Genomic DNA, 57671 nt, shown 5'->3' with positions numbered 1-57671 from the left:
CCTGAGAAAAAGTCAAGTCTACGACAAAACGCTGGCGGAGGTTGCGCTCTCCAAGGGGCGAATAGACGAAGCTATCGAGCCCCTTAGGCGGGCCATTGCCAAGGAAGAGAGCCGAACAGAGAAGTTGCGCATGCGCTATCTCTTGGGGCAGTTGCTTGTGCAATCGGGGCGCCCCGGTGAGGCAAAAAAGGTTTTCCGCACCCTCTTGAGCAAGGCTCCACCCTTTGCATTGGAGTTTGCCACGCAGCTCCGCCTAGTAGAGATAGAGGCGGAGAGGAATGTGCGTAGGGCTATCACGACAACGGAAAAGATGGCGCGTCGTGGGCGCAACAAGGAGGTACTGGATCGCCTTTACCTCACGCAGGGGGATTTATATCTAAGGCAATTGGATTCTCTCTCGGCGCTGAAGTCTTATAACCTAGGGGTGGAGAAGAGTACGGAGCATGGGGGAGACTTTGCCCTGTGTGCCGTGGCTGCCGGGCAGATATACTTGGCAAAACGAGATTGGGATAGGGCGCAGAGAAGTTTTGCTACCGGGGTGGCTGCTCTCCCTAAGTCGCACCCAAAGAGCGAAGAATATACTACACTCTCTAAGCAACTTGATGCCTTGGCGCTGCATGTGCGTGCCGTGGCTGAGCAGGATAGTCTGCGCCATCTTGCCTCCCTCCCTGAGGTGGAGAAATTCCGCATTATAGATAGTGCTATTGCCGCTTATGAGAAGGCGCAACGAGAGCGAGAGCGTGATGAGCGGATGGCTGCTCGGCAAGAAGAACAAGATGCTCTCAACGAGCAACTCGGTAGTAACACCCCATCAGGGGTATCTAAAACTCCGGATCAGGGGATGCCTACTTCGGGTGAGTTTTATTTCTATAATCCCCAGCTCATTGCTCGAGGGAAGGCGCAATTCAAACAAAAGTGGGGCAATCGCACGTTGGAAGATAATTGGCGCCGCCGTCAGAAGAGTGTGATGCCCTCGGCCTCTTCCTCTGCATTTGAGTCGCAGTCCACCCCGGAGCAAGCCGATTCGCTAGCTTCGGATACTACCGCCTCTCCCTCGGGTTCTCCTCAGGACTTACCGCCCAGCCAAGACCCAACCAAGCGAGAGTATTATTTGGCTCAGCTACCTACTACACCCGAAGAGCTTGCCGCCAGCGATGTTATCATCCAAAATGGACTTCTGGGGATGGCACAAGTATTCCAAGAAGAGATGGAGCTTTTTGACGAGGCTACCTATGCTCTGGAGGAGTTGCTCCGCCGCTATCCCAATTATGAGGAGCGTTTGGGCGTTTACTATCAGCTCTATATGCTACTAGAGCGCCGTGGACTGAAGAGTGAGGCGCAGGTCTGGAGACGAAAGATTTTGGCCGAGTTTGCCGATCAACCGCTGGCTCAGGCAATAGCTTCTCCCCAGTACCTTGAGCAGCTTCGCACGGCTCAAGAGCAAGAAGAGCGGCTCTACAACGAGGCCTTTGCTGCCTATTTGAGTGGTAATCCTACGGCGGTGAGAGCTTTGGCTACGGAGCTACATGCACAATATCCGCTCTCTACCTTGAAGCCTAAGATGGACTTCCTCAAAGCCCTCTCTTACGTATTGGAGGGAGAGGAAATTGCCTTTAAGCAGGCTCTGGAGCAACTCTTGAGAGAGTACCAACGCGACGAGGTCTTGGAACTCGCTCAGCAGATGTTGCGAGAGCTGACAGGCGGCAGAAGCATTAGCAAGGGAGGCTACTCCGGACTCAATTACGAGTTGTCTTTTGGTGGGGATACCGAGGCGGCCGACTCTCTCTACACCTATCGTTTGCCACTTCTGCGCTCTCCGCATAGTGTGGTATTGCTTTGTGCCGAGGCAAATGTGGAGTCTCATTCGCTCCTTTTTGCACTTACTTCGTTCAATTTTTCACGCTATACCGATCTTCCTTTAGAGGTCTCTTTGGAGCGACTTTCGCCCATCCAAAGAGTGACTATTAGCGGTTTCTCCTCCGAGCGTGAGGCTTGGAACTATGTACGCGATGCCTATAGTCCCGAGGGGTATATGCCTGCCTTGCCGAGTGATGCCCTCCTCTTTGCCATGGATCAGACGAGCTACAAAGCCCTGCTCTCCGGAGCCTCTCTGGGGAATTACTTCGACTTCCTGGCCGATAGCATAGCCCCGCGTCAGGCAGCAGTTGCCTTGGCACTGAGTCGCTACGAAGAGATTGCAAAGGCTCGAGAAGAGGCTGCCGTAGCTCGCACTAAAGAGGTAGAAACACCCAAAGTGACAGCCCCCGTAGAGACGGAGAAAGCACCCGAGCCCAAGCCCGAACCGAGAGAAGAGGAAATGCCTATTTACCAAGTAAATGAGACGGCACCTATCTCCTACGAAGACGTGGAGAAGGCAGCACGTGAGCGCAAGCAGCGTGAGCGCGAAGAGGCAAAGGCCAAAAAGAAGAAAGAAGAAGAGGTCAAACGGCAGCGAGAAGAGGAGCGGCGTGCCAAGGCGGCCGAGCGTAAGCAACGGGCCGAAGAGCTCAAGAAAAAGCGTGAAGAGGAGCGACGCACCAAAGAGGCTGAGCGCAAACAGCGAGTCGAAGAGCTCAGAAAAAAACGAGAGGCAGAGCAACAAGCCAAGGCCAACGAGCGTAAACGGCAAACCACTGAGCGCACGAGTGTAGAGCGCTAAAAGGGCTGAAGCTCTTTAAACCCACCCTATCGGAATATAAAAAAGGCTTCTACTTTCCCGTAAAGTAGAGGCCTTTTTGCTGGTGAAGAGAGCGGGAGGAGCGGAGCCGTTATCGCTTGCGAGAGACCTGCTTCTCTAGTTGTCGCTCTAGCAATTGTACGACCTCGGGCATCTCAATAAGTCCTATAAGTCGGCAATCTCCTTTGCTGCATTGGTACCCTGCTTTTATGAGTTCTGCACGCCAGCTCTCCGCCTCGGGCGTATCTTCGTCGCCCCCTTGCATATCGTTGTGGGCGTGATCTCCGGCAATGGTCATGAGCGGGATGCAGATTACTCTGCCCCCTTTTATCCCCTTTTTCTGCATCCGTGCGATGGTGTCTTCTAGTAGATTGCCCTCGGTATCGACGGTAGCAACAAAGCAGCGGGGAGCCCGCTTTTGCAGTTCTTCCTCGAATAGAAGATGGATCTCTTCTCGCCCTCCAAGGTTGTATTTCTTGGGAGTACCATGCCCCATAAAGAGTAGCGTAGCCCCAGACTTTAGTTCACTTTCGTAGCTCTTGCAGAGTATCTTGGCTACCTTGGGAGCGTGGTCGAGTAGGGGTCCTTGTAGCGAAACCTCGATAGAGGGATGCGCTTGGGTAAAGCTATTAACCTCTTGTGCGAGATCGAGAAACTCTTTGCCTTGGGCTACATGTAGAGACTGCACTACTATAGAGGTGTAGCCCGCTTGTGCCAGAGCCGCGAGCCAAGTGTGTGGGGAATAGAAGTCGCCCAGCCCCTTTTGCCGGCAGCGTTGGATGCACATCCCCGAGGTAAAGGCGAGGTAGACATCTTGCGGAGCACTTTTTCCCGTGGAGGCAGAGTTAAAAGTGCGAGTTAACTCTCTTTGTAGGGCATTGTAGGCATTGTGTGCCTCTTGCCACGTGCTACCAAAAGCCACGAGGAGGATGGCATTCTTCCCCCGCTGTAGGGAGGAGATCTTTTGTGCGAGGTTGCTTTGTATTTCCTTTTCTTGGGGCGGAATGGAAACTTGCATGCTTGGGCTTTTTTGCTCCTCACCTTGAGGGGCTATTGTTGCAACTGAAATTGGAGTCTTTCCTTGGCTGATTCTTTTTGAAGCACAAGACTGTAACAAAAAGATTCCTGCCCAGAGGAATAGGTAAAGGCTGATACGTTTCATCGGTTTGTAAGGGATGGATGCGATTTGCAGATAAGGAGGGAGAAATAGGTAAAGGGGTGCGCCTGTATCGCCTCTAGGTCACGGAGGTAGAGGGCGTTGGGGCGTTCGATAAACTCACAATAGTAGTATTGGAGGTGGGGCGCAAAGTAGGGCATAAGGGCTTTTAGCTCGGCCTCGCATTGCGATAGCTTCATAACGACAAGGGTGCCGCCCCCATCGGCTACACTCTGTAGTAGCTCCCGAGAGACTTTGCCGGGGGAGACAACCAGCATTTCGTTACCCTCTACGAGAGAAATGTTGAGGGCAGAAGCTGCTGCAATAAAAGAGGGGATGCCTGCATGATGGCGTATAGAGATGCCTCTCTCCTCCAGTTGGGTGGCAATATAGTGGGTGGAGGAATAAATGCTCACATCGCCCTCTGCCACAATGGCAATAGAGTGCTCTTGCCGGGCTAGCTCGGCTACCTCTCTAGCCACTTGGGCGTATGCCTCAAGGGCTGCCTGCCTATTGTGGCTCATGGGTAGGGTATATCCTCTTAGCTTTTCGCCGGGGAGCCCGAGTTGTACGAGTAGCTCTCGGGCTTGACTTTTGCCTCCCAACTCGGGGTAATATATGTGCTGCACCGCTTGTAATGCCGCAAGCGCACGTGCCGTTACAAGGTGAGAGCCCCCGGGTCCTAAGGCTACAAAATCTACTACAGAAGGCATGTTCTCTCTCCCTAATTAGTGACGATAGTGGAGCGTTAGGCTCACGTAGGGAGAGCGCCCCGGCTGTACGGTGGCGTAGGGTTTGGCGGTGTTCCAGGGGTGAGCATCGCGCCAGTCTAAGATGTTTTCTACTCCGGCGCCCAAGGTTATCTTGTAGTCTCCCAAAGTAAAGTCGTGGGTTGTTACAAAATCGAGTAGGTAGAAAGCGGGCGAGTAGTAGTCGTAGGTGACTGAGTAGCGTTCGCCTTGTCCATAGGCCAAGACGCCAAGTTTGAGATCGTACAGCCCCCAAGTGTGCCCCCAATTGAGGCGAGCATTCCCGAGTATGCCCACACTCTTATCGAGTTGGATAGGATCGGGATGAGGATTCTTTTTCGTGGCCATGGGAGTAATGTTTTTGCCATCGAGTAGGGAGAGAGAGCCGGCAAAGTCGAAGCCTGCACCCAGGTAGGCGTGGGCAGATAGGTTGAGCCCGAATACTCTGGCACGGTCGATATTGTCGCGCATTTGCACCTCGTCATACTCCTTGAGGTAGGGAGCGGCCTCCTCTTTTGAGAGGGTGCGGTAGTTGATCATATTCGATATATGATTGAAAAATGCCGTTGCCGAGAGTGAAAAACGACGGTGTAGATACTCTAGATTTACCGAGAGGTTGTGGCTCTCTTCGGGCTTGAGGTTTATATTTCCCAGGCTTAGTCGATTGGTGGTTAGGGCCACTTCCGAAGCATAGATCTGTTGGAGCGTAGGAGCCTTGAAGCCTGTAGAGTAGGAGACCCGCCCCCGTAATCCGCCGCTTACACCCATGATAGAGATCGAGGGGGATAGGTGGCTGTGGAATGTTTCGTTGAAGGAATAGCGCAGCCCTGCCACTAGCTCCAGCCCGGGTGCGATGGTCCATTCGTCTTGAGCGAAAGCCGAGGCCGTGTAGGTGCTTTTGTGGTCGTAGGTGTCGGTGGCACTGCTGAGTGCGTCATTAAGGTACTCCAGGCCGGTGCTGAGTTTATTGTTGCGACTCAGCTTGAATACCCCGGATAGATCCCCCTTGTAGTACCGGGTCCTTTTGCGTTCTAGGCGTTCGCCCTGCTTGTTTTTCTTGGTGTCTTTGAGGTAGATATAGCTAGAGCTGTAGTTGTCTGCCGCAAAGTTGGCCGCAACGAAAACACGTGGTGAGACGATGTATTGCATGCCGGCTCCGTAGGCATAGGCACGGTGGTCTACGTTGTAATCATAGCCTTCGATAGGGCGCCTGCTCATGTTGTCATAGAAACTTCCCTCAGCCTTAAAGGTGAGGTTGGTAAGGGGGGAATAGGAGAAGCGTTGCTGAACGAGGTGATTCCCATAGCCCAGAGAGGCCTGTTTCGTTGTAGATTCTTCTTTTACCTGTTTGGTCTTCTTGTCCACAACCTCTGCCATGGGAGATAGCTGCCAGTTGCCGGCTTGGCGGTAGAGGTAGGAGGTGGCGGAGGTAATTTTTCCGAGGTTGAGATCGAGGGTCACAGCCTCACTGAGGCGCTCGTGGTTGCTTACTCGAGTGGTGGAGGATACCTCTATTCCGTTTTTATCGTCGTCGGTAATGATGTTTACCACACCACCCACTGCGTCGCTCCCATAGAGGAGCGAAGCGGAGCTGTTGAGTATCTCTATGCGCTTTACATTGGCCATATTGATGCGCTGTATAGCATCGTCGGAGAGCATTCGTTGCCCATTGAGGAGGAAAAGGATGTAGCTGCTTTTGAGTCCGTTAAGCGAGACCTCGGTACCCATGGCGTTGCTGGAGAAGGAGAAGGAAGAGGAGAGTTTGGAGAGCGCCTCTTCGAGGGTGGAGATATGGGCTGAGGAGAGATCTTGTGCGGTAATCACCTGTACGGGGATGGGAGTCTCTGCCATCCGCCTGTGTGTACCGGTGCTTGTGACCACCACTTGCGCCAATTGCCGGTTCTCTTCTGCCATGCTGATCTGCACGTTTGAGGTAGTTTGGACAAAAGTGGCGTGCTCGGAGCGGTAGCCAATGGCGGAGAAGCGAAGTGTTTGCTCGCCATTGGGCAGGTTTTTGAGGATGAATTCGCCTCTCGAATTGCTGGTGGCTCCCTTCAGGCTGTGGTCTACACGGATGGTAACACCGGGGAGGGGCTGCCCCGTCTCTTTGTCGGTAATCTTACCGCTGATGGTGATTTGCGCTTGTAGTTGTAGCGCAGAGACGAGGAGGAAAAGTGAGAAGAATATTCTCTTTAATAGGGTTGAGTTCATAATGTGTATAACATCTTTGTTGAAGGATATGCGCCCCTCACTCTCTGCATCCTATTGGGGCAGAGGTGGAGCGTAAAGAAGCGAGGGCACACTCAGCCCATTCGCTTGTTGTTCGATTTGCCTTTTGCGGAGCAAAGGTAGCATTTTGCTGCGCTATTATTACTATCTTTGGTCGGTCTAAAGACGAAAAGTATTCTGTATGGCAAAGAAAAATAGGATGAAAAGATGGATGCGCATTGGTCGTGTACTACTCGTTGACTTCATGGATTTTGTGTCAAGAGACATGTGGCACATTGAGTCCTCTGAGGTGCGGGGCTTCCGTCGTATCTACATCAATTCGCTCAAGTCTCTATACATGGCAATAAAGGGTTTTGTGCAGGGCGATCTCACGAGTAAGGCCTCTGCGCTCACCTATAGCACGGTACTTGCCGTGGTGCCTATGCTTGCCGTCTTGGTGGGGATTGCCAAGGGCTTTGGGGTACAAGATGCGATTTCCGATTTCCTTATAGAGACCCTGCCCACCCACACTACGGAGATTCAGACTTCGTTGGGCTTTGTGGAGAACTATCTTTCGCAAGTAAAGGGCGGCCTCTTCTTGGGGATTGGTCTTGTCTTTTTGCTCTATACGGTTTTCAACCTTCTCTCCACCATTGAGAGCGCTTTTAACCGCATCTGGGAGACCCCCAAGGGGCGAACCTTCAAAGACAAGGTGACGAGCTACTTTACCATGATCTTCCTTTTGCCCGTCCTAATCGTGCTATCTTCGGGTATTACCATCGCCATGACTACCATCAGGAATACCTTTATGAAGGATTTCTTCCTCCTCGGTAGCATGACTACGTTCCTCATCAATCTGGTGCCTTTTGTGCTCACCGTCTTCTCGTTTGTGGCCATATTTATGGCGCTACCCAACGTGAAGGTGCGCTTCGTTCCGGCCCTTATCTCCGGTACGTTGGCGGGGGTTGCCTTCCAGATTTTCCAGATGCTTTACATCGGAGGGATGCTGTGGATCTCGAGGTACAACGCTATCTACGGAGGATTTGCCGCCTTCCCGCTATTGCTCCTCTGGATGCAACTGACCTGGATTATCACCCTCTTTTGTGCCAAGCTCTGCTATGCGATACAGAATGTGAATAAGTTCACCTACGAAAAGGAGGTAACCAAGGTGTCTCGCCGTTATATGGACTTCCTTACCGTGCTTATCATGGCGCATATCGTACAACGCTTTGTAGATCCCAAAAAGCAAGAGCCCTATACCGTAGAGCAATTAGCGGACCAATGCCGCATCCCCGTGAAGCTTACCACTATGATTGTACGGCAACTCTTGGCGCTCAACCTTATTGTGGAGGTGAAGTACACCAAGCAATCGCGCACGGGCAACTACTATCCCGCGGTAGACCCCGAGACGCTCACCGTGGGCTCTCTTATTGCACGACTTGATAGCGTGGGAAGCGAAAACTTCAAGGTGGATCGCCGGAAGTATGCCCGAGAATGGGAGCTAACTCTCGCCTCGAGAGCCGCCCTGCAAGAGGAGTCTACCCACGTCTTGCTCAAGCATTTGCCCTTAGGGCATGAGACGCTCCGCCCCGCATAAAAGATTCTTGCCCACAAACGCAAAAGAAATAGCCCGGTTTCTGTGAAGAAATCGGGCTGTTTTTCTAGAAGAACTCACTGACTTCTGACAAGAAACCAGGCAGCTCCGGCATCGGGGGGCGTTGCTTTCGTTTTGGCGGCCGGCCTGTTCCTTGATCGAACTCGCCTTCGTCTCTCTTATTTCCCCACCCGGAGTGGAGGGTTTCCACACTTGGAAATTCTCTTTTCCAAGTCTGGAAAATTAGTTTTCCACCTTTGGAAAGTTGCCTTTCCTCACTTGGAAAGTAGTAAGAGGTGATTAGCGTGGAGGAGGACCGCCGAAGTGACGCTCCCCGAAGTCGCTGCGAGAGCTTCCCTTACCAAAGCTGCTGAAGCGGTAGATGAAGTGTACCATAAAGTACCTACCCAGTACGTTGGTGCGGCTATCGGTCACGTTGAGGGCTGTCACCTCACGAGAGATTCCGGTCTCGCTATTCAGCAGGTCGTAGCCCTTGAGGCGAATGGTTGCCGCCTTGTTTTTGAGGAAGCTGTAGGAGAGGGCTGTATTCCATAGCCACGAGTTCTTTTGGTAGTTCGTGCCGTAGCCTTGGTTGGTTTGGTAGAGAATGTCGCTCTCGAGCTTTAGCCCAAAAGGCAGGTCGTAGGAGCCTTCAAGCCCGGACTCGTAGTCCCACGCCGTGCGTTGCGCTTGGCTGCTGAGTGAGTTAAGGGCCGTATTGAAGGAGAGGCCGCCTCGCAAGCGAAGGTAGAGATTGCCCTTGGCAAAGGAGAGAGAAAGTGAGGGGCTTACGCTCCAGTTGTCACTCTTATTGAGTTGCTCTGTGTTTGTGGCGGCATCGACAACGTACCCATTTTGATGGTTGAACATCCCACGAAGCCCGGCATTGAGCGTCAGCAAGGGAGAGAAAAAGGGCATGGAGCTCATTCCAAACAATCGAATGGAGGAGTTGCCATCCACATTGCGGTAACTGATGCGCTGCTGCCCGGTGGCGTTGTCGTAACGAACCACAGAGGCTATGCCGTTGAGCTCATAATTGGCTTCCATAAAGAGGTTGATGGCTATGCGGCTGGTGGGGTTGAAGCTGCGGAAGAAGGAGTGTATCTGGTGCCTGAATGAGGGCTTGAGGCTGCTATTCCCCTCGGTGATGCGAAGTAGGTCGGTGGGGTCTACCGTGGGGATCATATAGGAAACACTCGGCATCTCTGTGCTGCCTCTATAGTCGAGTCGCCACATTGTTTGCTTGCCGGGCTGGAGGTTAATGCGGAGGTTGGGCACGAAAAAGAGTTGCTGATTGACCCAAGACCGGGAGAGGTATTGGGTCGTCATCTTGCCGGGCTCGAGCCCCAGACCTGCCGTTATGTCAAAGCCTTTGGTGCGGAATTGCAGGTTGAGAGAACCTCTATAAGCATCAAGTTTGCCGGTAAACTTAGAGGAGTACAGAGCGTCGAGTAGGGTGTATTTGCCCGATGCGTCGGGGGTGAACACTTGGCGATCTCCCTCACGTGTATTGTGCTTCCACTCGCCTAGCACTTGCAAAAAGAGGCGAGAGGTAAGAGGCTCTACGTAGGATAGGCGTAGCGTGGTGGAGAGGGTGTGGCTGTCGTCTTGTTGTAGTAGGTCTCTATTTTGATTGATGCCGCTGCCCGCCCCGAGCCCGGAGAAGGAGGCGAGGTAGTTGCCTTCGCTCTGATTGCCGTTGTATCTCGTGCGAATGCCTAGGCTCAAGACACGCCCTTTGCTGCTTAGGCGACGGCTTATGTCGAGGTCTCCCCCCAGAGAAAGGAAGTTGCTTGAGGCGTTGTATTGTGTCTGTGCCGTGCTGATGGGGTTCGTTTGATCCTCCCACGCAGAGGTTGTGTTGTACCCCAAGTCGTAGTTCTTATTCCACCAGACGGAGGGACGGAAGACGAGCTCGGTGAGAGAGTCTATCTTATAGGTAAGGCGGAGTTGAGAGCCAACGCCGTGTGTAAAGGAGCGGAGGTCTTGCGTCTCTTGAGAGAAGAGACTTGCCGCATTGGTGCGGAATTGTTCCGTAAGTTTTTCGCTCGTGGCAACGCGGTCTGTGTAACCATAGCGGCCGTTGCCTTCTAGGTCGAGGTTGGAGAGCAAACTCCAGGCAATATCGCCGGCTACAGAAGAGGAGTTGGCGATCCCCTGTTGAGGTCTGCCTCGGCCTCGGAATCCGCCCCCGCTATCGGTGTCGAGTTCTCCGGAACCGCGGTCGTTGGTGTTGTTGCTCCCGGCAATGAATGTGAGGCGGTTTTTCCCTGTGAAGTTGTTGATAGTGGCATTGGCTTCGTATCGGTTGTTGGTGCCATATCCGGCGAAGAGATTGCCAAATAATCCCGTTTTGTGGGAAGCTTTGAAGGTGAGGTTGAGTACCGTCTCTTCGTCTCCATCATCAAAGCCTGTCATGCGAGATTGCTCACTAGAGCGGTCGAGTAGCTCGAGTTTGTCCACTACTTCGGCAGGGAGATTCTTGGTGGCTACTTTGGTGTCTCCGGAGAAAAACTCCTTGCCCTCTACGAGTATCTTGTCTACACTCTTTCCGTTGATGGTAATGCTACCCGAGGAGCTGACCTCAGCACCGGGAATGCGCTTGATGAGGTCTTCGAGCATGGCGCCTTGCCCCACGTGGTAGGCATCCGCATTGAAAACCACCGTGTCACCCTTTACGGTCATATCCGCAGCACGAGCCTCCACGGTCACGGTGTTGAGGAGCCGGCTGTCCTCCTCGAGAACAATGCGGAGCGTGCCCGAGTGGGGAATCTTGATTATGGTTGTGTATTCTTTGTAGCCTACGAAGGATACACGCAGTGCGTAACTCCCTGGGGAGAGATTGCGGAGGCGGAAATTCCCTTCGGCATCGGTGGTACTACCGGTTACCTGCTTGCCTTGTTGGGTAAATAGCATGGCATTCCCCCCTACAATCGTCTCTTGCCGGGTGTCGAGCACCGTGCCCGAGAGGGTGTACGTCTGGGCTTGAGCAGTTAGGGAAAGGCCGAAGAATAGGGTGGCGACTAGTGCAACGAAGAAACGTTGCAGGTGGTTCGTGCTGGTTCTGGGGCTGTCTGTCATCTTTTTCTTCTCTTTCGTTACGAGGCATTTGCGTTCAAAGCCTCTACAGAACTAGAGATGAAAAACGATTCTCGAGGTTTAATCTTGATTTATTTTAGAGCAGAAAGGAGTATCTTCTTGATTTGTCGTGAATAGAGGCTTGTTGTGTATTTTTTTTCTGCTGTTTATTCAAAATGTTTTTTATCTTTGTAGGGGAATGCGTTTTTGATGCTAGTCATGAATTCGTGGTTCTAATAGTAAGTATAATTACCAGTATGGGGTTGAAATGTCCCATATTTTCCCTCTAAAATAGAATATTGATATGAAGAAGTTATTGTATTCCGGGATTGTTGCCCTCGGCTGTTTCCTTTTGTTTTCTGCTTGCAGTAGACAAGAGAATGTTGTTGGTCCGATGCCTATTTGGTTTAAGATTCTCAATCTTACTCCCGAAAACTTTCCGACAGAGGATATTCGCCTTCAGATCGAGAATGTAAACTCTCGGGGCTATCATGAGTTTAGTCAGTACGCAAAGGGAAATGTCATTTCTGTAGAAATGGGAAGCGAAGGTTCTCGAGATCCCATGTTCGCTATACCCGAGGGGAAGGTTCGTCCATGGTTGGGGTATGTGAGTAAATTTTCTGTAGATGTAAAATTCTTTGACAAAGAGGGCACCTTGCGCGGTTCCATACGTTTAGCGGCAGAGACTACAAAGAAAAACTACAATCGCATTGTTGCCGTATTGGAGTGCTCAGGGGTAGAGCTTGGGCCGTACTCCGGGAATGAGAAATATGTCTATGCCCTGAAGTTTCCTCCCATGAAGAAATAAACAGTTCTACATAAAAGTATTATCCAAGCAGCCTACGAGGAGTCTCCCTCTTCATAGGCTGCATTTTATTTGAATGAGCCTCTTGAGGCTTGGCTTACATGGGGGTAAAGTGTACCTTTGTGCCCAAGAATAGATTGTGTAGAGTACCCCTATGGCTGTTATATCCTTGATTATCCCGGTGTATAATGTGGAGCGTTATTTAGCGCGCTGCCTCGATAGTGTACTCAATCAGACCTATACTGATTGGGAAGCTATCTGCGTGAATGATGGAAGTCCCGATGGCAGCAGGGCTATCCTTGCCGCGTATCAAGCAAAGGATGCTCGCATTAAGATTGTGGATAAAGAGAATGGAGGGCTCTCCGATGCACGTAATAAGGGCCTAGAGCAAGCCCGGGGTGAGTATGTGGTATTCCTCGATTCGGATGACTTCATTCACCCTCAGACCTTAGAGTTGAGCTTGGCTCTTGCCAAAGCCAACGGGAGCAATATCGTTACGTGGTACAAAGATCCCTACTACCGACTCACTACCATTCTGAGGAGAAAGTTGGGCTTTGATGTGGATAAAAAGCTGCCCAAGAGCTATTACAAACGCTACCAACTAGAGAATGTAAATCAGCTCACAACGTCAGACGTTTTTGCCCATTTTACGGAGCAATCGCACTCTAATATCAAGATGCCTCTCAAGCACTTCTATGTGTGGCGCCTCCTAATCCGTAGAGAGCTGCTAGCCAACTTCCGTTTTATCAAGGGGATCACTTTTGAGGATTTCCCTTGGACAAGCGAACTCATGCTCCGCAACAAAGGGCGCGTCACCATCACCTCCCTACCTTTTTATTACTACTATCCCAACGAGGGCTCGATAGACCTCTCCACCAAGCGAGCACGCAAGATAAACGATTGGATAACCGGTCTAGAGCATGCCTACAAACTCTACGAGGCCGAAGCCGAGGAGAGTCAGCGCATCCGATGGCAACGGCAATGTATGTGGGTGGTTATCCGGGGGAGAATAGAGCGGCATTTGAAAGAGATACGAGAGGAAGATTTGTGTCGTTCTCTTGCCCGGCGTCTGCAGTCCGTTGTAGAATTGGGCTGTCTAGATCATCCTTTCGATGCTCGCTCCAAGGCCTGTAAAGAGCGTATTCTTTCCTTTATAGAGCAGCATCTCCCACCCTCGCAATAGTAAGGTAGTCTGCTGGATTATTGGGCTATAATGCCTAATTTCGTGCTAGAAAAATAAGTCGATATAGACCACTATATGCACAGAGTCTCCCTATCACAAGGATTGTGCCCCGAGTGGGCGCCCCAAGATGCCGTACTTATCACTTGGCCTCATGCTGCTAGCGATTGGTGTGAAATCCTCCCCGAGGTCGAAGCCAATTACCTAGCTATGGCTACAGCCATCCTGCGCTATGAACCGTTGGTGGTTGTCCTCCCCGAGGGGCGAGAGATAGCTCATTTGTTTCCCGAAGATTTAAGAGCAAGACTTGTGGAGATTCACCTCCCGAGTAACGACACATGGGCTAGAGATTATGCTCCACTTTGCTGCCTTATGGAGGGAAAGAAGAGAGTTGTAGACTTCCGTTTCAATGGATGGGGGCTTAAGTTTGCCTCAAACTACGATAATATGATCTCTAGGCGTCTGCATGATATGGGCTTCTTTGCCAAGGATGCGGAGTGGTGCGATGAGCAAATGATTGTGCTGGAGGGCGGTTCGATAGATGCCAATAGTAGAGGCGAGATGGTAACTACTCGCCGTTGCCTTACCGAGCCGAATAGAAATATATTCCCCGAGCAAGAGGCGGCTTTGAATAGCCTGCTCTTGTCCACCTTGGGGGCGCAGAAAGTCATCTATATAGAGCATGGAGCGATTGAGGGGGACGATACGGATGGGCATGTAGATACACTTGTGCGGTTTATCAATGATGATACACTGGTATATGTCGCACCCACCGATCCCAATTCGATTAATTACCACGAGTTGAAGGCCATGGAGGAGGAGCTTTTGCAGCACGAAGACATGAAAGAGAGTGGGTATAAATTGCTGGCCCTGCCCGATGTGGGTACCCTTCGGGACGAAGAGGGCGATCCGCTCCCCGCTACGTATGCCAACTTTTTGTTCGTCAATGGCGCTCTGCTTGTTCCCACCTACGGAGTACCTCAAGACGAAGAGGCTCTAGCGATTTTGCGAAAAGCCCTGCCCGAGCATGAGATTGTGGGGGTCAATTGTCGCACCCTTACGCGTCAGCATGGGAGCCTGCACTGCGCTACAATGCAGTTCCCCCACGGTTTTGTCGCCCCGGAGTACCTTCCCAAATAAACTCCATGAACACAAAAATAGAAAGAGAAATCACGTGAATACGTTAAAGATAGGAATCATACAGCAAGCCAATACGGCCGACCGTGCCGCTAACAAGCAACGCTTGGCGCAGAAGATAGAGGAGCTATCGAAGAATGGCGCCCAACTGATTGTGTTACAAGAGTTGCACAACGGGCTTTACTTTTGCCAGACAGAGGAGGTCTCCGTTTTCGATCAAGCCGAGTCGATCCCCGGCGAGAGTACGGAGTATTTTGGCGCACTGGCTCGCCGGTTTGGTGTGGTATTGGTGCTATCGCTTTTCGAGCGTCGTATGGCGGGTTTGTACCACAATACGTCGGTCGTTATCGAGAAAGATGGCTCTATTGCAGGCAAATATCGCAAGATGCACATCCCCGACGATCCTGCCTATTACGAGAAGTATTATTTCACTCCGGGGGACTTGGGGTTCACCCCGATAGATACCTCTGTGGGTCGCCTCGGGGTCTTGGTTTGTTGGGATCAGTGGTACCCCGAAGCTGCTCGGGCTATGGCTCTGCGTGGAGCCGATCTCTTGATTTACCCCACGGCCATTGGTACAGAGAGTAGCGATACGCCCGAAGAGCAGGAGCGCCAGCGTGAGGCTTGGTGTACCATACAGCGAGGGCATGCCATCGCCAATAACCTACCCGTGGTCTCGGTGAACCGTGTCGGCTACGAGGCGGATCCCTCAGGTCGCACGGGAGGAATCAGCTTCTGGGGGTATAGCTTTGTGGCTGGTCAGCAGGGCGAGATCTTGGCACAACTCGGGCGTGAGGAGGCTACCGCTTTGGTGGAGGTCGACCTTGACCGCACGGAGCAGGTGCGCCGCTGGTGGCCATTCTTCCGCGATCGGCGTATCGATGCCTTTGGTACGCTTACTCGGCGTTGTGCCGATGAACCCTAATGTACGGCCCTTGTATCCTGCTTTTGAGTATGTTTGATCATCAAGTCCTTTTTGCCTTTTTCTTGACGCTCCTTGCCGGTATTGCCACCGGTATTGGTAGCACCATTGCCTTCTTTTCTAAGCGGACAAACACCACCTTTTTGTGCGTCTCTCTTGGCTTCTCGGCAGGGGTGATGATGTATGTCTCCTTTGTGGAGATGTTCCCTACTTCGCTGGAGATGTTCCAGAAACTGTACCCGGCACGTCTAGCCGGTCTCTATACGGCCCTCTCCTTTTTTGGGGGCATCCTGTTCATTGCCCTCATCGATAAGCTAATACCCCAGCACGAGAACCCGCACGAAATGCACGGGATGGAAGATCTCCCCTCTAAGTCGGAGGGGGCGGATCGCAAGGTGTCGGAGCGTAAGTTGCTGCGTGTGGGGCTTTTTACCGCCCTCATATTGGTGATTCACAATTTCCCTGAAGGGATGGTAACGTTCCTCTCCGGAATGCAAGACTATCGGGTGGCTCTGCCCATTGCGTTTGCCATTGCCATCCACAATATCCCCGAAGGAATATCCGTCTCCGTGCCCATCTTTTATGCCACGGGCAATAGAAAACGCGCTTTTTGGCTCTCATTCCTTTCGGGCCTTGCAGAGCCTCTTGGCGCCATTGTTGGGTATCTGTTGTTGGCTCCGTTCCTAACCGATAATACTTTTGGGATTATTTTTGCCGCCATTGCTGGTATCATGGTATATATCTCTTTGGACGAATTGCTCCCCGCTGCCGAGGAGTATGGAAAACACCACCAGGCTATTTATGGCCTCATTGCAGGGATGGCTGTGATGGCTGCGAGTCTGCTAATTCTGTAATTGTACTTTTAAATTTTGTATCCATAAGCGAAAGCGAATCCCCCCTCTCTAGTGCAAAAACATGTATAAAAAGAGGGGTGGATGGGAGGTTTCTGGGAGTTGTCTGTAAAGTCCCGGGAGACTAGGGGCCGAAGAGAGGGCAAATGGGCTTGGCAAAACAAAAAAGAAGTGCTAACTTTGCGGGAGTTATGGTGAAGGCATTACTAGAGTGTGGGCGAAAGCTTCCCTATGGTTGTGCTTTTGAAAAGGGAATTCGGTGCAATTCCGAGACTGTCCCCACAGCTGTAACCTCGGTGAAAGCCGGGCGGCAGTAGGTCACTTAGCGAAGTGCAAACGAGGCTTGGGAAGACGCTGTCTCGGTGAGGAAGTCAGAAGACCTGCCATAGCTTGTTTGTGAGACAAACCCGCTTATTCCGGGGGAATAGGAGACGGTGGGTGATAAAGAAGGACGGAGCTTCTGCTAAAATGGATGGCTCCCTCGAGCATTGCAAGGTGCAAACCATTGCTAGCTTTGCCTCTCTGATAGGTTCTGTATTCGTTATATGGAACACTTGAGGAGGGTGGAGCGGATGTGTGTTTTGTTGTGCCTTTGCAAAAAGTGCTCCCCCTTATACCAAACACTGCCTGCTAATTTAACGGCTCCCGCCTAGCGACGAGAAAGAGATATGTGCGCTTGTCTCGATATGCGAAGTAGGGAGCTTTTCTCTTTTTGAGAAATCGGCTTCTCCCTTCTCTCTAGAGATAAACTCTCTGGGGGAGATAGACTCTCTAGGAAGACGGGTAAGACCATGGTCGTACACGCCTCCTGGTGCGGTGCTCTTATTATATAGGAGTGAGAGTCTATAGGAGCCGCCTCGCTATATCGTTTTGTTGGATCGCATTGGATTGAAATAGAATAACTACAATATAAGTCGATGGGTACGCCTCCCTCTCTACTATGGCGGGTGTGCACTTGGCAACAAAAAGGAAAGGAATTAAAGTTATGATGACGAGAGAAGAGTACATCGAGAGCTTGCGCAAACTCGATCTTAAGGTTTACTTCATGGGTAAACGCATTGACAACCCTGTAGACCATCCTATTATCCGTCCTTCGCTCAACTCAGTAGCTATGAGTTATGAGCTCGCACAGAAGGATGAATACAAGGAGCTAATGACGGCTACCAGCCACATTACGGGTAAGACGATTAACCGTTTCTGCCATATCCATCAGAACGCTGGAGACCTTGTTAAGAAGGTTAAGATGCAGCGCCTCATGGGTCAGAAGACGGCTGCTTGCTTCCAACGTTGTGTAGGGATGGATGCTTTTAACGCAATCTATTCTACTACATACGACATGGACCAAGACCTCGGTACTGAATATCACAAGCGCTTCGTTAAGTACCTCGAGATGGTACAAGAGAGAGACCTCGTGGTGGATGGCGCTATGACCGACCCCAAGGGCGACCGCAGTCTTAGCCCTTCGCAGCAACCCGACCCCGACATGTTCTTGCATATTACAGAGATCCGTCCTGATGGTATCGTAGTATGTGGTGCTAAGGCTCACCAGACGGGTGCTGTGAATTCGCATGAACATCTTATCATGCCTACTCAGTCCATGAAAGAAGAAGATAAGGCTTACGCTGTTTCTTTCGCCATCGAAAGCGACGCTCCCGGTATCATCATGATCTATGGTCGCCAGAGCTGCGATACTCGTAAGATGGAAGAGGGAGCAGACATTGACCTTGGTAACAATACCTTCGGTGGTCACGAAGCTCTCGTTGTATTCGACAACGTATTCATCCCCAACGAACGCGTATTTATGTGCGAAGAGTACAAGTACGCCGGTCTGATGGTTGAGCGCTTTGCCGGTTATCACCGTCAGTCTTATGGTGGTTGTAAGGTAGGTGTGGGCGACGTACTTATTGGTGCTGCTGCTCTTGCTGCTGACTACAATGGTGTACCCAAGGCTTCACACATCAAGGATAAACTCATCGAGATGATCCACCTCAATGAGACCCTTTATGCTTGCGGTATTGCCTGCTCGGCAGAAGGTAAGCCCACCAAGAGTGGTAACTACCTCATCGACCTCCTTCTTGCTAACGTGTGCAAGCAGAACGTAACTCGTCTCCCCTACGAAATCGCTCGTCTCGCAGAAGATATCGCCGGTGGTATCATGGTTACAATGCCTGCTGAGCAAGATCTCCGTGACGATATGCTCGGTCCCGTTGTTCGCAAATACCTACAAGGTGCCGCCGGTACAGATGTAGAAAACCGTATGCGCGTGCTCCGTTTGATCGAAAACATCACCCTCGGTACTGCTGCCGTTGGCTATCGTACTGAGTCTATGCACGGTGCAGGTTCTCCCCAGGCTCAACGCATTATGATTCAACGTCAGGGCAACCTCGAAGCTAAGAAGCAACTTGCTCGTGAGATTGCACACGTTGATGTTTCTAAGGATCACGTTGCCGGTAAGTAATCTGTAGTACTCCTGCAAATCCTATGAATTTAGATTTTGATGCCGTACAAGAAGTGCTAGAGACCCGAGTTGCTCCGCAGCTCGCTCTGCATGGTGGTGGTGTCAAGCTCTGTAGCATCTCCCCCGAAGGCGACATCCGTGTCGCCTTCAAGGGAGCTTGTGCTACTTGTCCCTCTATGACCGAGACAATGGATGCCCTTGTCATGGGTCAGCTGCGTGCAGCATTTCCCGATACTCCTTTCAATCTAATTTTGGTCTGGGATACCGATGAAGAGTTGCTCCAAGAGGCTCGCAATATACTCCGAGAATTGCATCAAAAGGAGAGCAACAAACAATAGTGTACCTCCCAATCCCCGACAAGAAAACAATACACTCCCCACATACTACTAGCAAATAACCCACATTAGATATAATCTCGATGGAAGAGTATAAAAACAAAGTTGTATCGGCTCAAGAAGCTATACGTGCCATAAAAAATGGCGATTCTGTTGTTTTTTCGCACGCTGCAGGCGCTCCTCAGCTTATCAGCCGTGCTTTGGCAGACAACTACCAAAACTATCAAGACGTAAAGATTTTCCATATGCTGGTGCTGGGGGATGCCCCCTATTGCGCACCGGAGATGGATGGGCACTTTAGGCATGTTACCAACTTTGTTGGCGGTAATACGCGTCAAGCCCTTGCCGAAGGGCGTGTCGATTTTATTCCCCTTTTCTTCTATCAAGTACCTCGCATGTTTGAAAATGGTGCGATACCGGTAGATGTGGCTGTAGTGCAAGTCTCTGAGCCCAACGCTGAGGGATATTGCAGTTATGGGGTCTCTTGCGACTATACCAAGCCTGCTGCCGAACGCGCTAAGGTTGTAATTGCCGAAATGAACAAGCAGATGCCTTTTGTTCATGGCGACAACCTCATCCACGTTTCTAAGCTAGACTATATCGTAGAAGCAGATTATCCTCTCTACGAAATTGCCCCTCCCTCAATTGGCGAAGTAGAGAAGGCCATCGGAGATAATGTGGCTCATCTTGTACAAGATGGCGATACCCTTCAGTTGGGTATTGGTGCTATCCCCGATGCAGTACTCCTCTTCCTCAAGGATAAGAAAGACCTTGGGATCCATACCGAAATGTTCTCAGACGGTGTGTTGGAGCTCGTGCGTGCCGGTGTGATTACGGGTAAGAAAAAAGAGATCGACAATGGAAAGCTCACAGCTACCTTCCTTATGGGTAGCAAAGATCTCTATGACTTTGTTAATAACAATCCCGACGTGCGTCTCGCTCCTGTGAACTGGGTTAACGACCCCGTTACCGTGATGAACTTCGATCGTATGGTCAGTATCAATAGCTGTATTGAGGTAGACCTTATGGGTCAGGTAGCTAGCGAAACTATCGGATACAAGCAATTTAGCGGTACCGGTGGCCAGGTAGACTACGTACGTGGTGCCTCCATGTCGGGTCATGGGGTAAGCATTATGGCCATGCCTTCTACGGCTGCTAAGGGTAAGGTATCTCGCATTGTTCCTCTCTTGGCAGAGGGCGCTGCTGTTACCACCTCACGCAACGACGTAGACTATGTGGTGACCGAGTTTGGGGCTGCTAAGCTCAAAGGAAAGAGCCTTCGCCAGCGTGCCGAAGCGCTTATAGCCATTGCGCACCCCGACTTCCGTCCCCAACTCCTCGAAGAATTTAATAAACGTTTCCCTTCAAAATAAACCAATCCATGCTATTATTTAAGCTAAGCACTAAGTTGCATCGCTCGGAAACTTTTGCCGAGTTTGCAAAGGATTTTGAGCTCAATGAGCACGACCTCGTATTGACTAACGAGTTCATTTATCAACCTTTTATGGAGAAACTTGGTCTCCCCTGCCGCTTTGTAATGCAGGAGAAGTATGGCCAGGGAGAACCCTCCGATGAGATGATGAATAGCATCCTCCGCGACCTCGGTGATGCTCCTTTCCGTCGTGTAGTCGCCATCGGTGGTGGTACGGTTATCGACATCGCTAAGCTCTTTGTTATCAAAGGCCTTACTGATGTAATGGATGCTTTTGACCACAAAATCCCCCTCGTAAAGGATCGTCAACTCGTGATTGTACCCACCACTTGCGGTACCGGTAGCGAAGTAACCAATATTTCTATTGCAGAGATTAAGTCACGCCACACCAAGATGGGTCTTGCTGATGACGTGATTGTGGCTGATGATGCTGTTATCATTCCCGAGCTTCTCGCCGGGTTGCCTTTCCGCTTCTATGCAGCTTCGTCTATCGACGCCCTCATCCACGCTGTAGAGTCTTACGTGTCTCCAAAGAGCAATCCCTATACACGCATATTCAGCGTTGCTGCAATGGATACCATTATTGACGTATTCAAGAAGATCGCTGCTACCTCTCCTGAAGAACGTCACAAGTACGCTGCCGATATGCTTATCGCTGCCAACATGGCGGGTATTGCCTTTGGTAATGCCGGTGTAGGGGCTGTACACGCCCTCTCTTATCCCTTGGGTGGTAACTACCACGTGCCCCACGGAGAAGCTAACTACCAGTTCTTTACTGAAGTATTCAAGCTCTATCACGCTAAGGATCCTAAGGGCACCATCGCACCTCTAGAGGCTCACTTGGCTCAGTTGCTCGGCACTACGGTAGATAAGGTATACGACGATCTTGATGGCTTGCTCGGTCAGCTTATCAGCCGTAGGCCCCTCAAGGAGTATGGCATGAAGCCCGAAGAACGTCGTGGTTTCGCTGAGTCTGTACTCGTTACTCAGCAACGTTTGCTCAAAAACAACTATGTTCCCTTTAGTGTAGAGGAGATCGAAGGTATTTACGATCGTCTCTTTTAATTGGGAAAGTCCGGAATATCATAAACTATAGTTATAGAATAAATCCAATGGAAATCAAAGAAATGGTGGCTCTTGCTCGCAAGGCCCAGAAGGAGTACCAAGCTACTCACAACCAGCAATCTGTAGACAACATCTGCCGTGCTGCTGCTAAAGTAATTTACGAAAACGCAGAAATGCTTGCTCGCGAAGCCGTAGACGAAACCGGTATGGGTGTTTACGAAGACAAGGTGTCTAAGAATCGTGGTAAGTCTAAGGGTGTTTGGTACAATCTTCACGACAAGAAGTCGGTAGGCATTCTCAACATCGACGAACGTACGGGTATGATTGAGATCGCTAAGCCTATGGGTGTAGTTGGTGCTGTTACTCCTACTACCAACCCTATCGTTACTCCTATGAGTAACATCATCTTTGCATTGAAGACTTGCAACGCCATCATTATCTCTCCGCACCCCCGTTCTAAGAAGTGCTCTAAGCACGCCGTTGACCTCATCCTCGAAGCTATCAAGCCTTTCAACGTACCCGAAGGTATGGTACAAGTAATTGAAGAGCCCAGCATCGAAATGACTCAGCAGCTTATGGGCGCTGTAGACGTAGTAGTTGCTACCGGTGGTATGGCTATGGTTAAGAGCGCCTACTCTAGCGGTAAGCCCTCTTATGGTGTAGGTGCCGGTAACGTACAGGTTATCTTCGATAGCGATATCGACTTCGAAGATGCTGCAGAAAAGGTTATCTATGGTCGTTCTTACGACAATGGTATCATCTGCACCGGTGAGCAAAGTGTTATCTATAACGAAGCTGATAAGGATGCTGTTTTCGCAGCTCTCCGCAAGCGTGGTGCTTACATCTGTACAGAAGAAGAAGGTAAGAAGATGCGTGATCTTCTCTTCCAAAACAACGGTCCTATCAATAAGGACGTTGTAGGTCAAGGCGTTCAAAAGATCGCTAAGATGGCTGGTATCAACGTACCCGAAGGCTCTCGTGTAATCATCGTAGAAGCTAACGGAGTTGGTGAAGAAGATGTAATCTGTCGCGAAAAGATGTGCCCCGTAATGTGCGCACTCAGCTACAAGTACTTCGAAGAAGGTGTGGATATTGCATGCCGCAATCTTGCTAACGAAGGTAACGGTCACTCTTGTGCCATCCACTCAAACAACCAAGCTCACATCATCCTTACAGGGTCTAAGGCTACGGTTTCTCGTATCGTTGTTAACGCTCCTAGTGCAACAACGGCCGGTGGTCACATCCAGAATGGTCTTAACGTAACCAATACGTTGGGTTGCGGTTCTTGGGGTAACAACTCAATTTCTGAGAACTTTACCTACAAGCACCTCATGAATATCTCTCGTATCGCTCCTCTGAATCCTGCGATCAAGGTGCCCAATGACCAAGAAATTTGGGAACTCTAAGATATTCTCAATGTAGAGAATAGGGGAGGTGTGATCTAGTATCTTACTCCTCCTACCTTATAGAGGAAGTCGCTCCTTTTCTGGGGTGGCTTCCTCTTTTTTTGTATGCCTAAAAGAGAGGGGCTCGAATGGATAGTCCCCAACAGGCTTGTGGAGAAATTTTATAGTCTAGGACTTCTAGTGGATTTGTTGTGGGAAAATAGTTTCATCGCAAGGTAAAGGCTCCCTCTTTTGAGTGCCCCATGATGCTGGACTCTCTCTCTATGAGGTATCCACTATAGGAACATCTTTTTTTCGCCGAGAGGGGAGGGGAGCGAGAAAACCAGCTACAAGTCCGACCCCTTTTAGCTGAAAATAATCCCGATGCTGCCCAAAACTTTTTTATTTTTCAGCTAGAAGTAGGATCCTGTTCTGGGTGGTAATAGAAAAAGTTTTGCCTGAGGTTTTTTCTCTCTCTCCCGAGAGAACTATTTGGTTAAGATCTGCTTTGATTAAAGAAAAAGGGTAGAGCAGATGTGCCGTTTTAGACTATTTCTCTCTACTCTTTTAGACTTATCAGAGTTTGTCGGGGTTGTGGTTCTAACCACGGCCCCGATTCCTTTTATAGGACTTGTGGCAGGATAGATTATCCTAATATCTCTATTAGACTTGCTTCAATCCGCTCTTCTTCGCAACTTCCCTTTGTAGATAATCTCAAGAGAGGTATTGCATAAGATTGAAAAATATGATCTTTCAACTCATCCCTTTTATGCTGAGAAGTGCCATCATGGTGATAAGAATATCCATCTGTTTCTATTGCCAAGACGGGCTTCTTACTAGCTCTATTCACCAAAAGGAAATCTACATGTGTATTGTAATTCCCTGCATATTGGAGTTCTTCGGGCGTCATCAATGAAGTGTCTTTTATAATCTGCCGTAGAGGGATATGGCAAAGGACTTTGAGGCACGAGAAGAGATCTCTTGAGTCCACAACCCTACAAATGGCAGAATACGTAAGATTTTCTGATACATACTCTGATACCTTTGGATAGCCTTTAAGCAGATCCATCCGCTGTTTGGTATATTGCTCGTAGAGATTATCAAATATCGATGCAACTTTACTCTCGGTAACGGAGCAATTATTGTAGCTAATATAGTCTAGTAGATCTGATATGTTCCCATGTCTTACCTGTTCATTTCCTGTAACTACAAGACAAAATTTCTTCTTAGCACGAGATACAGCAACATTAAGAAGATTAGGATCATCTGCAAATGTGCTAATCTTATTATCTACTACACTCAAGATAATTATGTCCTTTTCTCTCCCTTGATATTTATGGATTGTAGCCGCTTCTATATCCGGAATGGACTCCTGAAATCCACTGATCTGATGGTTGTAAGGAGAGATAATTCCAATATCATTAGCCCCTTCAAGTATGGGTAAGACTTCCTGTTTTACCACATCTATTTCTCGTTGATTGTAATGATCAAAAGCATGGTTACCAGGGGCAGTCTTAAAAGCACAGAGAGCATCTACCTCTCCATTGTCTTGAGTCATTATAAGCAATTTCTCTCCGTAAAACTTCTGATTGCAGAAATTGATTATTCGGGGATGACAACGATAATGCTCTCGAAGAAGCGTTTGAGGGATATTTTCTATCACGGAGCAAATAGACTGCAAGAAGCTATTCTTAGCGCAATCATAGCCACTGGGGACTTTGTATTCCCTCATGACGACATCCATTTTCTCTTTGTCTTCTGCTGTTATTACATTAGGGAGTTGTAAGGTATCCCCTACAATTACAGCATTCTGGGCACAAGACAATGCCAAAACCGCCGTATCTATAGATACCTGTGAAGCCTCGTCCATTATCACATAGTCATACAATTCATTACCAAAGAGACAACTATGAGCGGAGAAAGTCGTACTGAGGACTACGGGGTATTGCTCCAAAAAAGAGACTCCACAAGACTCCGCAGTCTCTAAGGAGAATAGGCCTCTTGCTGACTTTTTACTTTTATACTTATCATAAAGAGAGGCTCTGAAGAGGTTCATAGAGTCTTTAGATACCTTTTTCATTAGCCCATTAGTATCATAAGAAGCCAACTCCTGCTTTATTTCTTCTAGACGATACTCTATTTCTTTATGATAGTTCTGATAATAGAGTTTTTGAAGTTCAGTTTCGAGGGAGATGAGGCTGTTCTTTCTAAACTTATGCCGAAGTCTCAATACATACTTACAAATAAGATACAACCAGAGCTTCTTTATTTGATGTTTGAATGTCGCAAAAGAATTATCAGTAACTAACGAATCTCCTTTGGTTACCAGTTGACATTGGAGCCATAAGCGCATAAGGCGAGAAGATTTCATAACCTTCTGTAATGGGGCATCTTCCTCGAGTTTATGTCTCTGACAGAAGTGCTTCCATTCAAGCGATATAGCCTCTCTTTGTTGTTTTAGCTCAGCCTGCTCATTTTGCAAAGAAAACACCTTATTGAGCCTCTCTAAGATAAGATGTAGTTCCTTTGCTTGAGCCATACAGTCGGACGAGGAGCATAGCCAATCTTCTAGAATTGCGGGAATGGATGGTTGATTATGAAAAAACTCTGCTTTGTTTTCATTGCTACCAAGACTTGCGACAATAAAAGAGAGCTCGTACTTCTTTAGTTTCTCCCAGACATTGGCTATAGCGGAATTATTATTAGACACGACCATTACCGTTTTCCCCATCTTTACAATATTTGCTATGATATTGAGGATGGTCTGTGTTTTCCCGGTACCCGGAGGTCCTTGTATCACGCTGATTTGATGTTCAAAAGCTCTCTCTACGGCTCTCTTCTGGCTCTGGTTGAGCCCAAAGGGATAGATCAAATCTTTGTGCCGTAGCCCTTTTACAGGGTATTTTTTAGGATTGAGGTAGCAGGCAGCAGCAGTCCTATCATCTAGGAAACTGATTGTTTCATACTTTGCGGAAAGAAAGCCTTGACCTTTCTCTTTCCCAAGAGGATTTATAGCAGCAATACTCTGCACGTAGCCAAAAATAGTTTTACAAACGTTGTCATCTAGGCAAGAAGCGAAGACTTTTACCACTCCATCCGGACTTTCTATTTCATGGCCTCTCTTGTACTTAATACGCCAATATACCATTCCTAGCATCTCGAAACGAAGTATCTCGGCGATATCACTTTGCAAAACATCTTTATAGTAAACCTTATGCAACTCAGGAACCAATCTCCTGGGATTAGAAAACCAAACAACTTTATCTATAGTATAGGTATAATAGAACTTAGGATTGTTCTTAAAATAGACTCGATAGACCTGAGTATTATATCTCACTATAGAATCAATCTGTGAGGTCTTGGGCTCTCCATTGAGGAGAATCAATGATTCTGACAATGATTGCATAAGTAAAAAAGCTATTCTTTAGCTTGCAAAAATAAGAAAAATCCTTCCTCTACAAGGGATTATGGATCTAGGAAGGCGAGGAGAGAGGCAACAAAAAACTGCATGCCCTCTCCAGCGGGAGGGGACATGCAGTGTAACTGGAGGAGCTAGCCACTCTCTCCTTAGAGTGTCGATTAGATAGAAGCCTCTACATTCCAGACAAAGGCCCGGAGTCCTTGTAGGGGTTGGCTTTCATCAAGAGCGTGTAGTTCTTCCAGAATGGTGGGCACAATAGCACCCGGACAAGCTACCAACAAGGCTCCATTGAGCGTAGGCCAAGCATGAGACCCCTGGTGGGGTTCTCCCCCACGAGAGCCCACTCCTCGGATTTCGTCCCATTGGGTGTATCCACGAAGATTGTGACGCTCCAGAAGTCGTACCACAAGCCCATGCAGAGCTTGGTTGAAGCTGATGAAAATAATTTTATCGGGGTTCATAGACTCACGAGTTAGCTTTGTTCTTTAGTTCTTTAGATAAGCGACGACGCTCTCTTTTTATTTCTCGTCCTGTAAACGATGCGTATATGGTGGGGATCAGCACGAGCGTTACGAATGTGGAGATGGTAAGCCCGAAAGCCACGGTTACCCCCATGGGTTGCCACATCTCGCTACCTTCGCCAATACCAATAGCCATCGGTACCATACCAAGTACGGTGGTGAGCGTTGTCATCAGCACGGGACGCAAACGAGAGCGACCTGCAATCAAAATAGACCGGCGCACACTGTGCCCTCGCTCTCTACCAAGGCGGGTGTAGTCGATAAGTACAATCCCGTTTTTCACCACGATACCCACCAACATAATTGCACCGATAAAGGCAATCAAGCTAAGGGATACCCCTGTGAGTACCAAGCCGAGTATTACTCCTGTAAAGGCAAAAGGCACAGAGAACATAATAACAAAGGGATCGAGAAGGCTCTCAAACTGAGCCGCCATTACGATGTATACGAGGATGAGAATGAGTACAAGTAATACGGTAAGGTCGGTAAACGACTCTTGTTGCTGTTCATAGCTACCGGCAAGTTTATAGGTCACCCCTTGTGGGAGATCTATGTGACTCATGACCTCGTTGGCATCCTTTACCAACTGAGAGAGTGCTACACCATTTGCCGCTACCGTAGAGAGCGTAATCACACGTTCGCGGTCTTTACGCTTGATCGTAGGAGGGGTATAGTGCTCGCGGAATGTGCCCAAGTCTCCCAAACGAACGAACTGCCCCGAAGGGGTGGCTAGGAGTATATTCTTGAGGTCTTCGAGAGAACGTCTGTGCTCGGGAGCGAGGCGAACTCGTATCTCATATTCATTCCCATCTTCTCTAAAGTGAGAGGCAAGACTCCCCGTTACACTGCTCGAGATATAGCCGGCAGCCGTAGCCATAGTGAGCCCGTGCTCGGCTAGTTTTCTACGGTCGAACTCCATGTAGTACTCGGGCATGTCCTCATTGCGGTCACTATTAACTTCGGAGCAAGAGGCTTTTTTGAGGAGGGCTTCGGTTACCTCTTTGGCGGCCTTGTTGGTTTTGTCAAAGTCGTAGCCATATAGTTCCACCGATACGGCTGTTTGCCCGCCAAAGTTGCCTCCGCCACCGCCCGGTGTAACCACATACGACTTAATACCGGGGTAATTGTCTAGGTCGACACGCATCATATCGGCAAGTTCGTAGATCGAGCGCTTGCGATCTCCTGCGTCTGAGAAGCCAATGTTGTAGCGAATGATGTTGTTGCCACTCCCCGAGAGTGTTGCAAAGGTATTGCTTGCATCGGCCTGCCCTACGGTAAAGTTGCAATTGGTCATTTCGGGGTACTTTTCTTTCCAAATCTTGGAGATCTCAAGGCCCACTTCACGAGCGATATTGACATTCGTCCCCACAGGGAGATCTATACGTACCGTGGCAGTGTTGCTATCACTCTTGGGCATAAAGTCCGTCTTGATGAAGGAGCCAAGAGCAATACTACCGGCAAAAATTCCGATTGCAATGAGTACGGTGATGGTACGATGGGCAAGGGTAAGACGAAGTAGCTTTACATAGAAGTTTTCGATCTTGCCAAGAAGCTTTTCCATCTTTGCAACCAAGAAATTGGGCTTCTCATTGCTAGCGTCTCGTCTGCGGAGCCAATGGGCGCAGAGGGTAGGGGTAAGTAATACCGCGCACGTAGTGGAGACGATCATGATGATACTTACAATCCAACCCAACTGGCGGAACATAATCCCGGTCATGCCGCCTACCATCGTAAGGGGCAAGAAGACGGCAAGCATGGTGAGAGTAGAGGCAAATACGGATATGGCCACCTCGTTGGTAGCATGCACGGCTGCCTGCTTGGGGTAGCTCCCTCTCTCTATATGCGTGGTAATATTCTCCAAGACCACGATGGCGTCGTCCACCACCATCCCGATAGCAATGGAGAGTGAACTCATGGAGATAATGTTGAGCGTATTGCCCGTAAGCATGAGGTAGATAAACGAACCTACTAGGGAGATAGGGATGGTAAGAACAATGATAATGGTGGCACGCCAACGCCCTAAGAAGAGGAAGACAACCAGCATAACCACAGCAAAGGTGATAAGGATGGTTTCTCCCAAACTTGAGATGGTATTGACAATTGATTGAGAGGTGTTGACGACCGAGAATATCTCGACGTCGCTAGGGAGCGTCTCTTGAATCTTAGGCAATGCCTCTGCTACCTTACGAGAGATTTCTACGGAGTTGGCCCCACTCTGTTTGTTTACAATGATGGCGGCACTTCGCTCTCCATTGAGGTAGGCTTCTTGCATTTGCTCGGCCGTGGTGTCCTCTACACGAGCCACATCTCGCAGGTAGACATTCTGCCCCATTCGGCTTAGTACAACGATGTCTTCGAGCTGGCGAGGTTCTGTAAATTCGCCCTGTACACGGATTGAGTTGGTGGCATTACCAATGGTGATTTGCCCTGCCGGGATGTTGCTATTCTCGGCACGAATAATCGCACTGATCTGCTGGATGGTAAGCCCATAAGCCTCCAAGGCAGAGGGATTGCAGTACACTTGTATTTGACGCTTTACGGTACCTGAGGAAGATACACTCCCTACGCCATCGATACGGCCAAGTACATTGAGTACCTTATCTTCGAGGATCTTGTCGAGACCCGGGGTACTCTCGCGAGCAGTGGCCACCAAGATCTGTACGGGGATATCGTCTACCCCAAACTTAAAGAGCATGGGATCGTGCGCCCCGTCGGGCATACTCTCGCTCAAGAGGCCGAGTTTGTCGCGGATGTCATTGGTGGCATCCTCCATGTCTGTACCCTCATTAAATTGGATGGTAACCATGGAGACATTCTCACGGCTCTCACTCGTAATATGCTTCTGATTAGCGATACCGTTGAGGGCATTTTCGATGGGCTCGGTAACGTTTGCCTCCACGTCTTGCGGACCTGCACCGGGGTAGGTGGTCAAGACAATAATGTTGTTGGTCTCGATCTTTGGATAGAGGTCGATAGGCAACTTCTGCAAGGAGAATATACCTAAGATGGCCAACGCCACGAAAACAAGTATCGTGGTAACCGGTTTCTTTACGGCCGCACTATATATACTCATAGCTACTCTATTTCGATTAAATAAGAGGATGTCATTTAGATGAAGACTTCTTCACCACATTTACTTGCTCGCCATTGCGCACTACTTGTGCTCCTTCGGTAATCACCGTAGTGCCGGGAGCCAAGCCGGAAACAACCTCGTACTGATCGCCAACCTGACGACCCACCTCTATAATGGTGCGTACCGCCTTACCATTCTCCAATGTGTAGACGTAGTATTCGCCACTACCGGGCGTTTTCACAACAGCTCTATCCGATACCATTATAGCGATATTTTGCCCAAAGTTAATCTCTACATTGGCATACATACCGGGGCGTAACTTCTGATCCCTATTGGCTACCTCTACCTCTACGGTAAAGGTGTGGGTCTGGGCGTTGAGGGTGGGGTGGATAAGAGAAACTTTCCCTTCGATGGCTTCGTCTGTACCCAAGGCTTCTACTCGCACGTGAGCCGGCATTCCTTTCTTTACTTGGGTGTAGTAACGCTCAGATATGTTGATGAGAAGTTTTACCGGAGTGATCTGCTCTACGACAAAGATGGGAAGAGAGGGAGAGCACATGTCTCCGGAGTCGTAGTTGCGAGCGGTAACCACACCGGAGATGGGGCTTCGTAGATAGGTGTTTTCTTGCAAATTGCGGTGCGCTGTCTCGGCTACCGTGAGGGCACTCTTGCGGGCATCCCACTGAGCTTTGCTCACGCCTCCTACCTTGTATAACTCATCGGTACGAGAGTAGGCCAGCTTAGCGTCGGCCAGTTGTACCTCAGCCTGTGAGAGCTGACTATTGTCCATCACAGCCAAAATCTGCCCACGGCTCACTTGTTGTCCTACCTCGGCTTTGATTTGTCGGATACGCCCTGCCATTTGGGGAACAATCTCGTTTGTGGCTTGAGCTTGCACAGAAGCCGTAAAGTTACCAATGTTATCTATCGAACCTTGTTGCACAATGGACGTTTCCACAGCTACCTGTGCACTATCTTGATTGTCCTTTTTGGACTTTGAGTTCTTGGAACAAGAGGGAGCAACCAAAAGCATAGCTCCCAAAGAGAGAAGTGCGCACTTTGCACGGAAAGAAGAGATCGGATTCATACTAGTTATATCGAAAAAGGTTCGTCTTATTTTTGTTGTTCTCTAGGAGTTTCTTCGGGTACTCCTTTGCCCGTTAGTTGGTCGAGATCGCAGCGTGCTACCAAGAAGTTGTAGATACTCTGGTGGTAGTTAAGCCGAGCTTGCAACAAAGACAAATCGGCATCATTTACCTCAAGCAAGGTGCCTTCGCCTGTCTCAAAACGCTTTTCGGCAATGGTGTACCCTCTCTCTGCCGTGGAGACCGCCCCTTCGCTTACGCTATAAGTACGAGCTGCCCTACGCAAACGATCTTTCGCCTCTTCGTAGGCGGTGGAGACTTGACGCTCAGCATCACGAGCATTGAGGTCAAACTGCATCAAGGCAATCTTCTGCCCCTTGAGGTCGTAAATACGTCGTCCGCCTGTAAATAGAGGGAACGAAAGAGAAAGAGAGACCATAGAATGGGGCGTCCAAAGTTTGCTGTTATTCAACTTTAGGTCGTTGCTGGCAAACGAGTAGGTGTAGGATCCTGCGATATTGAGTGTGGGTAGAAAAGCAAGTTTTTTGAGCTCTGTAGCCTCGTTTACTAGGTTGCGCTGTATGGCGAGCTCGCGTAATGTGGCATTGCCCTCAAGGGGATTCTGTTCGGCCTCCACGTACTGCTGGAGTACTTCTGGGGCAAAATCGGTGAGAGAGCCACGGAGTGAAATTTCGGTTCCGGGAGATAATCCCATAAGAATAAGAAGCGAACGGCGAGCCATACGGCGAGCATCGTCGGCTTGCAATACGTTGGGCTCGAGGTTTTTCATCTGCACTTCGCTTCTCAATAGGTCATATTGAGCTACAAGCCCTTGCTTGAAGTTGTTCTCCACCAGCTGATAGTTGCGTTGCGCATTGGCGTAGCTTTTCTTGAGTACCTCGTAGCTATCCTCAGCCAAAAGGGCTTGCAAGAACGCCTTGCGCACCTCTGCTACTTTGTTTACTCGGGAGGTTTGGGCCTTCTCTAGAGCGAGTTGTAGATTTTCTTTGCTGATGCTAATGCTTTTCCATAGGGAGGCATTCACGACCGGAAGAGCCAAAGTAACACCGCCTTGGATGTTGTGTGTACGGCCAATCTCAATACCCGAACTAGCTCCCGGCATGGACGCAGCCCCGGGGAATCCATCAAGGTACATCACCTGCTTCTTAATGGTATAGCCATAAGAACCCTGCAAGTTGATACTTGGGAATAGCTGAGCTACCGCACTCTTGTAGGTGTATCGCTCCTTTTCTACAGCCATATCTCCCACCAGCACACTTGTGCTCTCGGAGAGAGCGATGCGCACCGCGTCATCGATAGTGATGGAGGCGGGTAGGGGGGTAGGGCTCGTAAGGGTGTCAGTCTCTGAGGGCAGATAGTCCTCTGTGGCACTCAGCCTCCACATGGCTCCTCCCATTAAAAGTAGGGCAAGAGAGGCTTTGATCACAGTTCGATGCTTCATAAACTCTATCTCTAATATCGTATTATTCTATTTCTTTTCGGAGAGGAATTCCAACCAATCTCCCTACAAACTCCATTGTAGAGCACTCAAATAAGGGGTGCTTCATCTCCATTTAACATGCCTCTTCTCCTCCCATTTAGAGTAGCACTAGCACATTGCATACTCTCTGTTGGAGGGGGATAATAGGGCAAGGTTTAATTACATTCCATCTCTTTCTTGCCTGCAAAGGTACATAATCGTACTATAACCAGCAAGGTGAAAAATGCAATTAGCAAAAAAGAATACCTATCTTCCTTATTTGCCCTGGTGGAGGGGGTGAAATTCGCTCGCTGATTTTCCACACCCATACTGCCTGAGAAAATAAATTTTCTAGGGCAATTATGGGATGCATATCTGCCCAAAATATTTTTTATCCTTGGGCAAGAAAAAGTGATAGAGTAGCGTAAAATTAAAAAGAGGGGTTAGTGAAGGGGTTTGAGCCCCATAGCTTCTGCCTTTTTGAGCAGATAGTCGTAGGCCGCATCGTATTCGTTGGGGATTACCCCATCGAGTATGGCATTCTTGATCGCCTCTTTGAGCGTACCCACAGGACGAGAAGGGGGGAGACCAAACAGCTCCATGATCTCCTCTCCCGAGATCGGTGGCTGGAAGTTGCGTATCCGATCCTTCTCTTCTATTTCGTGGAGCTTGCGGCGAACCACTACATAGTTATCGAGGTAGCGGCGTACCTTTTGAGGGTTTTTGCTCGTAATGTCCGCCTCCACGAGGAGCATAAGATCGTCTATGTCGTCTCCGGCTTCGAAGAGCAAGCGACGCACGGCGGAGTCTGTTACGCCCTCATCTACGAGTGCCGCAGGGCGCATATGCAGCTCTACCATCTTGGCAACGTACTTCATAGAGGCATCGAGGGGCAACTTGAGTCGCCTGAACATCTTGGGCACCATTTTGGCCCCAATATAGTTGTGGTTATGGAAGGTCCAGCCCAACGCTCGATCGAAACGCTTCGTTTGCGGCTTTGCCACATCGTGCAAAAGGGCTGCCCAGCGGAGATAGAGACTGTCGCTCTTTGCGGCGAGGTTGTCTACCACCTTATAGGTGTGTGTAAGATTATCTTTATGGCCAATGCCATCTCGGGTCTCGGCGCCTTTGAGGGCTAATACCTCGGGCAATATGAGTGCCATTAAGCCTGTCTTTTCTAATAGCTCCAGTCCTATGGAGGGTTTGGGCGAGAGCATTATTTTGTTCAGCTCCACGATGATGCGTTCGGCAGAGACAATCTGAATACGCTCGGCATTGCGCTCAATGGCCTCAAAAGTCTCTTCGTCAAGAAAGAAGCCCAATTGGCTTGCAAAGCGAATCCCCCGAAGCATTCTCAAGGGATCGTCTGAGAAGGTAACATCGGGGTCTAAAGGCGTACGCAAAAGACAGTCTTCGAGGTCTTCTAATCCGTAAAAGGGGTCTACCAACTCGCCAAATCGCTCTTTGTTGAGGCACAAAGCCATGGCATTGATGGTAAAGTCTCGTCGCTCTTGATCCTCCTCCAACGTGCCATCTTCTACAATCGGTTTGCGGCTATCGCGCCGGTAACTCTCGCGACGAGCCCCCACGAACTCTACCTCTATACCTCCCTTTTTTACTTGGGCGGTGCCAAAATTGGCAAAGACGGAGAGATGCGCTCCTCGCCCCCATTTTTTTGCAAAAGCACGCGCAAGGTCGATACCTCGCCCCACAGAAACCACATCAATATCTCCCGTGGTGCGGTGCAGTAGGAGGTCTCGCACATAACCTCCCACCACGTAGGCCTCCACACCGAGTTCGTCGGCAGCTTCACTAATCAAGTGGAAAAGAGGCGTATCTATAGCAGATCGAAGAGAGTAATCCGGGGTCATGCTGAATTGTAGTAGGGGCTATTATATGGAGGTTTTACGAGCCTTTTCGTTTTGGGCTAAGTAGGCTTGAGAGGTAATCGCATCGAGCCAGGCGGCATTCTCTATATACCAGCGCACTGTTTGCTCCAGCCCCTCGTCAAAAGAGGTGGAGGGCGTCCAGCCCAATTCCGTATGCAACTTAGTAGCATCAATAGCGTAGCGGAGGTCGTGCCCGGCACGGTCTTGTACATACGTGATGAGGGAGAGAGAATCTCCCTTGGGGCGTCCTAAAACCCGATCCACCGTCTCAATAAGTTTTTTGATTAGCTCTATATTGCTCCACTCGTTACTGCCGCCCACGTTGTAGGTTTCGCCGGAGCGTCCCTTGTGGAAGACGAGATCAATGGCCCGAGCGTGGTCTTCTACATAGAGCCAATCGCGCACATTAAGCCCCTCGCCATAGACAGGCAGAGGGAGTTTTTGGCGGATATTGTTGATGAAAAGTGGGATCAGTTTTTCAGGGAATTGGTAGGGACCGTAATTATTGGAGCAGTTGCTAAGTACAACGTCCAGTCTGTAGGTATCGTGGTAGGCGCGAACGAAATGATCGCTCGATGCCTTTGAGGCTGAGTAGGGGCTGTGCGGTGCATAAGGCGTCTTCTCGGTAAAGAGTCCGCCCTCTAGGGGGAGAGCTCCGTACACTTCGTCTGTAGAGACATGGTAAAAACGCCCTTGTATCGACCTTTCTTGCCAAGAGGTGCGAGCAGCCTCGAGCAAAGAGAGGGTACCCAGCACGTTGGTTCGGGCAAAGAGAAGGGGGTCGGATATGGAGCGATCAACATGGCTCTCGGCCGCCAAATGCACCACTCCGTCAATGCTCTCTTGGGCAAAAAGAGACTGAAGCAAGGGTAAGTCCGTAATATCCCCCACCACAAGGCGCACTTGGGGTAGCTCTAGCAGGTCCTCGAGATTCGCTACATTACCTGCATACGTGAGGGCATCTAAGAGAATGATTCGGTACTCAGGATACTGCCGAACAAAGTGCCGTGCTACATGGGATCCAATGAAACCGGCTGCTCCCGTAATTAGTAAATTCATAGGAATAAATGTCAAATGGAGGGGACGAGTAGAGAGAGAAGGTATTGACCATAGGCATTCTTTGCCATCGGGGTGGCTACCTTGCGGAGGGTATCTGCCCCGATCCAACCCTGTTGGTAGGCGATTCCCTCGAGGCAAGCAATCTTGATGCCCTGCCTTTTCTCGATAACTTCTATAAAGGTGGAGGCCTCACTAAGGGAGTCGTGCGTGCCGGTATCGAGCCAGGCAAAGCCCTGCCCCAGTTGCTCTAAGTAGAGTGAGCCTTGGGTCAAAAAAGCCTGATTCACAGAGGTAATCTCCAGCTCGCCTCGGGCCGAAGGGCGCACTGCTTGGGCAATGTCTAAGACCTCATTAGGATAGAAGTAAAGCCCTGTTACGGCATACGGACTGCGAGGCTGTTTGGGTTTTTCTTCGATAGATAAGACTTGACCATCGGCGTCAATCTCCGCCACACCGTAGCGCTCGGGGTCACTAACCCGATAACCAAAAATCGTTGCCTTATCCTCTTGCTCCGCTCGCGCTACCGCCCTTGTAAGCATCTCAGGAAAGCCGGCTCCATAAAAAATATTATCCCCCAAAATAAGGCAAACAGCGTCATCGCCCACGAACTCTCGCCCTATGATAAAGGCCTGCGCCAAGCCATCGGGGGAGGGCTGGGGGGCGTACTGCAAACGAATCCCCAAGTCGCTACCATCTCCCAAAAGACGCTCAAAAGCAGGGAGATCTTGCGGCGTGGAAATCAGAAGAATATCTCGGATCCCTGCCAGCATCAGTACACTGAGCGGATAGTAAACCATGGGTTTATCAAAGATTGGGAGCAGTTGTTTACTCACCCCCTTAGTGATCGGATAGAGACGCGTGCCCGAGCCTCCTGCTAATACTATACCCTTCATTTTGCTGATACTGCCTAGAGAAAAGATACAACAACCGCAAGCCGCAGAGGAGCGACCCGCAGTTGTTGCCGTTAGTGATAAGGAAAAGTCAATTAGTGACCTCCCCCCGTAGAGAGGAATTTATTGCCCGTTTCGTCTACAATCTGCTTGTAGTAGCGTGTGTCGTAACCGGGGAATTCGGGCATAGCACTCAAGCCGTGACCATTATCTTTGAAGCTGCCGTTTTCTTCCTTCTTCATGTTACCATCCATGTACTTTACAAGTAGATATTCGCCGAGAGACTTCCAGCGAGCCGTAGCAGCATCTGCCACAGTGCAACTATAGTTGGTAAGGAAAGCACGAGCCTTGGCAGGCGACTCCTTGAGTAGGGCAACAGCCTTAGCATCAATCTGTGCAAGGGCATTGTCGAAGCCATCTTCCAACTCATACTGAACGGGGCGGATGTCTTGAATCATGGGAGCATAGCGTGCATACGCCATATTAGCTACCCAGTTGTGGATCCAGAAAGCACTCGTCCAAGAGAAGTGCATCATGTCACCATTACCCACACGATAGCACTCGGGAGTGCGTTGTATGGAGGCATACATAGGTGTAAATACGGCAGTATTGGCATCGTCTACACCAAACCAAAGGATACCACCTACCTCATCGGGGAGGTTGGGGCGGAGCTGAGCCACGAGTACAAAACCGGTTTGCTGCGTTGCGATAGCACGCTCATTGAAGTAGGTTTTGCCGTTATACTCCCACGACATAGGACGCCAGCGGTAGGGTACCCTATAAGGGCCGGCACCAATATCTTGAGTCATATCCATAGGGGTGCCTTCGTAGTGGTCGCGCATCATGTTGCGTACATCGGCCACCGAAAGTTTGCGGTTGGGGATGACATAAAGAGGCATAGGCTCTTGGTTTACATCGCCCATAGCAAGAGCTTCGTACTTCTTCATACCATCGGCAAAGCGATTGAAAAAGCTCCATACACGAGCCTCGCAACCACGGAGACCATCGGACGTCCAGGGGTTGTATGCTTTCTGGAAGCTGAAGTCTTTGTCCTGACCCTTGAAGTAACCTTTCTCCCGAGCCAAAGAAATTACGTCTTTAGCATAGAGACAATTATTGGGGTCGTTGAACTTGATTTGCTGGATACGAGCCTGATTGGCATGCGCAGAAATTGCATTGTCGGGAATGCGCATAGCCACCCAAACAGCCCCCTTCTTACCAGGGCCCTTGCCGATCATTTCCATTATCCAAGCCTCATTTTTATCTGCAATACTGAAGCTTTCGCCTGAGCTGCGATAGCCGTACTCCTCGACAAGGCTGGTCATCACCTTGATGGCTTCGCGTGCCGTTTTGGCGCGTTGGAGGGTTACATAGATAAGGCTACCATAGTCCATTATACCTTCAGGATTAACGAGCTCAGAACGGCCTCCCCATGTAGACTCGGTAATGGCGAGCTGATGCTCGTTCATGTTACCAATTACATTGTAGGTGTGAGCTACCTGAGGGATAGACCCGATGGGGGTATGTGTGTCCCACTCAATGATCTGACGCATCGAGCCCTTTGCCCAGTCGGCAGCAGGCCAATGGTAAAGTTCGCCGTAGAGAGTATGCGAGTCTGCGGCATAAGAGATCATTACAGAGCCATCTTTTGAGGCCCCTTTACCCACGATCAACCCGGTACAAGCATCAGCTTGGGGGGCTAATAGCGAGGCAATTGCTGCGACGGTAAGGGTCGCAAAGAAAGTACGAATCTTCATCTTACTAATGCTTTTGCTTATTATTCTCCCACAAATATACGACAAAAGCGAATGTATCCAGCCTATTGACTTCCATACATTCGCTTGATAAAAAGACGATCGCCCTACTATTTCAAAGGCATATCACAGTGAAGGACCTTGCCATCTTTGAGTATAACACGTAATTCAATCCGGTCAAACTTATCTTCCATTTTGCTCTTCGGATACGAAATAGTCAGACCATATTCCATGTCCAAAAAGTCCATTTTCCCAATCGCTCCGAGATTTCCTTCTTCTATGTCATTCATTTTGTTTCTTTTGTATCCACTCTTGATAAAGCCTTCTATACTGTAGAACCAATAGGAGAATTGAGGGGATAAGAGGCTTTCAGACTTTCCCTTGAAGCCAACTATTTCTATTTTTTCTACTTGATATAAGCAAGACACATATCCTGGGTAGCTATAAAACCCTTCCCCTGTTTCTCCATGCTCTCGGGCTATCGTTTCAAATTTCTCTTTGTTGCGATCTTCTTTGATGCGTAGTTCGTCAGGACTCTTAAACGTGCAATGCCATAAAAGTTTGGTGTCATCTGTTTTTGAGTTTATGGAAGAGATGATGACTTCGTTTGGTATGCAATACTCATTTATGGCATACTTATGCCAATTGGGTTCTTTCCATTTGTATGTTGGAGTACAAGCTTGAAGGAAAGCGATGGCCATCAGTATGGTAAGTATAGTTCTCTTTTTCATGATCTTTCTATATTAATGTTAGGGTCTAATATCTCTGATACATGTGAGCTTATATTTAAAGTAACTAGAGTCTTTTTCTGGGCGAGAATAGAACGATGCTTCTCTTGTCCTTTGGGGAGCTTGGGCACTACTTCGTTGGACGACACTGTGCCCCTAGCGCAAGACCCCAAGAGTAATGCTAGGGCGGAGAGGTAGAGTACTGATTCCTTTGTAATCATACGACAAACCCTTTCTTTTCTTGTTGGTAATAAATTCCGCTGCTAATGTATGAATAAAATTGAAATACTCAACCTTTTGAGAAGGATATTTTAATCTACACTTCGACAATCTCTTTGCCTATGGGCCTTTTTTGCCAAGAGTTTAATCTGTAAAGTTTTTGAGTTTAGTTAAGTGTGTGTATACTCCTTGTGACTTCTCTCCTCTGTGGGCGTATGTTGTATGTCTCGGAGGAGAAACTATTCAGGGTTGGGCATAGTCCGTAAATATTCTGCCACAATAGAATAGATGGCGATCCCTGCACTCACACTTACATTAAGGGAGTGTTTGGTGCCATATTGAGGGATCTCGATGCAACGATCAACACAAGCAATAACGTCGTCTGCTACACCATGCACTTCGTTCCCAACGACCAAGGCAACTCGCTCGGGCGGAGTGAGCGGAGATTCTTCGGGACATAAACTATCCGTTGCCTGCTCTAGAGCCCAAATCTTATACCCCTGGCTACGGAGTCGCTCTACCGCCTCCAAAGTAGATTCTGCGTGCTCCCACGCTACACTAAGCTCGGCTCCAAGTGCCGTCTTGTGAATCATGGGGTGGGGAGGTAATCCCGTAATACCGCAAAGAATCAAACCCTCTAGACGAAAAGCATCTGCGGTGCGGAAGAGACTCCCTACGTTATTTAAGCTACGGACATTATCCAATACCAACGTAAGGGGCACCTTCTCTTCGCTGCGAAACTGCTCTACATCGAGCCGTTGCATCTCCTCTATCTTGAGTTTTCTCATATATATTATACTATGCCAATGTGGGGGCGAAGGTACTCAAATTAGACCTAAAGCACCGCCTCTCGCTCCCATCATCGGACATGGCTACAAGGAGAAAAAGGGGGAATTGCAGGGGAAAGTATTTGGGAAAGTCGTTAGAAAGAGTTTGGATGGGTGCTTTGCAGATCCCCATCTAAGACGTTGATATGCCCCCGTTCATTGTACACCTTACCATCGGCTCCTCGGGCATAAATCACATAATAGTAGACGCCTCCCGAGACCGATTGCCCCCGATAGGTGCCGTCCCATCCGCCATTAGGATCCGTCCAATGGTACAATTCGTTGCCCCACTCGTTGTAGATACGCCCGTCAAACTCCACAAGCGAGGTGTGCACCACACGGAACACATCGTTGATCCCGGGGGACGAAGTGGGACTAAAAGCATTGGGAACCTCTAGACGAGAGGTCTGTACCGAGGTGGTGACTTTGTCTGTGGAAGCACTGCAAACTCCGTTGCGAGAGGTGGCCGAAAGCTCAATAGTATAGGTGCCGGCCTCCGTAAAAGTGTAACTACAATCTGCTCCGGAATACTGGAATACTACAGACGAGTTTCCTGCATTCGCTGCCTCCCCTCGCACGATACGCCACTGAAAGAGCGTTGCCACCGGAGCATTGCCAATAGCATGCATCTCGATCTGTGCCGGAGCCGAAAGAGAGCGGGGGAGAGAGCCTCTGGGCAATGAGTCGGCCTTAGAGGTGGAGCTAACCAGACGTAAGTCCCCGTGCACCTCCACTCGCTGCCCCAATAGCTTTTGGGTGTGAAGGGGCTCAAAATTGTATCCCAACTCTTCGGAAAAAGCATCGCCCATGAGAGTGAATTCGGTATCTGTAAGAGGGGCTAGTAGACGCAATGCACCCTGCTGAGGCTGTAGCATTTGCACCCTTTTTTTCTCCACAAAGATAGTATTGGCGGCATCGTACTCTTGATCTTGATACTGCACTTTGTACGTACGAGCGATAGGCGTCAAAACGCCTTGTGGAGTATAACAAGAGAGGTCCGTAAACCCGCCTTCTGCCCTTAGTACTACTCGCTCACAAGGGCTTTCGCTATCAATCTCGGCCACAAAAGGAGCTTTGGGGAAGGGCTGCTTTGCATAGTCAATAAGCCAGTAATAGGCATCGGGTAAACCCTGCGAGGGTTGTACAAAATAACCACATCCTAGGGGAGGATTGACCAACTGCCACGCCGTACCATTGTATTGCGCTGTTGCAACCGGATTAGCATCCCGCAGACTTTCGGTATAGGTCATGAGTTGCTCTCCGCTATTGGCCGTAAAGTAAAGCGTGGTGGTGGACGAGACTCCATTGAGTAGCAACACTTTCATGCGCTGCCCCTCGGGTGCCTTTGCCTCCGTATGGCGAGCTCCCTCTACCCTGAGTTGCGACCAAAGATGGGGCGACAACCCAAACGAGAAATAGAGAAGGAGCAAAAAATAGGATACCTTCTTCATGATAGAATAACGCTCCGGAGAGGCAAAATAGTATGAACGAAAAGGTGAGATGGATAGAAAGAAAAGCACTCCCTGCTCCCACAAGAAAAGGGGGGGCAAGGAGTGCTGATACTCGAAATGTGAGAAAGATCTCCGATTAGTTCTCCTGCTTGATGGCAGTCATACCAATCTGGATTGCTTTCTCATTCATGGGGATGAGCTTATGATGGCGCTCGGGAAGAGACTTCTTGAGACCTGCTATCACGCTATCAAGTTTTACCACAGGTACGATCTTGAGAAGACCGCCGAGGATAATCATGTTGAAAGCCTTGTCGTTACCCAACTTAAGAGCTTCTTCGGTAGCGTCTACCGAGTAGATACGGATATCATCGCGCGTAGTCTTAGTGTGGATACCATTGGGTTCGTAGATAAGGATGCCACCCTTCTTTACGCGGGGAGCAAACTTATCAAGCGAGGGTTGATTGAGCGCAATAACGATGTCGTATTGGTTCACAACCGGAGAGCTAACCTTCTCGTCGCTTACGATAACGGTAACATTAGACGTACCACCGCGCTGCTCGGGACCATATGAAGGCATCCAGCTAACTTCCTTGTTCTCCATTAGCCCGGAGTAGGCTATGATCTTACCCAATGAGAGCACGCCTTGACCACCAAAGCCTGCAATTACTATTTCGTGTGTCATCTTACTTATCTCGTGGGATTATTGGTTATCTACATCCTTGAGGTCTCCCAAAGTGTACTTAGGAGCCATATTTTCCATCATCCAGTCGTTAGCTTTAGCAGGCGACATCTTCCAACCTGTGTTACAAGTTGAAACGATTTCTACTACAGAGCAACCCTTGCCGGCCATTGAGTTTTCGAAAGCCTTAATGATCGCTTTCTTTGCTTTGCGTACAGCGGGCATTGTGTGTACCGTCTGGCGAGTTACGTAGCAAGTACCATCCAGCTCTGCCAAGAGGTTAGACATAGAGATGGGGTAACCGTTGCGCTTTACATCACGACCTTGGGGGCAGGTAGCCGTCTTCATGCCTATGAGGGTAGAGGGAGACATCTGACCACCGGTCATACCATAGATACCGTTGTTGATAAAGATAATTACGATATTTTCACCACGGTTGGCAGCGTGGATCGTTTCAGCCGTACCGATAGCAGAGAGGTCACCGTCACCTTGATAGGTGAAGACCAACTTGCTAGGATACAGTCTTTTGATGGCTGTTGCAAGGGCTGGAGCACGTCCGTGGGCAGCTTCTTGCCAGTCGATATCGATGTAGTTGTAGGCAAACACAGAGCAACCTACGGGGGCAATACCCACGCTTTCTTCTGCGAGCCCCATCTCGTCGATGATCTCAGCAATCAACTTGTGCACAACCCCGTGGCTACAGCCTGGGCAGTAGTGCATCGTATTATCGTTGAGAAGACGAGGCTTCTCATACACCAAGTTCTCCGGCTTTACGATGTCTTCAAAAGAGAGAACCTTTTCGTCTGTCGTATTCATTGTAATATCTTGTTTATCGGTTTATATGTCTTAGCACATAGCTAGCAACTCGCACTACCACCGCAGGGATAGCTGCCCAAAGGAAGGCTAGCTTATTGCCCTCCGAGGTGCGGAAGAAAAAGAAGAGGGCGATCATCAGTACGATGAGGGCAAAGAATGCTATGTCGCAGATGGTGATCCATCGTTTGAGATTCTTTTCTTTCATTTTCTCTCTGGCTCTAGGGGTCGTTTTCTTTGGAGGTTTGCATCCCTCTTTCTTCGCATGCCTCGTCCCTCTCTAGGGGGGAGCCATCCAGTATCTCAGGTTGGGTCGTCGAAGAAGAAGGGGGAGTACTATATGCCAAGGAATCTCTCGTTACTCTCTTTACTTACGATTAATGATACGTTCTTTGAGGGCATCAAGTACTTCGTCCGGAGAGAAGAGCATCCCTCCCATACGGCCGTAGTGAGCTACGGGTACGCGACCTTCCACGGCAAGGCGTACGTCTTCTACCATCTGACCGGCGTTGAGCTCTACAGAGAGGAAGCCCTTTACCTGCTTGCTGAGGCGAGCAATTTCGTCATAAGCAAATGGCCAAAGAGTAATAGGACGGAGAAGCCCAACCTTGATACCGTTCTCACGAGCAATTTGTACCACCTTTTGGCAGATACGAGCAGAAGACCCGAAGGCTACGAGCACGTAGTCGGCATCATCTGTCATATATTCTTCGTAGCGAACTTCGTTCTTAGCAATTTCGGCATACTTAGCTTGGAAGCGTTCGTTGTTCTTTTCCATTACGGCAGAGTCGAGCTCTAGAGACGTAATGATGTGACGCTTACCGCCCGTAGCACCGGTAGTAGCCCAAGGACATTTTTCCTTGATTTCAGCATCGGTGCGACGAGGCTTGAAGTCGGGAAGTTCTACTTTTTCCATCATTTGCCCGATGATACCATCAGAAAGCATCATCACGGGATTGCGGTACTTGAATGCAAGTTCGATACCTTGGTCTACAAAGTCTACCATTTCTTGTACCGAGTTGGGGGCAAGGACGATGAGGTGATAGTCGCCGTGACCACCGCCCTTAGTTGCCTGGAAGTAGTCTGCCTGGCTGGGTTGGATGGTACCAAGACCGGGACCCCCACGCATAACGTTTACAACAAGGCAAGGAAGCTCAGCACCGGCGAGGTAGCTAAGACCTTCGGCCATAAGACTAACACCAGGGCTAGAAGAAGAGGTCATCACCTTCTTACCGGCGCCGGCACCGCCATAGACCATATTGATAGAAGAGACTTCACTTTCGGCCTGTAGCACCACCATACCGGTAACATCTTCAGGATTTTCTGCAGTGAGAGTCTCAAGTACTTCGGATTGGGGAGTAATAGGATAGCCAAAATAACCATCCATACCTGCACGAATAGCGGCATGAGCTAGTGCCTCATTGCCCTTCATCAGTTTAATTTCTGCTGCCATATCTCTTTGTAGTCCTTAGCTTATTTCTGAGTTACTTTATACACGGAGATGCAACCATCGGGGCATACCATACCGCAACTAGTGCAGCCGATGCAAGCCTCAGGATTGCTCATGTAACAATAGTGATATCCCTTGTCATTCATGTGATCGGGATGCAAGCTAATCGCCTGCGTAGGACAAGCCACGACGCAGAGATTGCAACCTTTACAACGCTGCTGATTGACCACAACAGCTCCTCTAACTTTCGCCATTATTCTCTATCTGTCTAATTAGAATTATATGTTCACTTTCTGTTCTTCCTTTACGTTTTTTCTTACGTACATCTATGCGCCCTAAAGGGTGAGGGGTGGGCAAGAAGAAAAATCACCCGCTGGCTCTCTGGGAGGCCATGCCGGAGTTGCTTTTTTCATACATTCTCATCCGCTCCCCAAAGGTACAACTAAAATCCGATACATACCTACTTAATGCGATAAAGAATGTTGCTAGACTGTAAATCCATAAATAGGGATGAAAGAAAAGTCCGCAATGATTTACTGTGTTGTAGTCGGAGACTCAGGGAATGTGTCAAAAATAGAATAAAATAGAGAGGCTGCTCAACTAAAAATCCTCTTAACACTTCCTTCGAAAAAATGCCATCTGCACTAAGCAATTCGAGCTGTCGAGTCGCTATTTGTCGCTACTACGCCCATCCGGAGGTGAGTAGATAAGGAAAAACAAAAGAAGAATGGCTTAGGCGGAAAAAGAGGCGACCCCTATGAGGAACTTTTTCTTAGGGAGAAATGGAGGGGATTGCTGCCTGAAAAATGGAAGAAAACCAGGGAAGAAATATTTTCTTTTAGGCCTAAAACGGAAAATATTTAGGGCAAGGATTGGTGTGCTTTTCAGCCTGCACTTTTGCAGAGGTCTCGCTGTGGCTAAAATGGGAGAAGAGAGGTAAAATACCCCTCTCTCTTCCTTTGGGCTTTGCTCGCCTTAGCCTCTCGGTCGCTCTTCTCTGCGAGCGAGGGCCGGTGAAGCGCCCGGTTACAGCTCCTCCTTGCGGGCGAGTACGAACTCGGCTACTACGGGCAGGTGGTCGCTTACTCCGCCTATATAGAAATGTCCTCCATAGGTGCGCTTAGGGGAGAGTTCGCCATCGGCATCCATCTGCATCCAGCGGCGCATCATTACGGAGCGGGCGCTCTCCCAAAGGTAGGTGATGGGGTTGTCCGGTAAAAGCATGCTGCCACTTGCCACGATGCGGTCTATTTGCTGCCATACCCCACGATAACGATAGCTCCCGGGGATCACTCCGGAGGGAACGAGAGAGGTGAGGTCGTACATCAGGTCTGTGCGGTAGGCGGTGCGTCTTGAGGCCAGCGGATGGGCCCAAATGTGCGTAATGGGATCTCGAGGGGTGGTGTTGAAGTCTCCCATTACTAGAATAGAGGCCCCCGGATCGTGATGCAGAATGCTATCGCACTTGGCTTGCAGTTGGGATACTACGTCTTGCCGCTTGAGATCCGAAACTCTCTTGCCTTCTCGTCGGGAGGGAAGGTGTACAACCATAACGTGTAGCGGCACTCCATTGAAGAGACGGCCATGCACGTGTAGTATATTACGAGAGTGCGTGTTGGGGCTGTGGGGGAACTTTACCTGAAACTCCTCTATTTTGTCGGGGCAAAACAGGTCTTTGATGTAGAGTAGGGCAACGTCAATTCCTCGCTCGTCCGGACTGTGGGTGATGGCATATTCGTAGCCTCTTGCCCCGAGCGGAGTGCTGTGTAAGAGATCGTCCATGACAACCTCGTTTTCCACCTCTACCAAGCCAACCAAAAGGGGCCAGCCCACGCCGCCCACATCACTAATCACCTCGCTCACATTGCGTAGCTTGCGGAGGTAGCGTTCTCGGGTCCATTCGTTGGCTCCTTCGGGAAGAAATTCATAGTCGTTCTTCCCCTCATCGTGCATGGTGTCGAAGAGGTTCTCCACGTTATAGGTCATTACCTTAATCCGTTCTCCTCGCGCTTTTTTTATGGGTCTCGCCATCAGTAGTAGTAAACAAAGTAGACACACGCGTGCCCTCTGTTGGTTGGTGTGTATCATAATCTTGCCCTCCTTGCTAATCCTCTTGTGGATAGGGGGGGAGCGTAGGGTAGCGTATAGGCTGGAATCTCCACTCTCCCACTTTTGAGTAGGAGGCAAGAGAAAAAGGTAAGCCCTCCCCTTAGCATTGCAACAGAGGGAGGGCTCGTAGATAGACGAAGGTAAATCTATCATTTGGGATCAAAGGGGGAGGGAAGAAAATCTTTCCTCCCCCTTTTGGGATTTATTAGAAGTTCACACGCATACCCATTTGCCAGGTGCGTCCGAAGCCGTACCATACAAGAGCGTCTTCACCCGTGCGGAGGCCTGTAGTTGCATCAAGCTTGCTGCCGTCGGTAGCGTCTGCAATATACTTGGTGTTGAGGAGGTTATTCACACCACCAAAGATCGTTGCATTCATACCCTTGTAGAGCTCGAAGTTGTAGCTGGCAGAGAGGTCTACGAGAGAGTAGTTAGGCATCTTCCAAGCATCACCTGTGAAGACTTCTACTACAGAACCCTTCTTTGTGAGACGGTTTGTAGGCTCGAAGTCTGCAAAGTTCTTGCCATAGTAGTTGTAGTTACCACGGAGGTGTAGGTGGGGGAATACTTCCCAGTCGAATCCTACAGCCGCTGTGATCTGTGCAGAGTTACCTACGTGTACCCCATTAAGGTCGATCTGGCCTTCTCCCAAGAACTCTTGAGACTCATTGTAGATGTCGTACTTAGAGATGCCACCCCAGCGCCAATCGCCGAGAGAGAACATACCGGTAAGACGTAGCTCCTTTACAGGACGGTATTCCAAATCAAGCTCGATACCCTTGTGGATAGCAGAGAGGTTACGGAAGTTCCAGTACTGATTCTTTTCGAGTACGCTATTACGACGGAGGAAGCGATCGTCCCACTTTGTGAAGTAACCATTGAGGTTGGCGCGGAAGACTTCGTTCTGGAAGCCGTAACCGAGCTCTACCGTCATGATCTTTTCGTTGGTGAGGTGGTTGTTTACTTGTGTCGAATAGTTGAGGAAAGCACCGGCAAACTTAGGAGCACGAGTAAAGTATCCTGCGTTGAAGAAGAAGTTGTTGTAGTCGAGGAACTTGTACGAAGCCCCGGCCTTGATGCTCCAAGGCATGAGATTAACTCGGTCACTGGCTGTACGCTTTACGAAGTCAGCTCCGTAGAGGGGGTTGCTGAGGAAGTTGGCGTGATTGGTTGTGCTATAACCTTCGGGTACGAGGTAGCGGTAACCTTCATAGGTCAAAGAACCTGATAAGAAGGCGTCGAACATTTCGCTCGTGAACTCGCCCTGAGCAAATAGACCGGCCCAAATAACCTCTCCTATGTTGTGGTAATCATACTTATCTCCCTTGTTGAGCGCTGTCTTGCCGCCATCTACTTGAGATTGGAAGAGAAGGCTTTGGAAGTTTTGACCACCAAGTAAGCTATAAACTTCTTTGTAGTGGTCTCCACGATAATAGCGACCATCGAAACCGGCAGTCAAGGTGTAGTTTTCATCAAGACGATTGCGATAAGAAGAGAGCAAGCCGAACCACTTGTGGTTGTTTACGCTGTTACCAAGGATTACCTGAGAACCCTTGTCTCCATTAGCTGCATTGGCGGCATATACAGCTTCCCAGTCGATCAAGCCATCAGGGGTAGCCTTAAAGTTAGTGGGGTTAGGACCGATGATGTTTCCGGAGTTGTCCTTAATCATTTGGAAAGAACGTTGCCCCTTGTAAGCTTCGATCCAGTTGCTGTAGAACCCATTCTTGTCTCTGATACCATCTACACGACGGCCACCACCCGAAGCAATAGAGGCGTAGATAGCCGTGCTGAGAGAGGACTTGTCGTTGATTGTCCAGTAGTGGTTCAAAGAGAGTTGGGGCTTGTGGTAGAAGTTGTAGCGGGGAGTAAGTACCTTACCATCGAGGTAACCATACTCAAGGTTCATGCGAATGCCATCGGGGTGAGTCTCGTATTGAGATTGGAGGTGACGAGCAGAACGCTGGTTGTGCCACTGGGGAGCACCAAAGGCTGTGAACGAAAGAGTGTGTGCCTCATTGATCTTCTTAGAGATGTTGAGGAAGTAGCTGTACCCACGGAAGTCCGTAGCCTTTACATAACCATCACCATAAGAGGTGTTGCCGGATGCGGTGATAGCCCAGCCATTCTCCATAAGACCTGTAGAGACGTTGAAGCCATACTTTACATAACCATCGTTGCCGATGCCCATGAAGACGTTGCCGCCCTTCTTGGCATCTGTGTTCTTGGTTACGATGTTAATGGTCCCCCCTACAGAAGAGATACCGAGGCGAGAAGCTCCGAGACCGCGTTGTACTTGCACCATCGAAGATACGTCCGAAAGTCCGGCCCAGTTGCTCCAATATACCTTACCACCTTCCATGTCGTTTACAGGAACTCCGTTGATAAGTACCCCGAGGTTGTCGGTGTCGAACCCACGCATCATGATACGAGAGTCTCCGAATCCACCGCCGGAACGAGTTACGTACACAGAGGGAGTGGACTTGAGAAGCTCTGGGAATTCTGTGTTAAATGCCTTAGACTCGATTTGCTTGAGGGAGATATTGCTCACGGGTACGGGCACCTTACGATCCTTTGGCACTACAGAGGCAATCACTTCTACCTGACCAAGGCTCACGGCATCGGGCGTCAACATAACTTTCCCGAGGTCGATGCTCTTAGCACCGGTACCTACTTTATCCAAAATGATTTGATTGTAACCGATGCTACGAATCGTAATCTTGGCACGATGAGGTACGTCTATACGGAACTTTCCATCGAAGTCGGAGGTCACCCCTCTGAGGGAAGATCCTTGTCCCGTAGTTACTGATGCTCCAATAACCGGAGCATTACTCTCAGCATCCAATACCTGACCGGTAACTATAACCTGGGCAAAGGACACCCCTACTCCGGCTATCAAAAGAGAGATAGCACAGAGCAAACGGAATACATTTAGTCTCATAGTTTTTCGTATTTTCTATGTGTTCATATTTTCTATACGAGGGCAAAGATATCCCATTTTTGCCACGTATCACTCATTATCAATAGAATGACTAAAAAAATCTTCAGGGCAAGAGAAATTATTTTCCTTATGGCTCTATCGAAATGTTGCCGTCTGTGGGCGATTTGGAGCATTGTGTATTCCGTTTTTGTGAAGGGTGTGTAGTTTGTTGAATTCTATATAATAAGTCTCCGGAGCCTCTCCTTGGGGGGGGGATGTTGGGTACACCTATTATATATAGGGATTCGCCCAATGCGCTTTGGGGCGTGTGCTTGCAATTTAGTGTGCTTTGGGCTGTATTTTATAAGAGATGTTAGAATTCGACCAAAATGTTGTCTGTATAGAAAAAAAACCTACCTTTGCGGGTGAGATGAGGAGCCCTAGAGGGTAAGTGTACTTGTAGAGCGCGCGAGTGGGGTTACCTTGAAGGGTGTCTTATAACCAAAAGAAGAATTAGATTTTGCATAAACATATGAAGAAAAGAATTATCATTTCACTTGTTGCGTTGCTCATGCCTTGTGCACTTTTTGCGCAAAAGGTTGCTCTCAAAACCAATTTGCCGCACCTCGCAACAGTTACCCCAAATTTAGCTCTCGAGATCGGTCTCGGTAGTCGTACAACTTTAGATTTGTACGGAGCTTTTAATAACTTCACCCTCATGAAGGACAATACCAAATGGCACCATTGGTTGGCACAACCCGAGTTGCGCTTTTGGACTTGTGAGAAGTTTGATGGATTCTTCTTTGGTGTACATGCCATGGGAGGGCAGTTCAATATTGGAGGTCTTAAGCTCCCACCTCTAGCCTATACTTGGGGTGAAAAGATGATCGAAAATTTGCCCAACTTCCGCTATCAAGGTTGGTACCTTGGAGGGGGGATCAGTGTAGGTTATCAATGGGTTTTGAGTAATCATTGGAACTTCGAAGCCAGCCTTGGTGGCGGCTACAACCACATTTGGTTCGAGAAGTTTAATAAAGAAAAGTGCGGTCCTAAGTGTGGCGAAGGCGATGCTAATTACCTCGGCATTACAAAGGCGACCCTCTCTCTAGTGTATCTCTTTGACTAACATTTTTCCTTGTGGGAAGTCCTTATTTATTTACCATAACCCTATAGATAAAGTAACGATAATGAAACTAAATAAACTATTTCTCGCCCTTTCCCTCTTGTTCCTTGGTATACAAGTGGGTCGTGCTCAGGATAACATCCCTAATCGCTATCAGAACCTTAAGATTGCTCGCGTGAAGGATAACCAAGGGAAAACAAAGGCTGTGAAGATTGACTTCGACGTCGACTTGAATTCTCTCTCAGACCTCAAGTCTACCGAGATGCTCTTTGTTATACCTCAGATTCTTGGTGCCAATAAAGAGGAGCCGAAGCTTCTTCCCGGTCTTATGCTCGCAGGTAATAATAAGTATATCACAACGCGTCGTAAGATCGCCTTGGGTAATGCTAGCCACCTCTTTATGCCTCCCGCTCAGCTTTACAAGCTCAAGTCTCTTAAGGGAGAATCCGTAGTGCATTACTCTCAGGAGATCCCTTACGAAGAGTGGATGCACGATGCTAGCTTCGGTGTTTCTGAGCAACGGCTAGGTTGTGCCAGCTGCCCCAATGCCGGCGCTGCACCCTATGTCTTTGCACGAGTTTACGAAGATCCCTACAAGCCCCAATATCAAAATCTTTATGTAAAGCCTGCGGTAGAAGCGGTTAAGCAGCGTGCCGATAAGCAAGAAGCTCGCTTTAACTATAAGCAAGGTCGTAGCGAACTTCTTAAAGATTTTGGCGACAATGCGGCTGAGTTTAAGCGTGTAGATGACTTTATCAAGTCCTTTATCAACGACAAGAATCTTAGGGTAAGTGACTTTGCTATTGATGGTTACGCTTCTCCGGAAGGTAACTTCCAAAGCAACATTACACTCTCTAAGAACCGTGCTTATTCATTTGCCAACTATTTGCAGTCTACCTACAAGATCGCTCCTAATCGTATGAAGATCAATTGGCATGGTGAGGACTGGGATGGTCTTCGCAAGGCTGTGGAAGAAAGCTCTCTCTCTAATAAAGTTCAGATTATTGAGATCATTGATAAGTACGATACAGACCTCAAGCGTGAAGCTGCTATCTCGGCTCTCGATGGGGGTGCTACCTATGCTAGATTACTCAAGGAGCTCTATCCTCCTCTTCGTCGCAACGTGTATAGCGTGAGCTATGTGGTTAAGGGATTCTCTGTCGAAGAGGCTCTCCAGGTATATCGTACCAAGCCCGGTCAGCTCAGTCTCGAAGAGCTTTTCCATGTGGCTAATACCTATGAAAAGGGTAGCAAGAACTTCATCGAAGTATTTGAGACGGCTGTTGCTCTCTTCCCCAATGATCCTATTGCGAATCTAAATACGGGTTCTGCTCTTCTCGAAAATGGTCTATACGAAAAGGCTATTAACCACCTTCGTAAGGCTGGCGATACCCCCGAAGCAAACAACAACCTCGGGATTGCCTACTCACAGATGGGCGACTACAAGAAGGCTCGTGGCTATTTCGAAAAGTCTCAGCAGCAAGGATGCAAGGCTGCAGCACAGAATCTTGCAGAACTTGATAAGCTAGAAAAGTCTCTTTAAGAACTGATTTCTCGTAGAGAATAACACTCTACGATAGTGCGGGTTTAACCTACGGGGGTTGCGACCATGGCGGTTGCAGCCCCCTTTTTTGTCCGGATTTGTGGGGAGTTTAGGGTGGATTCGGGGGCGGATGCTAGGTGGTTTCCGGAGATTTCCAGGGTGAGTTTGTGGGAAGTTTAGGGTGGTTTCGGGGAGTATATTAGCTGGTTTCGATTTCCCTTTTAGCCAAGAAGGCGGGAGGGGTAGGCTGTTTTTTGGGGGGACTTCTTGCCCGATGCCTCTAGTTCGCATGTCCTCTCTTTCCATGGAGGTATCCCCTTGCTCCTTTGTTTTGTAGATGAGTATTTCTCCTCGTTTTGCTTTATGTCTATTTATTTTTGTTACGCTGCAATTTCGTTTTCTAATTTATAATAATTGCATTTTCTCCTCGGATTGACAGAATGTCTATAGGAGACTTTTCTTTGTTTCTATCTGATTATTCTCTTCTTAAACCCTAGGGGTTCTATCCTATTTCCGGCTTTCTTGGTTGTCTCTGTTTGTACTCGCTGTTCTTTTTCTTTTGCCGAATATCACCCGCTGCCCTCCTTTCTAAATTTGTTGATTTCGCCTGGTTTTGCTCTTGTTTGTAAAATGATCCTTGCAAAACACATTGCTTCATTAAAAAATAATTCTCTCAAGTATTGCACATATGGTTGGATAGTGTATATTTGTATTGCGAAATGATTTTAATAGGTTCTCTAGGCTAGCAATATCGCCAGAAGTCTATTTCAAAATCTTTCAAAGAGGTAGTATTGAAGAGGTTTTGCAGATTGCAAAAACACAGAGCTAGAGGGAGCGGCCCTTTAGTTTTTCCCCACCAAGAAGGTAATAGATAGAATCTAACTTAAATAGTAAGAGTATGAAAAAGTTTGTATTGCTGTTAACCGCACTGCTCGTTTCAGTGGGTTTAGCGACGGCTCAGACAAGAGTCGTCAAGGGTACGGTCACGTCTGCAGACGACGGTTCTCCCGTAATTGGGGCTGCCGTTGTTGTCAAATCGGATATGACCAAGGGGACTACTACCGACTTCGATGGGAAATTCCGATTAGAAGTTCCTTCGTCTGCCAAAACGCTCCTCGTTAGTTTTATGGGGATGAAGACAGAAGAGGTTGCCATTTCCGGAGGTGATCTCAAGGTAGTACTTAGCTCAGACTCAAAGGTGATGGAAGAAGTCGTTGTTACGGGTTACACCACCACGAGTAAGAAGGCCTTCACCGGAGCTGCAAGCTCTGTAGGCGCCGAAACGGTAAAAGCTAAGTTTGATGCCAACCCGATCAATGCCCTCAACGGTAATATCCCAGGTCTTCAAATGAGCCAATCGAGCGGTCAGCCCGGTGCTCCTACCACCATCTTCGTGCGTGGGCGTAACTCCCTCAACTCCGGTACACAACCTCTGTACGTAATCGACGGGGTGCCTTTCGAAACCGGTGTATTGGGTAACCGTACGAGTGAAGGGGTGCAGGTTTCTCCTCTCTCTACCTTGAACTCAGACGATATCCAATCTATCACCGTGCTCAAGGATGCTACCGCTACCTCTATTTATGGTGCTCGTGCTGCCAATGGTGTGATTGTAATTACCACCAAGCGCGGTCGCGCCGGATTCAAAATGAACTTCTCGGCTCGCATGGGGTCTAGTATGATGCCAGCTACACTCAATGGCTATCGTCCCGTCAATGCCGCTACTTATAAAGAACTCGTCACAGAAGGTATTCTTAATACCCACCAATACAGCTCTCTAGGACTCAGTTCTCTGTTTGATAATTACAATAATAAATATTCTCTCGGACTCACCGCCGATGCTGCCGGAGCTGCTGCTTTCCTTGAGTGGTATACAGATATCCCCAATGTAGACGGTGCCGGTACCGATTGGCTCAAAGAGGTTACTCGCTCAGGCTTCCAACAAAGCTATAATCTCGATCTAAGTGGTGGTGGTGATACACCTCGCTCGCCTCGTTACTTTGTTTCGTTCGATTATATGAACGATAAGGGTATTGTACGAGGCAAAGACCTTGAGCGTTATGCTCTTCGTCTCAACTTGGATCAAGCTCCTTTTGACTTCTTCTCCTATGGGATGAACACCTCTTTGTCTATGACAACGACCAATATGGGTGTCGGTGGTGGTTACTTCTCAGATCCCATTACACAAGCATTCATGCAGAGCCCAATGAGCCCCATCAAAGATGAGAAGGGGAATTGGAATTTCAAGACAATCAATAAATTCAACCCGGTTGCTCAACGTAGTAAATATGGGGATAAGAATATGGGGACACAATACCGTGTGCTTTTCTCTCCGTATGCTACTCTTAAGTTTACCGATTGGCTCAGCTTTACCTCTCGTTTTGGTCTCGATGCTTACTATCTAGACGACTTCGGTTACTGGTCTTTCTTGCAGCCACAAGGCCGCGATATGCGCGCTATGGGTGAAAATGGTCACTACCTCAATTTCTACACCACCATTACCAATACGTTCAACATCAATAAGAGCTGGGGTGAGCATCACCTCAATGCCCTAGTTGGGCAAGAAGGGCAGCGTACCTACAGTAAGAGTGCATACCTTGCAGCAAAGAACTATCCTTTGGAGACGCTTACGGATATTATCCTTGCCTCTATCCCCGCAGAAGCTAAACAGTGGTCTGACGAGCTTCGCCTCCTCAGCTTCCTCTCTAATGCAGAGTATAACTATGCAAGCCGTTACTATCTCTCGGCTAGCTTCCGCTACGATGCTTCCTCTCGTTTCAGCAAAAAGAATCGTTGGGCTCCCTTCTGGGCTCTCGGTGCTAAGTGGCGCATGAGCAATGAAGCATTTATGGCAAAAACAGAAGATTGGCTCAACGACCTCACCCTCCGTATCAGCTACGGTACCTCCGGTAACCAGTCTGTTGGTTCGGGTTGGTATGCAGGCCGTTCGCTCTATAACTTCGGTTATTCCTACAACAACCTCCCCGGTAGCCTCTTCCTTCAGTATGCAAATCCTGACCTCAAATGGGAGCAAACGGCGAAGTTTAACGTAGGGTTCGATACTCGTCTCTTCGATATCTTGAGCATTGGATTCGACTTCTACAACCACGATACCAAAGACATGGTATTCGAGGTGCCCATCTCGTCTGCTGTAGGGCTTCCTACCTACTATGGCGGTGTTGCTTATTACAAAAACCTCGGTTCTCTTAATAATAAGGGGGTTGAATTCACAGTCGCTGTTGACGCTATCAAGACAAAAGATACCCAGCTTACCTTCACCATCAATGGCTCACACAACAAGAATACTCTTACTAAGTTGAGCAACGAGAATCCTATCATCGAAGGGGCTCAGATCCGTAAGGTTGGCAACGATATCTATACGTTCTACCTCAAAGAATGGGCAGGGGTTGATCCTCAAACCGGGGTCGGCACTTGGTACAAGGGCAAAAAAGGTAAGGAGATTACAACCGATTACAACGAGGCCAAGGAGCGTGAAGTAGGTAAGGCTAGTCCCGACTTCCAAGGCGGTTTCAAGACTGACTTCCGTTACAAAGACTTCGATGCATCATTCCAACTCAGTTGCTCTTTGGGTGGCAAGATCTATGGTAACCACCTCCGTTACGACGAGCAGGTCGGCAATGGTTTCGGTAAGAACTATATCCAATATGTAGCCGACAACCGTTGGAAGAAGCCTGGTGACAATGCACTCGTTCCTATGCTTGTAGACGATTCTTCTATCTCTTGGAATAAGAGCTCTACACGCTTCTTGATGGATGGTAGCTACCTCAAGCTCCAGAATGTTATGCTTGGTTATACTTTCCGTAGCAAGTCATTTAAGACAATCGGTCTTAACTCGGTACGTGTATTCGTAAGTGGTGAAAACCTATTTACACTCACGGCTAAGAACTACCGTGGTTTCGACCCCGCAAGTGTAGCTGCCAATGGTATTGCTTGGTGGAACTACCCCGTACCCGTTCGCTTCACAGCCGGTTTGTCACTTGGTTTCTAATGGAGTATTCATCGTATAAAGACTGATCATTATGAAAAAGATATTTGTTTCATTCCTAGGGGTTGTCGCAGCTCTTTTGCTTACAGGTTGCAATATGGATCTACCCCTCACGCACAATACCGATGGTGATAAACCCATGGAGAATGTGCAGGATGTAGTTAGTGCTCTCAATGGAGCTATGCAGCAGTTTGGTGGTTATCGCTTTATGGGGCGTAACTACGTAGCCACCGGAGACTTCTGTGGCGATATCTCCAAGGCAAATGCGGGCACGGGTCACTTTCTTCATATGAATGGGTGGACGTTCGACGAAAACACCGGTGACCTTGAGGAAATGTGGACCGCCGGGTATGTAATTATATCCGCTTGTACCCGTGGTATTGAGGGGGCTAACCATATCATGCCTACGCTCACTACTGATGCAGACAAGCAGATTCTTACCAATTGCCTCCAGCAATTCTACGGACTTAAGGCGGCTACCTACTTCTACCTTTCTAACCTCTTCTGCAAGGCTTATAGTGCAGAGCATGCTCCCGGCTTGGGTCTTATCCTTATCAAGGACGAGCTTGTAAAGCCCGAAGTAAAGGTGGAACGTACCTCTCTAGAGGATACATATAAATATATCCTAGAGCTTATCGCAAAGGCTTATACCTACGATAATAAGGAGGTCAGCCCCTTCTTTATCAACCCGATCAACCTCAAGGCTATCGAGGCTAAGGTTCTTCTCTACATGAGAGACTATGCCGGGGCTGCGGCTGCTGCCGATGTAGTGCTTACGAGCAAGACCTACAAGGATGTAAAAGTTGGGGAGAGTGATTACCTCTCAATGTGGAATACGGTAGCTGCTGTTCCCGAAGATGTCTTCACCATTGTAAAGAGTGACAACGACAACCTTAGTGCCAATGCTCTCAATACGCTCTATGGTAGTTATAAGGGTATTGTTGACCTTACCTTCGTACAACCCTTCTTTAAAGAAGGTGACTACCGCGCTAAGTTGTTTCATGCTAAGTCTTCGAGAACGCTCAAGTATGAAGGAACTCCTACGGCTAAGGCTGTGAGCAACATCCACGTTATCCGTCTATCAGAGGTTTACCTCATCAAGGCCGAAGCTGCTGCTCAGCTTGGTAATGTGGCAGATGCCCAGGCAGCTCTCCTCTATACGGCGAAGCGCAATCCTGCCATCACGGCTGTGGCTGATCTGCCTTCTACTAAGGAAGACCTTCTCAAGTTCATTGCAGAAGAGCGTATCCGCGAGCTATTCACCGAAGGGAATCGTTACTTCGACCTCCGTCGTACCGAGGCTACTGCCACCATCGCAGGTAAGGCCAACTTTAAGCCTTACAACGCAGTATTCCCCATCCCTGCTAGCGAAATCAATGCCGGTTTCATGACGCAGCAAAACGACGATTGGGCTAGCAACCTTCCTAAGTAATACTGAGAGCTACCTCTCAAGAGCGAGGGGTAGCACTCATACTCTCAACTAAAGACTAAATGCCGTGTATCGGGGATTTCTGCCCTCGATGCACGGCTTTTTTCTGTTCCAAGTCCGTCATTTTTATTTTCCCATCCTTGTGGGACAAGATGATGCTGCGTAAGCGATAT

Annotated in this window: 39 protein-coding genes and 1 riboswitch (1 of these 40 running past the window's edge); of the genes, 16 read left to right on the top strand and 23 right to left on the bottom strand. The window is 48.9% G+C overall.

What is annotated here, in order from left to right:
* Window positions 1–2659, top strand: the 3' portion of a protein-coding gene (locus Q0090_RS02785; RefSeq protein WP_297947234.1) for a hypothetical protein. 608 nt of this gene lie to the left of the window's left edge; 2659 of the gene's 3267 nt are visible here — the last part of the coding sequence; its start codon lies beyond the left edge, outside the window; it ends in the stop codon at window positions 2657–2659.
* 109 nt (window positions 2660–2768) lie between these two features.
* Here the strand turns inward: Q0090_RS02785 and Q0090_RS02780 are convergent, their stop codons facing one another.
* The 3 genes from Q0090_RS02780 to Q0090_RS02770 all read right to left on the bottom strand — a co-directional run bounded on the left by Q0090_RS02780 (window position 2769) and on the right by Q0090_RS02770 (window position 6793).
* The gene (locus Q0090_RS02780) at window positions 2769–3695 is read right to left on the bottom strand and encodes a sirohydrochlorin cobaltochelatase (RefSeq protein ID WP_297947232.1); all 927 of its coding nucleotides are present in this window, start codon (window positions 3693–3695) and stop codon (window positions 2769–2771) included.
* A 140-nt stretch (window positions 3696–3835) separates the two neighbouring features.
* Window positions 3836–4546 (bottom strand): precorrin-2 C(20)-methyltransferase, encoded by a 711-nt coding sequence (locus tag Q0090_RS02775; RefSeq protein ID WP_297947230.1) that lies wholly within the window; start codon window positions 4544–4546, stop codon window positions 3836–3838.
* Window positions 4547–4561: 15 nt separating this feature from the next.
* Entirely contained in the window at window positions 4562–6793 is a 2232-nt protein-coding gene (locus Q0090_RS02770) for a TonB-dependent receptor (protein ID WP_297947228.1), read from the bottom strand.
* A gap of 199 nt (window positions 6794–6992) precedes the next feature.
* Between Q0090_RS02770 and Q0090_RS02765 the strand changes: the two genes are divergently transcribed.
* A complete protein-coding gene (locus Q0090_RS02765; protein WP_297947226.1) occupies window positions 6993–8387 on the top strand; it encodes a YihY/virulence factor BrkB family protein in 1395 nt (464 codons plus the stop codon).
* Between the two features lie 297 nt (window positions 8388–8684).
* Here Q0090_RS02765 and Q0090_RS02760 read toward each other — a convergent pair whose 3' ends face one another.
* Window positions 8685–11465, bottom strand: coding sequence for a TonB-dependent receptor (locus Q0090_RS02760; RefSeq protein WP_297947225.1), 2781 nt, complete (start codon window positions 11463–11465; stop codon window positions 8685–8687).
* Between the two features lie 301 nt (window positions 11466–11766).
* On the opposite strand from Q0090_RS02760, the gene Q0090_RS02755 reads away from it, so the two are divergent.
* The 10 genes from Q0090_RS02755 (at window position 11767) to Q0090_RS02710 (ending at window position 23053) form a co-directional block, all read left to right on the top strand.
* Entirely contained in the window at window positions 11767–12270 is a 504-nt protein-coding gene (locus Q0090_RS02755; protein ID WP_297947223.1) for a hypothetical protein, read from the top strand.
* Between the two features lie 151 nt (window positions 12271–12421).
* The gene (locus Q0090_RS02750; RefSeq protein ID WP_297947221.1) at window positions 12422–13450 is read left to right on the top strand and encodes a glycosyltransferase; all 1029 of its coding nucleotides are present in this window, start codon (window positions 12422–12424) and stop codon (window positions 13448–13450) included.
* Between the two features lie 75 nt (window positions 13451–13525).
* On the top strand, window positions 13526–14587 hold the full coding sequence (locus tag Q0090_RS02745) for an agmatine deiminase family protein (protein ID WP_297947219.1): 1062 nt from the start codon (window positions 13526–13528) through the stop codon (window positions 14585–14587).
* Window positions 14588–14621: 34 nt separating this feature from the next.
* On the top strand, window positions 14622–15509 hold the full coding sequence (locus tag Q0090_RS02740; protein WP_297947217.1) for a carbon-nitrogen hydrolase: 888 nt from the start codon (window positions 14622–14624) through the stop codon (window positions 15507–15509).
* Window positions 15510–15538: 29 nt separating this feature from the next.
* Entirely contained in the window at window positions 15539–16360 is an 822-nt protein-coding gene (gene zupT / locus Q0090_RS02735) for a zinc transporter ZupT (RefSeq protein ID WP_297947215.1), read from the top strand.
* 212 nt (window positions 16361–16572) lie between these two features.
* Window positions 16573–16760, top strand: a riboswitch (cobalamin riboswitch).
* Window positions 16761–17342: 582 nt separating this feature from the next.
* Window positions 17343–18815, top strand: coding sequence for a 4-hydroxyphenylacetate 3-hydroxylase family protein (locus Q0090_RS02730; RefSeq protein ID WP_297947213.1), 1473 nt, complete (start codon window positions 17343–17345; stop codon window positions 18813–18815).
* Between the two features lie 23 nt (window positions 18816–18838).
* A complete protein-coding gene (locus Q0090_RS02725) occupies window positions 18839–19153 on the top strand; it encodes a NifU family protein (protein WP_297947211.1) in 315 nt (104 codons plus the stop codon).
* Between the two features lie 80 nt (window positions 19154–19233).
* Window positions 19234–20523 carry an acetyl-CoA hydrolase/transferase C-terminal domain-containing protein gene (locus tag Q0090_RS02720; RefSeq protein ID WP_297947209.1) on the top strand — a complete coding sequence of 430 codons (1290 nt, stop codon included), beginning with the start codon at window positions 19234–19236 and terminating at the stop codon, window positions 20521–20523.
* An 8-nt stretch (window positions 20524–20531) separates the two neighbouring features.
* Window positions 20532–21647 (top strand): 4-hydroxybutyrate dehydrogenase, encoded by a 1116-nt coding sequence (locus tag Q0090_RS02715; RefSeq protein ID WP_297947208.1) that lies wholly within the window; start codon window positions 20532–20534, stop codon window positions 21645–21647.
* A 38-nt stretch (window positions 21648–21685) separates the two neighbouring features.
* Window positions 21686–23053: an aldehyde dehydrogenase family protein gene (locus Q0090_RS02710; RefSeq protein WP_297947295.1), complete on the top strand. Its 1368-nt coding sequence runs from the start codon at window positions 21686–21688 to the stop codon at window positions 23051–23053.
* Window positions 23054–23678: 625 nt separating this feature from the next.
* Here the strand turns inward: Q0090_RS02710 and Q0090_RS02705 are convergent.
* The 19 genes from Q0090_RS02705 to Q0090_RS02615 all read right to left on the bottom strand — a co-directional run bounded on the left by Q0090_RS02705 (window position 23679) and on the right by Q0090_RS02615 (window position 49421).
* Window positions 23679–26189, bottom strand: coding sequence for an AAA domain-containing protein (locus Q0090_RS02705; protein ID WP_297947206.1), 2511 nt, complete (start codon window positions 26187–26189; stop codon window positions 23679–23681).
* 422 nt (window positions 26190–26611) lie between these two features.
* Complete coding sequence (locus Q0090_RS02700; RefSeq protein ID WP_297947204.1) at window positions 26612–26914, bottom strand: PG0541 family transporter-associated protein; 303 nt, start codon at window positions 26912–26914, stop codon at window positions 26612–26614.
* Between the two features lie 4 nt (window positions 26915–26918).
* Window positions 26919–30047, bottom strand: a complete 3129-nt coding sequence (locus Q0090_RS02695) for an efflux RND transporter permease subunit (RefSeq protein WP_297947203.1) — start codon at window positions 30045–30047, stop codon at window positions 26919–26921.
* 31 nt (window positions 30048–30078) lie between these two features.
* The gene (locus Q0090_RS02690; protein WP_297947201.1) at window positions 30079–31134 is read right to left on the bottom strand and encodes an efflux RND transporter periplasmic adaptor subunit; all 1056 of its coding nucleotides are present in this window, start codon (window positions 31132–31134) and stop codon (window positions 30079–30081) included.
* Window positions 31135–31160: 26 nt separating this feature from the next.
* Window positions 31161–32594, bottom strand: coding sequence for a TolC family protein (locus Q0090_RS02685; protein WP_297947199.1), 1434 nt, complete (start codon window positions 32592–32594; stop codon window positions 31161–31163).
* A 461-nt stretch (window positions 32595–33055) separates the two neighbouring features.
* The gene (locus tag Q0090_RS02680; protein WP_297947197.1) at window positions 33056–34483 is read right to left on the bottom strand and encodes an HD domain-containing protein; all 1428 of its coding nucleotides are present in this window, start codon (window positions 34481–34483) and stop codon (window positions 33056–33058) included.
* Between the two features lie 21 nt (window positions 34484–34504).
* Window positions 34505–35560, bottom strand: a complete 1056-nt coding sequence (gene rfbB / locus Q0090_RS02675) for a dTDP-glucose 4,6-dehydratase (protein ID WP_297947195.1) — start codon at window positions 35558–35560, stop codon at window positions 34505–34507.
* A gap of 11 nt (window positions 35561–35571) precedes the next feature.
* Window positions 35572–36453, bottom strand: a complete 882-nt coding sequence (gene rfbA / locus Q0090_RS02670; RefSeq protein ID WP_297947194.1) for a glucose-1-phosphate thymidylyltransferase RfbA — start codon at window positions 36451–36453, stop codon at window positions 35572–35574.
* 92 nt (window positions 36454–36545) lie between these two features.
* Entirely contained in the window at window positions 36546–38207 is a 1662-nt protein-coding gene (locus Q0090_RS02665) for a C69 family dipeptidase (protein ID WP_297947192.1), read from the bottom strand.
* Between the two features lie 107 nt (window positions 38208–38314).
* Window positions 38315–38935 carry a hypothetical protein gene (locus tag Q0090_RS02660; RefSeq protein WP_297947190.1) on the bottom strand — a complete coding sequence of 207 codons (621 nt, stop codon included), beginning with the start codon at window positions 38933–38935 and terminating at the stop codon, window positions 38315–38317.
* Window positions 38936–39390: 455 nt separating this feature from the next.
* A complete protein-coding gene (locus Q0090_RS02655; protein ID WP_297947188.1) occupies window positions 39391–39939 on the bottom strand; it encodes an RNA methyltransferase in 549 nt (182 codons plus the stop codon).
* Window positions 39940–40073: 134 nt separating this feature from the next.
* Window positions 40074–41429, bottom strand: a complete 1356-nt coding sequence (locus tag Q0090_RS02650) for a gliding motility-associated C-terminal domain-containing protein (RefSeq protein WP_297947186.1) — start codon at window positions 41427–41429, stop codon at window positions 40074–40076.
* A 136-nt stretch (window positions 41430–41565) separates the two neighbouring features.
* On the bottom strand, window positions 41566–42111 hold the full coding sequence (locus Q0090_RS02645) for a 2-oxoacid:acceptor oxidoreductase family protein (RefSeq protein ID WP_297947184.1): 546 nt from the start codon (window positions 42109–42111) through the stop codon (window positions 41566–41568).
* Window positions 42112–42129: 18 nt separating this feature from the next.
* Window positions 42130–42924: a thiamine pyrophosphate-dependent enzyme gene (locus tag Q0090_RS02640; RefSeq protein WP_297947182.1), complete on the bottom strand. Its 795-nt coding sequence runs from the start codon at window positions 42922–42924 to the stop codon at window positions 42130–42132.
* 13 nt (window positions 42925–42937) lie between these two features.
* Complete coding sequence (locus tag Q0090_RS02635; protein ID WP_297947180.1) at window positions 42938–43129, bottom strand: hypothetical protein; 192 nt, start codon at window positions 43127–43129, stop codon at window positions 42938–42940.
* Window positions 43130–43288: 159 nt separating this feature from the next.
* Entirely contained in the window at window positions 43289–44374 is a 1086-nt protein-coding gene (locus tag Q0090_RS02630) for a 3-methyl-2-oxobutanoate dehydrogenase subunit VorB (protein WP_297947178.1), read from the bottom strand.
* Window positions 44375–44394: 20 nt separating this feature from the next.
* On the bottom strand, window positions 44395–44625 hold the full coding sequence (locus tag Q0090_RS02625) for a 4Fe-4S binding protein (RefSeq protein ID WP_004333224.1): 231 nt from the start codon (window positions 44623–44625) through the stop codon (window positions 44395–44397).
* Between the two features lie 772 nt (window positions 44626–45397).
* The gene (locus Q0090_RS02620) at window positions 45398–46402 is read right to left on the bottom strand and encodes an endonuclease/exonuclease/phosphatase family protein (RefSeq protein WP_297947175.1); all 1005 of its coding nucleotides are present in this window, start codon (window positions 46400–46402) and stop codon (window positions 45398–45400) included.
* A gap of 283 nt (window positions 46403–46685) precedes the next feature.
* The gene (locus tag Q0090_RS02615; RefSeq protein ID WP_297947173.1) at window positions 46686–49421 is read right to left on the bottom strand and encodes a TonB-dependent receptor plug domain-containing protein; all 2736 of its coding nucleotides are present in this window, start codon (window positions 49419–49421) and stop codon (window positions 46686–46688) included.
* Window positions 49422–49932: 511 nt separating this feature from the next.
* On the opposite strand from Q0090_RS02615, the gene Q0090_RS02610 reads away from it, so the two are divergent.
* The 4 genes from Q0090_RS02610 (at window position 49933) to Q0090_RS02595 (ending at window position 57501) form a co-directional block, all read left to right on the top strand.
* Window positions 49933–50526, top strand: a complete 594-nt coding sequence (locus Q0090_RS02610; RefSeq protein WP_297947171.1) for a DUF3575 domain-containing protein — start codon at window positions 49933–49935, stop codon at window positions 50524–50526.
* Window positions 50527–50587: 61 nt separating this feature from the next.
* Window positions 50588–52066: a tetratricopeptide repeat protein gene (locus Q0090_RS02605; protein ID WP_297947169.1), complete on the top strand. Its 1479-nt coding sequence runs from the start codon at window positions 50588–50590 to the stop codon at window positions 52064–52066.
* 898 nt (window positions 52067–52964) lie between these two features.
* On the top strand, window positions 52965–56072 hold the full coding sequence (locus Q0090_RS02600; protein WP_297947167.1) for a TonB-dependent receptor: 3108 nt from the start codon (window positions 52965–52967) through the stop codon (window positions 56070–56072).
* A 31-nt stretch (window positions 56073–56103) separates the two neighbouring features.
* Window positions 56104–57501 carry a RagB/SusD family nutrient uptake outer membrane protein gene (locus Q0090_RS02595; protein ID WP_297947166.1) on the top strand — a complete coding sequence of 466 codons (1398 nt, stop codon included), beginning with the start codon at window positions 56104–56106 and terminating at the stop codon, window positions 57499–57501.
* Window positions 57502–57671 lie beyond the last annotated feature (170 nt).

It is taken from the genome of uncultured Porphyromonas sp., assembly GCF_938023125.1.
Lineage (GTDB): Bacteria > Bacteroidota > Bacteroidia > Bacteroidales > Porphyromonadaceae > Porphyromonas.
Note: the sequence above shows the minus strand (reverse complement) of the source record. Positions and strands in the feature narration are given on the sequence as shown.

Excerpts from the sequence above, each read along its gene's own strand:
- Q0090_RS02780 (WP_297947232.1), bottom strand. The coding sequence starts at position 3,695 with ATGCAAGTTTCCATTCCGCCCCAAGAAAAGGAAATACAAAGCAACCTC.
- Q0090_RS02775 (WP_297947230.1), bottom strand. The coding sequence starts at position 4,546 with ATGCCTTCTGTAGTAGATTTTGTAGCCTTAGGACCCGGGGGCTCTCAC.
- Q0090_RS02770 (WP_297947228.1), bottom strand. The coding sequence starts at position 6,793 with ATGAACTCAACCCTATTAAAGAGAATATTCTTCTCACTTTTCCTCCTC.
- Q0090_RS02765 (WP_297947226.1), top strand. The coding sequence starts at position 6,993 with ATGGCAAAGAAAAATAGGATGAAAAGATGGATGCGCATTGGTCGTGTA.
- Q0090_RS02760 (WP_297947225.1), bottom strand. The coding sequence starts at position 11,465 with ATGACAGACAGCCCCAGAACCAGCACGAACCACCTGCAACGTTTCTTC.
- Q0090_RS02755 (WP_297947223.1), top strand. The coding sequence starts at position 11,767 with ATGAAGAAGTTATTGTATTCCGGGATTGTTGCCCTCGGCTGTTTCCTT.
- Q0090_RS02750 (WP_297947221.1), top strand. The coding sequence starts at position 12,422 with ATGGCTGTTATATCCTTGATTATCCCGGTGTATAATGTGGAGCGTTAT.
- Q0090_RS02745 (WP_297947219.1), top strand. The coding sequence starts at position 13,526 with ATGCACAGAGTCTCCCTATCACAAGGATTGTGCCCCGAGTGGGCGCCC.
- zupT (WP_297947215.1), top strand. The coding sequence starts at position 15,539 with ATGTTTGATCATCAAGTCCTTTTTGCCTTTTTCTTGACGCTCCTTGCC.
- Q0090_RS02730 (WP_297947213.1), top strand. The coding sequence starts at position 17,343 with ATGATGACGAGAGAAGAGTACATCGAGAGCTTGCGCAAACTCGATCTT.
- Q0090_RS02725 (WP_297947211.1), top strand. The coding sequence starts at position 18,839 with ATGAATTTAGATTTTGATGCCGTACAAGAAGTGCTAGAGACCCGAGTT.
- Q0090_RS02720 (WP_297947209.1), top strand. The coding sequence starts at position 19,234 with ATGGAAGAGTATAAAAACAAAGTTGTATCGGCTCAAGAAGCTATACGT.
- Q0090_RS02715 (WP_297947208.1), top strand. The coding sequence starts at position 20,532 with ATGCTATTATTTAAGCTAAGCACTAAGTTGCATCGCTCGGAAACTTTT.
- Q0090_RS02705 (WP_297947206.1), bottom strand. The coding sequence starts at position 26,189 with ATGCTAGGAATGGTATATTGGCGTATTAAGTACAAGAGAGGCCATGAA.
- Q0090_RS02700 (WP_297947204.1), bottom strand. The coding sequence starts at position 26,914 with ATGAACCCCGATAAAATTATTTTCATCAGCTTCAACCAAGCTCTGCAT.
- Q0090_RS02695 (WP_297947203.1), bottom strand. The coding sequence starts at position 30,047 with ATGAGTATATATAGTGCGGCCGTAAAGAAACCGGTTACCACGATACTT.
- Q0090_RS02690 (WP_297947201.1), bottom strand. The coding sequence starts at position 31,134 with ATGAATCCGATCTCTTCTTTCCGTGCAAAGTGCGCACTTCTCTCTTTG.
- Q0090_RS02685 (WP_297947199.1), bottom strand. The coding sequence starts at position 32,594 with ATGAAGCATCGAACTGTGATCAAAGCCTCTCTTGCCCTACTTTTAATG.
- Q0090_RS02680 (WP_297947197.1), bottom strand. The coding sequence starts at position 34,483 with ATGACCCCGGATTACTCTCTTCGATCTGCTATAGATACGCCTCTTTTC.
- rfbB (WP_297947195.1), bottom strand. The coding sequence starts at position 35,560 with ATGAATTTACTAATTACGGGAGCAGCCGGTTTCATTGGATCCCATGTA.
- rfbA (WP_297947194.1), bottom strand. The coding sequence starts at position 36,453 with ATGAAGGGTATAGTATTAGCAGGAGGCTCGGGCACGCGTCTCTATCCG.
- Q0090_RS02665 (WP_297947192.1), bottom strand. The coding sequence starts at position 38,207 with ATGAAGATTCGTACTTTCTTTGCGACCCTTACCGTCGCAGCAATTGCC.
- Q0090_RS02660 (WP_297947190.1), bottom strand. The coding sequence starts at position 38,935 with ATGAAAAAGAGAACTATACTTACCATACTGATGGCCATCGCTTTCCTT.
- Q0090_RS02655 (WP_297947188.1), bottom strand. The coding sequence starts at position 39,939 with ATGAGAAAACTCAAGATAGAGGAGATGCAACGGCTCGATGTAGAGCAG.
- Q0090_RS02650 (WP_297947186.1), bottom strand. The coding sequence starts at position 41,429 with ATGAAGAAGGTATCCTATTTTTTGCTCCTTCTCTATTTCTCGTTTGGG.
- Q0090_RS02645 (WP_297947184.1), bottom strand. The coding sequence starts at position 42,111 with ATGACACACGAAATAGTAATTGCAGGCTTTGGTGGTCAAGGCGTGCTC.
- Q0090_RS02640 (WP_297947182.1), bottom strand. The coding sequence starts at position 42,924 with ATGAATACGACAGACGAAAAGGTTCTCTCTTTTGAAGACATCGTAAAG.
- Q0090_RS02635 (WP_297947180.1), bottom strand. The coding sequence starts at position 43,129 with ATGAAAGAAAAGAATCTCAAACGATGGATCACCATCTGCGACATAGCA.
- Q0090_RS02630 (WP_297947178.1), bottom strand. The coding sequence starts at position 44,374 with ATGGCAGCAGAAATTAAACTGATGAAGGGCAATGAGGCACTAGCTCAT.
- Q0090_RS02625 (WP_004333224.1), bottom strand. The coding sequence starts at position 44,625 with ATGGCGAAAGTTAGAGGAGCTGTTGTGGTCAATCAGCAGCGTTGTAAA.
- Q0090_RS02620 (WP_297947175.1), bottom strand. The coding sequence starts at position 46,402 with ATGGCGAGACCCATAAAAAAAGCGCGAGGAGAACGGATTAAGGTAATG.
- Q0090_RS02615 (WP_297947173.1), bottom strand. The coding sequence starts at position 49,421 with ATGAGACTAAATGTATTCCGTTTGCTCTGTGCTATCTCTCTTTTGATA.
- Q0090_RS02610 (WP_297947171.1), top strand. The coding sequence starts at position 49,933 with ATGAAGAAAAGAATTATCATTTCACTTGTTGCGTTGCTCATGCCTTGT.
- Q0090_RS02605 (WP_297947169.1), top strand. The coding sequence starts at position 50,588 with ATGAAACTAAATAAACTATTTCTCGCCCTTTCCCTCTTGTTCCTTGGT.
- Q0090_RS02600 (WP_297947167.1), top strand. The coding sequence starts at position 52,965 with ATGAAAAAGTTTGTATTGCTGTTAACCGCACTGCTCGTTTCAGTGGGT.
- Q0090_RS02595 (WP_297947166.1), top strand. The coding sequence starts at position 56,104 with ATGAAAAAGATATTTGTTTCATTCCTAGGGGTTGTCGCAGCTCTTTTG.